Annotated in this window: 43 protein-coding genes; 30 read left to right on the top strand and 13 right to left on the bottom strand. The window is 58.2% G+C overall.

Annotated elements, in window-relative coordinates; translation table 11 throughout:
- Window positions 1-76: 76 nt before the first annotated feature.
- Both hyi and gcl read right to left on the bottom strand, forming a co-directional pair.
- Entirely contained in the window at window positions 77-859 is a 783-nt protein-coding gene (hyi, locus tag QMX93_RS12895) for a hydroxypyruvate isomerase (protein WP_008083506.1), read from the bottom strand.
- A gap of 138 nt (window positions 860-997) precedes the next feature.
- The gene (gene gcl, locus QMX93_RS12890; RefSeq protein ID WP_105709417.1) at window positions 998-2,773 is read right to left on the bottom strand and encodes a glyoxylate carboligase; all 1,776 of its coding nucleotides are present in this window, start codon (window positions 2,771-2,773) and stop codon (window positions 998-1,000) included.
- 268 nt (window positions 2,774-3,041) lie between these two features.
- On the opposite strand from gcl, the gene QMX93_RS12885 reads away from it, so the two are divergent.
- From QMX93_RS12885 to QMX93_RS12875, 3 genes are all read left to right on the top strand, one after another.
- A complete protein-coding gene (locus QMX93_RS12885; protein WP_053118462.1) occupies window positions 3,042-3,482 on the top strand; it encodes a heme-binding protein in 441 nt (146 codons plus the stop codon).
- A gap of 101 nt (window positions 3,483-3,583) precedes the next feature.
- The gene (locus tag QMX93_RS12880) at window positions 3,584-4,654 is read left to right on the top strand and encodes a hypothetical protein (protein WP_159812683.1); all 1,071 of its coding nucleotides are present in this window, start codon (window positions 3,584-3,586) and stop codon (window positions 4,652-4,654) included.
- A 231-nt stretch (window positions 4,655-4,885) separates the two neighbouring features.
- Window positions 4,886-5,344 carry a transposase gene (locus QMX93_RS12875; RefSeq protein WP_282356405.1) on the top strand — a complete coding sequence of 153 codons (459 nt, stop codon included), beginning with the start codon at window positions 4,886-4,888 and terminating at the stop codon, window positions 5,342-5,344.
- Window positions 5,345-5,530: 186 nt separating this feature from the next.
- Here the strand turns inward: QMX93_RS12875 and QMX93_RS12870 are convergent, their stop codons facing one another.
- A complete protein-coding gene (locus QMX93_RS12870; protein ID WP_008083515.1) occupies window positions 5,531-6,139 on the bottom strand; it encodes a TetR/AcrR family transcriptional regulator in 609 nt (202 codons plus the stop codon).
- Window positions 6,140-6,274: 135 nt separating this feature from the next.
- Between QMX93_RS12870 and QMX93_RS12865 the strand changes: the two genes are divergently transcribed.
- On the top strand, window positions 6,275-7,189 hold the full coding sequence (locus QMX93_RS12865; protein WP_053118471.1) for a DUF808 domain-containing protein: 915 nt from the start codon (window positions 6,275-6,277) through the stop codon (window positions 7,187-7,189).
- Between the two features lie 136 nt (window positions 7,190-7,325).
- Here the strand turns inward: QMX93_RS12865 and QMX93_RS12860 are convergent, their stop codons facing one another.
- A complete protein-coding gene (locus QMX93_RS12860; RefSeq protein WP_053118473.1) occupies window positions 7,326-8,114 on the bottom strand; it encodes a VacJ family lipoprotein in 789 nt (262 codons plus the stop codon).
- On the bottom strand, window positions 8,107-9,405 hold the full coding sequence (locus QMX93_RS12855; RefSeq protein ID WP_053118475.1) for a serine/threonine protein kinase: 1,299 nt from the start codon (window positions 9,403-9,405) through the stop codon (window positions 8,107-8,109). Before QMX93_RS12855 ends, QMX93_RS12860 begins: the two co-directional genes overlap by 8 nt.
- A gap of 224 nt (window positions 9,406-9,629) precedes the next feature.
- Between QMX93_RS12855 and QMX93_RS12850 the strand changes: the two genes are divergently transcribed.
- Window positions 9,630-9,986 (top strand): hypothetical protein, encoded by a 357-nt coding sequence (locus QMX93_RS12850; protein ID WP_159815065.1) that lies wholly within the window; start codon window positions 9,630-9,632, stop codon window positions 9,984-9,986.
- Between the two features lie 82 nt (window positions 9,987-10,068).
- Here QMX93_RS12850 and QMX93_RS12845 read toward each other — a convergent pair whose 3' ends face one another.
- Window positions 10,069-11,664 carry a glycosyl hydrolase family 17 protein gene (locus tag QMX93_RS12845; RefSeq protein ID WP_282356401.1) on the bottom strand — a complete coding sequence of 532 codons (1,596 nt, stop codon included), beginning with the start codon at window positions 11,662-11,664 and terminating at the stop codon, window positions 10,069-10,071.
- Window positions 11,665-11,950: 286 nt separating this feature from the next.
- Between QMX93_RS12845 and QMX93_RS12840 the strand changes: the two genes are divergently transcribed.
- From QMX93_RS12840 to QMX93_RS12830, 3 genes are all read left to right on the top strand, one after another.
- The gene (locus QMX93_RS12840) at window positions 11,951-12,802 is read left to right on the top strand and encodes a glycine betaine ABC transporter substrate-binding protein (protein WP_212544251.1); all 852 of its coding nucleotides are present in this window, start codon (window positions 11,951-11,953) and stop codon (window positions 12,800-12,802) included.
- Between the two features lie 242 nt (window positions 12,803-13,044).
- Entirely contained in the window at window positions 13,045-13,356 is a 312-nt protein-coding gene (locus QMX93_RS12835; RefSeq protein WP_016987516.1) for a DUF485 domain-containing protein, read from the top strand.
- Window positions 13,353-15,011, top strand: a complete 1,659-nt coding sequence (locus tag QMX93_RS12830; protein ID WP_053118483.1) for a cation acetate symporter — start codon at window positions 13,353-13,355, stop codon at window positions 15,009-15,011. The genes QMX93_RS12835 and QMX93_RS12830 overlap by 4 nt, the downstream gene beginning before the upstream one ends.
- Before the next feature lie 1,035 nt (window positions 15,012-16,046).
- Here QMX93_RS12830 and gltA read toward each other — a convergent pair.
- Entirely contained in the window at window positions 16,047-17,336 is a 1,290-nt protein-coding gene (gene gltA / locus QMX93_RS12825; protein WP_007919904.1) for a citrate synthase, read from the bottom strand.
- A gap of 363 nt (window positions 17,337-17,699) precedes the next feature.
- Between gltA and sdhC the strand changes: the two genes are divergently transcribed.
- The 12 genes from sdhC (at window position 17,700) to QMX93_RS12765 (ending at window position 32,223) form a co-directional block, all read left to right on the top strand.
- Window positions 17,700-18,074: a succinate dehydrogenase, cytochrome b556 subunit gene (gene sdhC / locus QMX93_RS12820; RefSeq protein ID WP_016773673.1), complete on the top strand. Its 375-nt coding sequence runs from the start codon at window positions 17,700-17,702 to the stop codon at window positions 18,072-18,074.
- On the top strand, window positions 18,068-18,436 hold the full coding sequence (gene sdhD, locus QMX93_RS12815) for a succinate dehydrogenase, hydrophobic membrane anchor protein (protein WP_003222999.1): 369 nt from the start codon (window positions 18,068-18,070) through the stop codon (window positions 18,434-18,436). The genes sdhC and sdhD overlap by 7 nt, the downstream gene beginning before the upstream one ends.
- A gap of 3 nt (window positions 18,437-18,439) precedes the next feature.
- Window positions 18,440-20,212: a succinate dehydrogenase flavoprotein subunit gene (gene sdhA, locus QMX93_RS12810; RefSeq protein WP_008077944.1), complete on the top strand. Its 1,773-nt coding sequence runs from the start codon at window positions 18,440-18,442 to the stop codon at window positions 20,210-20,212.
- Window positions 20,213-20,223: 11 nt separating this feature from the next.
- Window positions 20,224-20,928, top strand: a complete 705-nt coding sequence (locus tag QMX93_RS12805) for a succinate dehydrogenase iron-sulfur subunit (protein WP_053118486.1) — start codon at window positions 20,224-20,226, stop codon at window positions 20,926-20,928.
- 251 nt (window positions 20,929-21,179) lie between these two features.
- On the top strand, window positions 21,180-24,011 hold the full coding sequence (locus tag QMX93_RS12800; RefSeq protein ID WP_053118487.1) for a 2-oxoglutarate dehydrogenase E1 component: 2,832 nt from the start codon (window positions 21,180-21,182) through the stop codon (window positions 24,009-24,011).
- A 42-nt stretch (window positions 24,012-24,053) separates the two neighbouring features.
- Window positions 24,054-25,277 carry a 2-oxoglutarate dehydrogenase complex dihydrolipoyllysine-residue succinyltransferase gene (gene odhB / locus QMX93_RS12795; protein WP_282356393.1) on the top strand — a complete coding sequence of 408 codons (1,224 nt, stop codon included), beginning with the start codon at window positions 24,054-24,056 and terminating at the stop codon, window positions 25,275-25,277.
- A gap of 108 nt (window positions 25,278-25,385) precedes the next feature.
- Entirely contained in the window at window positions 25,386-26,822 is a 1,437-nt protein-coding gene (gene lpdA, locus QMX93_RS12790; RefSeq protein ID WP_053118492.1) for a dihydrolipoyl dehydrogenase, read from the top strand.
- Window positions 26,823-27,021: 199 nt separating this feature from the next.
- Window positions 27,022-28,188, top strand: a complete 1,167-nt coding sequence (gene sucC, locus QMX93_RS12785) for an ADP-forming succinate--CoA ligase subunit beta (RefSeq protein ID WP_007919879.1) — start codon at window positions 27,022-27,024, stop codon at window positions 28,186-28,188.
- A complete protein-coding gene (gene sucD, locus QMX93_RS12780; protein ID WP_008082972.1) occupies window positions 28,188-29,069 on the top strand; it encodes a succinate--CoA ligase subunit alpha in 882 nt (293 codons plus the stop codon). The genes sucC and sucD overlap by 1 nt, the downstream gene beginning before the upstream one ends.
- 448 nt (window positions 29,070-29,517) lie before the next feature.
- A complete protein-coding gene (gene brnQ / locus QMX93_RS12775) occupies window positions 29,518-30,831 on the top strand; it encodes a branched-chain amino acid transport system II carrier protein (RefSeq protein ID WP_282356379.1) in 1,314 nt (437 codons plus the stop codon).
- A 253-nt stretch (window positions 30,832-31,084) separates the two neighbouring features.
- Window positions 31,085-31,822 (top strand): DUF599 family protein, encoded by a 738-nt coding sequence (locus tag QMX93_RS12770; protein WP_159815062.1) that lies wholly within the window; start codon window positions 31,085-31,087, stop codon window positions 31,820-31,822.
- Window positions 31,822-32,223 carry an MAPEG family protein gene (locus QMX93_RS12765; RefSeq protein ID WP_282356376.1) on the top strand — a complete coding sequence of 134 codons (402 nt, stop codon included), beginning with the start codon at window positions 31,822-31,824 and terminating at the stop codon, window positions 32,221-32,223. Before QMX93_RS12770 ends, QMX93_RS12765 begins: the two co-directional genes overlap by 1 nt.
- A 76-nt stretch (window positions 32,224-32,299) precedes the next feature.
- On the opposite strand, the gene QMX93_RS12760 is transcribed toward QMX93_RS12765, so the two are convergent.
- Entirely contained in the window at window positions 32,300-32,536 is a 237-nt protein-coding gene (locus tag QMX93_RS12760) for a hypothetical protein (protein ID WP_053118505.1), read from the bottom strand.
- Between the two features lie 158 nt (window positions 32,537-32,694).
- On the opposite strand from QMX93_RS12760, the gene QMX93_RS12755 reads away from it, so the two are divergent.
- The 4 genes from QMX93_RS12755 to QMX93_RS12740 all read left to right on the top strand — a co-directional run bounded on the left by QMX93_RS12755 (window position 32,695) and on the right by QMX93_RS12740 (window position 36,404).
- Entirely contained in the window at window positions 32,695-33,171 is a 477-nt protein-coding gene (locus QMX93_RS12755) for a PaaI family thioesterase (protein WP_282356373.1), read from the top strand.
- Complete coding sequence (locus QMX93_RS12750; protein ID WP_282356370.1) at window positions 33,168-33,620, top strand: PaaI family thioesterase; 453 nt, start codon at window positions 33,168-33,170, stop codon at window positions 33,618-33,620. The genes QMX93_RS12755 and QMX93_RS12750 overlap by 4 nt, the downstream gene beginning before the upstream one ends.
- Window positions 33,621-33,702: 82 nt before the next feature.
- Window positions 33,703-35,607: a molecular chaperone HtpG gene (gene htpG / locus QMX93_RS12745; RefSeq protein WP_053118568.1), complete on the top strand. Its 1,905-nt coding sequence runs from the start codon at window positions 33,703-33,705 to the stop codon at window positions 35,605-35,607.
- A gap of 68 nt (window positions 35,608-35,675) precedes the next feature.
- Window positions 35,676-36,404 (top strand): dienelactone hydrolase family protein, encoded by a 729-nt coding sequence (locus tag QMX93_RS12740; RefSeq protein WP_282356368.1) that lies wholly within the window; start codon window positions 35,676-35,678, stop codon window positions 36,402-36,404.
- A gap of 202 nt (window positions 36,405-36,606) precedes the next feature.
- Here QMX93_RS12740 and QMX93_RS12735 read toward each other — a convergent pair whose 3' ends face one another.
- Window positions 36,607-37,473 carry a pirin family protein gene (locus QMX93_RS12735; RefSeq protein WP_282356365.1) on the bottom strand — a complete coding sequence of 289 codons (867 nt, stop codon included), beginning with the start codon at window positions 37,471-37,473 and terminating at the stop codon, window positions 36,607-36,609.
- A 61-nt stretch (window positions 37,474-37,534) separates the two neighbouring features.
- Window positions 37,535-37,951, bottom strand: a complete 417-nt coding sequence (locus QMX93_RS12730; protein ID WP_053118518.1) for an OsmC family protein — start codon at window positions 37,949-37,951, stop codon at window positions 37,535-37,537.
- Window positions 37,952-38,105: 154 nt separating this feature from the next.
- Here QMX93_RS12730 and QMX93_RS12725 point away from each other — a divergent pair, with 154 nt between their 5' ends.
- Window positions 38,106-39,128 carry an amidohydrolase family protein gene (locus tag QMX93_RS12725; RefSeq protein WP_212544261.1) on the top strand — a complete coding sequence of 341 codons (1,023 nt, stop codon included), beginning with the start codon at window positions 38,106-38,108 and terminating at the stop codon, window positions 39,126-39,128.
- Window positions 39,129-39,266: 138 nt separating this feature from the next.
- Window positions 39,267-40,892: a methyl-accepting chemotaxis protein gene (locus QMX93_RS12720; protein WP_282356360.1), complete on the top strand. Its 1,626-nt coding sequence runs from the start codon at window positions 39,267-39,269 to the stop codon at window positions 40,890-40,892.
- A 167-nt stretch (window positions 40,893-41,059) separates the two neighbouring features.
- Here QMX93_RS12720 and QMX93_RS12715 read toward each other — a convergent pair whose 3' ends face one another.
- Genes QMX93_RS12715 through purM form a run of 3 tightly spaced genes read right to left on the bottom strand, consistent with a single transcriptional unit; the run spans window position 41,060 to window position 43,490 of the window.
- A complete protein-coding gene (locus tag QMX93_RS12715; RefSeq protein WP_282356357.1) occupies window positions 41,060-41,773 on the bottom strand; it encodes a DUF3108 domain-containing protein in 714 nt (237 codons plus the stop codon).
- An 8-nt stretch (window positions 41,774-41,781) separates the two neighbouring features.
- The gene (gene purN / locus QMX93_RS12710) at window positions 41,782-42,432 is read right to left on the bottom strand and encodes a phosphoribosylglycinamide formyltransferase (protein ID WP_053118526.1); all 651 of its coding nucleotides are present in this window, start codon (window positions 42,430-42,432) and stop codon (window positions 41,782-41,784) included.
- Window positions 42,432-43,490: a phosphoribosylformylglycinamidine cyclo-ligase gene (gene purM, locus QMX93_RS12705; protein ID WP_053118528.1), complete on the bottom strand. Its 1,059-nt coding sequence runs from the start codon at window positions 43,488-43,490 to the stop codon at window positions 42,432-42,434. Before purM ends, purN begins: the two co-directional genes overlap by 1 nt.
- A 374-nt stretch (window positions 43,491-43,864) precedes the next feature.
- Here purM and QMX93_RS12700 point away from each other — a divergent pair, with 374 nt between their 5' ends.
- From QMX93_RS12700 to QMX93_RS12685, 4 genes are all read left to right on the top strand, one after another.
- Window positions 43,865-44,920: a DUF2066 domain-containing protein gene (locus tag QMX93_RS12700; RefSeq protein ID WP_282356350.1), complete on the top strand. Its 1,056-nt coding sequence runs from the start codon at window positions 43,865-43,867 to the stop codon at window positions 44,918-44,920.
- A 31-nt stretch (window positions 44,921-44,951) separates the two neighbouring features.
- Window positions 44,952-46,025, top strand: coding sequence for an AI-2E family transporter (locus QMX93_RS12695; RefSeq protein ID WP_053118532.1), 1,074 nt, complete (start codon window positions 44,952-44,954; stop codon window positions 46,023-46,025).
- A gap of 206 nt (window positions 46,026-46,231) precedes the next feature.
- Window positions 46,232-46,936 (top strand): DnaA regulatory inactivator Hda, encoded by a 705-nt coding sequence (hda, locus tag QMX93_RS12690; protein ID WP_034156234.1) that lies wholly within the window; start codon window positions 46,232-46,234, stop codon window positions 46,934-46,936.
- 226 nt (window positions 46,937-47,162) lie between these two features.
- Entirely contained in the window at window positions 47,163-47,780 is a 618-nt protein-coding gene (locus tag QMX93_RS12685; protein WP_053118534.1) for an NlpC/P60 family protein, read from the top strand.
- Window positions 47,781-47,841 lie beyond the last annotated feature (61 nt).

Below are 47,841 nucleotides of genomic sequence, written 5' to 3'. Positions count from 1 at the left end.
CTTTTGATCTTGATCTTCAAAATAACAAGATCAAAAGATCGCAGCCTTCGGCAGCTCCTACAGGGTCATGTGTTTGTCAGATTGCGTTGTGCGACTTCAGCCAGCCGAGGCCTGCTTCGGTGGTGGTCAGCGGCTTGTATTCGCAACCCACCCAACCCTGATAACCGATGCGGTCGAGGTGTTCGAACAGAAACCGGTAGTTGATTTCACCGGTGCCCGGCTCGTTGCGGCCCGGGTTGTCTGCGAGCTGCACATGGTTGATCTCGCCCAGGTGCGATTGCAGGGTGCGGGCCAGATCGCCTTCCATGATTTGCATGTGATAGATGTCGTATTGCAGATACAGATTGGCGCTGCCGACCTGTTCGCGAATCGACAGGGCTTGCGCCGTGTTGTTCAGGTAGAAACCCGGGATGTCGCGGGTGTTGATTGCTTCCATCACCAGTTTGATGCCCGCCGCTTGCAGCTTGTCAGCCGCGTATTTCAGGTTGGCAACGAAGGTTTTTTCCACGGTGACATCGTCAACGCCTTGCGGACGAATACCGGCCAGGCAGTTGATCTGGGTGTTGCCCAGCACTTGTGCGTAAGCGATCGCCAGATCGACACCGGCGCGGAACTCTTCAACCCGATCAGGCAGACACGCGATACCGCGCTCGCCCTTGGCCCAGTCACCGGCCGGCAGGTTGAACAGCACTTGGGTCAGACCGTTGGCGTCGAGCTTGGCCTTGATTTCGGCAGAGCTGAAATCGTACGGGAACAGGTACTCGACACCGCTGAAACCAGCCTTGGCGGCGGCGTCGAAACGGGCAAGGAAATCCTGTTCGGTGAACAGCATGGACAGGTTGGCTGCAAAACGCGGCATGGTGGTCTCCCGTTCTAGATTCTCGTTCCCACGCTCTGCGTGGGAACGCCTCAATGGACGCTCTGCGTCCGCTTTGGGACGCAGAGCGTCCCGGGCTGCGTTCCCACGCAGAGCGTGGGAACGATCAGCGGTCAGCAGTTAATCAAGCAGCGAAATCGCAGTTGGCGCATCGTTGCCGACCAGCGCCAGGTCTTCGAATTCGTTGACGGCGTTGATCTCGGTACCCATGGAGATGTTGGTCACACGCTCCAGAATGATTTCGACGATCACCGGCACTTTGAACTCTTCGATCATCTGTTCGGCCTTGCGCAGGGCAGGGGCGATTTCCGATGGTTCGAACACACGCAGCGCTTTACAGCCGAGGCCTTCAGCCACTGCGACGTGGTCAACACCGTAACCGTTGAGTTCCGGCGCGTTCAGGTTATCGAAGGACAGCTGCACGCAGTAGTCCATTTCGAACCCGCGCTGTGCCTGACGGATCAGACCCAGGTACGAGTTGTTCACCACGACGTGGATGTACGGCAGTTTGAACTGAGCGCCGACCGCCAGTTCTTCGATCATGAACTGGAAGTCATAGTCCCCCGACAGGGCCACGACTTTCCGGCTCGGATCGGCCTTCACCACGCCCAGCGCTGCCGGAATGGTCCAGCCCAACGGGCCGGCCTGGCCACAGTTGATCCAGTGACGCGGCTTGTAGACGTGCAGGAACTGCGCGCCGGCAATCTGCGACAGACCAATGGTGCTGACGTAGCAGGTGTCCTTGCCGAACACCTGGTTCATTTCTTCGTAAACGCGCTGTGGTTTTACCGGCACGTTGTCGAAGTGGGTCTTGCGATGCAGGCTGGCTTTGCGCTGCTGGCAGTCTTGCAGCCAGGCACTGCGGTTTTTCAGCTTGCCGGCGGCTTGCCATTCACGCGCCACTTCGATGAACACGGTCAGCGCTGCAGCAGCGTCGGACACGATGCCCAGATCCGGCGTGAACACACGACCGATCTGCGTGCCTTCGATGTCGACGTGAATGAACTTGCGGCCTTCGGTGTAAACGTCAACCGAACCGGTGTGGCGGTTAGCCCAACGGTTACCGATCCCCAACACCACGTCGGATTTCAGCATGGTCGCGTTGCCGTAACGGTGCGACGTCTGCAGACCGACCATGCCCACCATCAGCGGGTGATCGTCCGGGATGGTGCCCCAGCCCATCAGGGTCGGGATTACCGGGATGCCGGTCAGCTCAGCGAATTCAACCAGCAGATCGCTGGCGTCGGCGTTGATGATGCCGCCGCCTGCTACCAACAGTGGACGCTCAGCCTGATCGAGCAGCGCCAAAGCCTTCTCGACCTGAATGCGGGTAGCGGTCGGTTTGGCCAATGGCAGCGGCTGGTAAGCGTCGATGTCGAATTCGATTTCGGCCATCTGCACGTCGAACGGCAGGTCGATCAGCACTGGGCCTGGACGGCCGGAGCGCATTTCAAAGAAGGCTTTCTGGAACGCGTAAGGCACCTGGCCTGGTTCCAGAACAGTGGTCGCCCACTTGGTGACTGGCTTGACGATGCTGGTGATGTCGACAGCCTGGAAGTCTTCCTTGTGCATACGGGCGCGGGGTGCCTGGCCGGTAATGCAGAGGATTGGAATCGAGTCGGCCGAGGCGCTGTAGAGCCCGGTGACCATGTCGGTACCGGCAGGGCCGGAAGTGCCGATGCACACGCCGATGTTGCCGGCTTTAGTGCGGGTGTAGCCCTCGGCCATGTGCGAGGCGCCTTCGACGTGGCGAGCAAGGACGTGATCGATGCCACCGACTTTCTGCAAGGCGGAGTACAGCGGGTTGATGGCAGCGCCCGGGATGCCAAAAGCGGTATCAACCCCTTCACGGCGCATCACCAGAACGGCGGCTTCGATTGCTCTCATTTTGCTCATGGTTTTGTGCCTCTTTACGTTTTGTAATTGTATACAAGTGGCTTTGCGCAGAGTGTATTCACGGCGGACGGCGCAGGTCAATCCATTTTCTCAAGCGCCTGTTTCATTCGTCGGAAGCCTTTATGACTGTGGCTTTTCGTCGCATGTGGCGCTTTTCGAGAATTATTGTATACAAAAAAATAATTCATTGTGTTCTATTTGTTGCATCGGACTGCGGCACAAAACCGCAGGCCCACGACTTTCCCTATAACAAAATGAGGACGGCACCATGAGCGCTTTAACCTTGAAAGTCGCAGTCAAACTGGTCAACGAGGCCATCAACGCAGGGCGCGGCATCAACGCCGCACCCCTGACCATCGCAGTACTCGACACCGGCGGCCACCTGGTGACCCTGCAACGCGAAGACGGCGCCAGCCTGCTCCGCCCACAAATCGCCATCGGCAAAGCCTGGGGCGCCATCGCCCTCGGTAAAGGCTCGCGCCTGCTAGCCCTCGACGCCCAACAACGCCCGGCCTTTATTGCCGCGCTCAACAGCATGGGCCAGGGCAGCGTCGTGCCGGCACCGGGCGGTGTGTTGATTCGTGATCAGGCGGGGAATGTGCTGGGAGCGATCGGCATCAGCGGCGATCTGTCGGATATCGATGAGCAAGTGGCGATTAAAGCGGTGGAGGCGCTGGAGTTGCGGGCGGATGCGGGGGTGGCGGCCTGACCGGAAAATAAAATCAGCACGTCTGATGGCGTGTTGATGACGAAGCGGGGCGGGGTCTATAGACTGCCGCCCCTCTCGTTTATGTATCAAGGAAGATCTGCGTGAAGACGCTATTTGCCATGACGATGGCCGCCGCCATCACCCTCTGCACGCCCGTCCTGCATGCGACGGAAGCCCCCGACGCCGACGAAATAGCCTTTAACGCGCTGAGCCCGGTGGTTTCTGCACTGCTCAACGCCGACGATGTACCGGGGTTGATGGAGCGGGCCGAGAAGCTCGAAGAAACCGACACGTTGCAGGCAATTGCGGTTTACCTGGCAGCCTCCCGTGAAGATCCCAAGCAACTGCTGGCGCCTTATCAGGTGGCGGCGCTGTTTGCCCGCCGTGGCGATGATCGACTGGCGCTGCGCTATCTGCAGGAGGCCGATGACCGTGGCCTGTGGTTCGGCCCGCTGCTGGCAGGGGACGAAGACTTCTCCGAGCTCCGCGACACCGCCACCTACAAATCCGTACTGGCCAGCGCGCAGCAGCGTTACAAGAAAATCGCCGAGGGCAAGGTTGGCGCGATTTCCGTGCTCAATCCGTCGGCGAAGATCCCTGCGCCCAAAGCCTGCCGCCCGGTGGTGGTGTGGCTGCACGGTTACGGCGTCAATGGCGAGCTGGATGCAGACTACCAGCCGCTGGCCGACACCGGCGCAATCATTCTGGGGATCAACGGCACGCAAATGATCAACGCGGTCGACAGCTTTCGCTGGATCGGCCCCGGTTTCGAAGGCACCCATGAAACCGTGCAGAAAGGCCTCAACGCCCTCGAAGCCCAGCAATGCATCGACCGCAAACGCGTGTTTTTGATGGGCTTCTCGCAAGGTTCGCAACACGCCGGCGCGCTGTTGGCGCAACACCCGGACGATTACGCCGGCGCACTGCTGCTGTCACCCGGCGGCAATCAACCGACGCCCACCGAAAGCAAGGCGCGCGGCAAGCGTGTGTTTGTCATCAATGGCAAAAAAGAAGGGCCGGGCAATCTACAGATGAGCGCCGATTTCCGCCAATTGTTCAGCGACGGCAACGAGGTCAAATCTCGCACCCACGAGGCCGGGCACACCTTCCCGGACGACTGGAGCACCTCGCTGCCGCAGGCGTTGCGCTGGTTGATGGGGGAGGAGGTTTGAGATGCGGGTGTATCGGTTTGATCGCTAGCGTCTGATCGATTGTCATCGCTGGCAAGCCAGCTCCCACAAGGTTTTTTGTCTTGTTCAGATTTTGTAACCAATACAAAAACCTGTGGGAGCTGGCTTGCCAGCGATGGCGGCCTGACTGACACATCAAGAAAAAAGACCAGCCCGCCGTATAGACCACGGAGGTCTAGCCTTCTGATGAACCCATCATGAAGGGGCAATGGATTGCCTGATCTTCCTGCTTCACATCGTCTGCGAGCCGGTCGCTATGCCGAGCCCAACCGCATCTATCTACTGACCACGAACACACTTGATCGAAAACCCATCTTCGCCGATTTCTCTCTGGGCAGATTGGTCGTTCATCAATTTCGTCGCGCGCAAAATGTTGGACTGGCAAAGTCGTTGGCATGGGTAGTCATGCCGGATCATTTTCATTGGTTGATTGAGCTCGAAAACTGTTCGCTCAGAAGGCTGATGAGGGAAACCAAATCTTTGATTGCTCGGGACGTGAACGAGTGCAGCCGTCGAAGCGGGCCGCTTTGGCAGCAAGGCTTTCATGATCGTGCACTGCGGCGGGAGGAGGATTTGGTGAAGATGGCGCGTTATGTAGTGGCCAACCCATTGCGGGCAGGCTTGGTGGAAAAGCTGGGTGATTATCCGTTGTGGGATGCCATTTGGGTTTGAGTTGAAACCGAGTTGCCTTCATCGCTGGCAAGCCAGCTCCCACAGGTTTTTGTGCTGGACAAAGATTTTGCATTTCTGCATGAGTGATTGTGAGAGTTGGCAAGCCAGTCCTGTGTTGGATGCAAATTTTGCAAACAACACATATCCTGTGGGAGCTGGCTTGCCAGCGATAGCATCACCGCGGTCTTACTGATCCGGCTCACACCCCTTCAACACCAACCGGATAATCGTCTGCGCCGCCGCCTCGTAATCCGCCTCGTCCAACTTGTCCTTCCCAGTGACCGCAGAGATCTGCCAGTCAAAGTCGGCGTAGGTCTGGGTCGCCGCCCAGATGCTGAACATCAGGTGATTAGGGTCGATCGGGGCGATTTGCCCGCGGTCGATCCAGCTCTGGATGCAGTCGATGTTGTGCTTGGCCTGGCCGTTGAGCTGTTCGACCAGGTCGGCGCTCAGGTGTGGGGCGCCGTGCATGATTTCGCTGGCGAACACTTTCGAGGCGAAGGGCAGATCGCGGGAGATGCGGATCTTCGAGCGGATGTAGCCGCTCAGCACTTCGCTCGGTACGCCGTCCGGATTGAACGGGGTCGAGGCCTGCAAAATCGGCACGATGATGCTTTCCAATACCTCGCGGTAAAGGTTTTCCTTGGACTTGAAGTAGTAGTAGACGTTGGGTTTGGGCAATCCCGCCTTGGCGGCGATGTCGCTGGTTTTGGTCGCAGCGAAGCCCTTGTCGGCAAACTCCTCACTGGCGGCACGCAGGATCAGTTCTTTGTTGCGCTCGCGGATTGTGCTCATAAACCCGGTGGTTCCTTGCCTGTTCTGGCGGTTGCGCATGGTAGCACCGGCCTCGCGCAGCGCTCAAGAATGCACCGCGTGGTCTATGGTCGCGTTATGCTTCGCAACATTCATACATAAAAGGAAACAGGATTCATGGCAGGAAGCAGTTTGCTGGTGCTGATCGATGACATCGCCACCGTTCTGGACGACGTTGCCTTGATGACCAAAATGGCCGCCAAGAAGACCGCGGGCGTGCTCGGCGATGATCTGGCGCTGAATGCCCAGCAAGTCTCCGGTGTGCGTGCCGAGCGGGAAATTCCCGTGGTCTGGGCGGTGGCGAAGGGTTCGTTCGTCAACAAACTGATCCTGGTGCCGTCGGCGCTGGCGATCAGTGCGTTCGTGCCGTGGCTGGTGACGCCGCTGTTGATGGTCGGCGGCGCGTACCTGTGCTTCGAGGGTTTCGAGAAACTTGCGCACAAATTTCTGCACAGCAAGGCTGAAGACGACACCGAGCATGCGCAACTGAAGGAAGCAGTGGCTGATCCTGCGACCGATCTGGTTGCCTACGAGAAGGACAAGATCAAGGGTGCGATCCGCACGGATTTCATCCTCTCGGCAGAAATCATCGCGATCACCCTCGGCACCGTGGCGGATGCGTCGCTGACTCAGCAAGTGGTCGTGATGTCGGGCATCGCTATCGTCATGACTGTTGGCGTTTACGGGTTGGTGGCGGGTATCGTCAAACTCGACGACCTCGGTTTGTGGCTGACGCAGAAGCCTGGGCAGGCAGCCAAGAAGATCGGCAGCGGCATTCTGAGCGCGGCGCCGTACATGATGAAAACCTTGTCGGTGGTCGGTACGGCGGCGATGTTTTTGGTCGGCGGCGGCATCCTTACTCACGGCGTGCCGGTGGTGCACCACTGGATTGAAGGTGTGGGCGCGGCGGCCGGTGGGGCCGGGTTTGCGGTGCCGATGTTGCTGAATGGCGTGGCGGGGATTATTGCCGGGGCAGTGGTGCTGGCGGTGGTTTCCGTCGTCGGCAAAATCTGGAAATCTGTTAAAGGCTGAAAGATCGCAACCTTCGGCAGCTCCTACAGGGTGTACGCGATGCCCATGTAGGAGCTGCCGCAGGCTGCGATCCTTTGATCTAAAAAAAGGGCCATTCGACTCGCATCGAATAGCCCTTTTTTGTACCCGCCGAAAACTATTCGGCGATCTGCAGCTTGCGTGCTTCGGTGTACACGTAACGCACTTTCTCGTACTCGAACGGCGAGTTCATCTGGCCGTAACGGAAGCTGGTCTGGTAGCGCTTGTCGACCGCGCGCAGGGCCCAGACTTCCGGGTGGTCGGAGCTGACTTCCGAAACGTTGAGGAAGTTGATCGCCGATTCCGCGGTGTAGTCCACGGCGAGGCCGGCGGTGTCGCGGATGTTCGACGGGCCGAGGATTGGCAGCACGAAGTAGGCACCGCCCGGTACGCCGTAGAAACCGAGGGTCTGACCGAAGTCTTCGCTCTGGCGCGGCAGACCCATCGCGGTTGCCGGATCCCACAGGCCGCCGATGCCGATCGTGGTGTTGAACAGCAGGCGCGCGGTGGTTTCCATCGAACGCTGGCCCTTGAACTGCAGCAAGCTGTTGATCAGGTTCGGCACGTCACCGAGGTTGTTGAAGAAGTTGCTCACGCCGGTGCGCACGAAGCTCGGCGTCACGTAGCGATAACCGTCGACCACCGGCAGGAACACCCATTCGTCGAAGCGGTAGTTGAAGTGGTAAACGCGGCGGTTCCACGATTCCAGCGGGTCGTAGACGTTCAGCGCGTTAAGCGTCGAACGCTCGAATTCGCGCTGATCCAGGCCCGGGTTGAATTTCAGTTTCGACAGCGGCTCCTTGAAGCCGTCACTGTCGACCACCACCGGTGCATTGGCTTTGCTGTTGTCGGCCTGAGCCACGCCTGCACAGAGTAACGCTGTCGCCAGCAGGAGATATTTAGCCACGGAAGAACTCCAGCATGGCGTCGCTGTTGACGCGGTAGTTAATGTTGCCGCAATGGCCGCCCAATGGATAAACGGTCAGGCGGTCGCCAAAGGTCTTGCGCAGGAAACCGAGGTCGCCCGGGCCGAGGATCACGTCGTCGGCGTTGTGCATCACGGCGATTTTCGGGCTGTCATGCAGGTAATCCTTCAGCGCATACAGGCTGGCCTGATCGACCAGTTGCAGCAGGCTGCCGCCGTCAGTACGCGCGCGCCACATCGGAATCACTTGATCGGTCAGATAGCATTCGAAGTCGCACTGCAGCGCACGCTTGAGGTACGGCGTGAGGCTGGTACCTTCGGTGATCTCGGTTTTCGGCGGGGTGATCAGACCACGACGATTGATCAAGTCCGAGGTGAACGCGATGTCTGCTGCCGAGAAGCGGAACGAGGTGCCGATCAACATCGCCATCTGCTCGTTGGTCAGATGTTGCTTGGACTGCTGGAAGTCATAGAGCAGCGCATCGTTGAGGTCGATGTAACCTTTCTGCTGGAAGTAGCGGGTCAACTTGTTCAGCACCAGTTCATAGAACGTGGTGCTGTTGTTGATGCCTTTCACTTCGGTCTGTACCAGCTTGTCGAGGTTGCTGATCGAGGTGTAGAGGTTGACCGGCGGGTTGAGCAGCAGGACTTTCTTGAAGTTGAAGCTGCGGCGGGTTTCGTCCAGGTGCGCGACGAAGGCTGCGTCCAATGCGCCGAGGCTGTAACCGGTCAGGTAATACTCGGTCACCGGCAGTTTCGGGTTCTGCGCCCGCACGGCCTGCATGACCCGGTACATGTCTTCAGCATCGTCCTTGGTAATGCCGGGGGTGGCGAAACGCGAGGCGGCGCTGATGAAGTCGAAACTGGTCGGCGACGACAACTGCACGACGTGGTAGCCGGCCTTGTAGTAGAGCTTTTTCAGATATTCGTTGAGCGTGCTGTCATAGCGCGCGCCGGTGCCGGCGATCAGGAAGATCAGCGGGGCCGGTTTGTCCTGGGTGGCGATGCGGTAGGTGAGCTTTTTCACCGCCCAGAAGTTGTCCGGCAGAATGAATTCACGCTCCGGGCGCAATGTGAGGCTGCGATCGGACTGATCGATGTCGTCATCCAGCGGCAGCTCCGGACGCAAATCCGGCGGGGTGGTGGCGATAGTCGCCTCAAACGGGTTGGTGAGGGGGTAGCCATAGCTGGCGGGGTCGATATCCACCGCCAGCGCGGACGCACTCAAAATAAGGCCGCTGAACAGCGCGGCGAAGCGCAAGGAACGGAGCATGACTAGATCCCTTAGAGGAAGGTGCCGAATGAAGTTCGCAGGCTATGACCACCGGGTTTGCGCCAAAGTGCCATGCAGCGGCACCAAACAGGCAGAATTCGGAGTAATAGTAGCTGGACGATACACTTTGCACGCCCTTGATGAACAGTTAACAGTTGTTATCGCTTGCGAAGTATTGAAGGCAGATTAAGCTGGCCGCCGATTTCCGAAGATTGGAGTGCTTCATGTCCCGCCGCTTGCCCTGGATTTTGCTGCTTGTTTTGTTGCCGCTATGGCTGGCCGCCAGCTATGGCGCGCGTTATGGCTTTATGGAAGACGGCAAATGGGTGGGCATCTGTGTGGATGAGGCCAGCCGTTGGGAATGCCAGGTGCGCTCGAACCTTGGTTTGATGATTCATTTCAAGGTACTGGGCTGGACGGCACTGGGTGCGGCGTTGATCGGTTTTGTCGTGCCCGGGCGGGCAGGGTGGTGGCTGGCGGTGTTGGCGCTGGTGGCCGGATTGCCGGCGCTGGCGTTGTACAACACGACGTTGGCGGTGTTTGCGGCGGTGATTGCCGGGTTGCGCCTGGTCAGAGCGTAAAAAGATCGCAGCCTGCGGCAGCTCCTACATTGGGGTGACGTACACCCTGTAGAAGCTGCCGAAGGCTGCGATCTTTTGATCTTCAGCCCTTGCGAACCCGCAGGCAGCGCCAAAGAGCAGCCACCATCAAAGCGCTCACCAACGCCCACCCCCACGCCTGCTGATTCTGCAAACCTTCCACATACAACTGCGGCGCAATCCCCACGCCGACGATAAACGCCAGCAAGGCAATCTCCCGACGCGGCACGCTCACCGGGCGGCTCAGGTAAACCAGCGCCGGCAGCACAAACGCCATGCTCGCAAAGCTGCGATAACGCGCGTCGAAGACCATCTCCAGCATCATCACCGCTGCGGCAAACCCTGCCGCCGCGACCAGCCAGCCCGCGCGACGCTCCAGCAGGTTGAACGCCCGTTCACGCCATCCCGTCCGCGCACTCAGCGTCAGCGCCGCATGCGCCAGCACCAACAGATTCAGCGCCGTCAGCAAGCCGACCCACAGCCATTCACTGGTAAACCGCGTGGTCACGCGCGCCAGATCGCCCCATGCACCAATCGAACACGCGGCGAGGGCGCCCAGCAGTGGCAACACCAGTGCAGCGCGCGTACTGCGAACGCGTCCGCCCAGCAGCAAAGTGCCGAGGAAAATCAAACCACCGACCGCCAGCCATTCTTTCCAGTACGGCACATTGGTCACCGGCCCGGCGAGCACGCCTTTGTCCTGACGATCCGCATCAAACAGACCCCAATACCCGCCGACAGCGCCTTCACTGCCACGTTTCCACGGCTGGTCAAACGCTTCGATCAGGTTGTAATGCCAGCCTTCTTTTTCGGCCATCGCGACAAAACCACGAATGAATTTGGCCTCGTTGACCCGGCTCGGCAGGGCAGTCTCGCGCTGACGGCCTTCGCTCGGCCAACCGGTTTCGCCAATCATCACGTCCTTCGGCGCGAACTTGTTGCCGAACACGCGGCGCACATCCGCCACGTGTTGCAGGGCGGCATCAATGTTCGACGGATCATCTTCCCAGTACGGCAGCAAATGAATGGTCAGGAAATCCACCGCCGGCGCGACTTCCGGGTGCTTGAGCCAGAACTCCCAGACATCGGCGTACGTGACCGGTTGCTTGACCTGGCTTTTGACCTTGTTGATCAGTCGGGCCAGTTGCGCGCCGGTGACTTCTTTGCGCAGCAGCGCTTCGTTGCCGACGATCACCGCGCTGACCACGTCCGGGTTGGCGTTGGCCGATTTGATCAGCAGGTCGACTTCTTTTTCGGTGTCGACCGGGTTGCTGTTGACCCACGCGCCGATCATCAATTTCAGACCGTGTTCGCGCGCCAGATCCGGCAACGCTTCGAGGCCCGTCATCGAGTAAGTGCGAATGCATTCAAAACGTGTCGCCAGCAGCGCGAGGTCAGCGTCCATGCGCTCCGGGCGCAATTTGAACGGCACGTCGAACGGCGACTGATCCTTATCAAACGGCGTATAGGACGCGCATTGCAGCTTGTGCGTTGGCGTCGCGGCGTCCGGCAGAATCACCGGTTGGCCGAGGCCATACCAGAAGCCACCGAGCGCAAACAGCCCAAGCAGGCAGGCGAATAAATAAGCAGGGAAGGGGAAGCGGGACGTCGCGGACATGGTCGGGCCGAGTGGCTGCAAAGCGACGCATGTTACCTGCATTTATAGAGGGGTTGGTGGCCCGCACGATTTTGACATGCAAAGTTCGGGCGGATTGTCTGGCGCCAATTATTCGAAGGCAGTTAATGGCCTTCTGATGTCGTTTCTTATTGTCTTGAGGTCGCTGACAGAGCAGGTCGCGAGGGGCGTGAGGTTGATGATCAAAGCATCAGCACTCCACTGATGTTCCAGCGAGTTTGCGGTCGGGCGTGATGGGGGCGCTGTGCACCATAACAATACGTTGACGCCGCCCGTCATCCGTCGGGCGCAGCATTTCGGGGAAGTAACGATGAAGATGCGACGACTTTTAGGCGCAAGTGCTGCTCTGGTGCTTGCGATGAGCTCCACTTTCGCCAGTGCAGAAAAGCAGACCCTGAACATCGGTTACGTTGACGGCTGGTCCGACAGCGTGGCGACCACCCACGTAGCCGCCGAAGTGATCAAACAGAAACTCGGCTACGACGTGAAACTGCAAGCCGTCGCCACCGGGATCATGTGGCAGGGCGTTGCCACCGGCAAACTCGACGCCATGCTCTCGGCCTGGCTGCCAGTAACGCACGGCGAATACTGGACGAAAAACAAGGATCTGGTCGTCGATTACGGCCCGAACTTCAAGGATGCAAAAATCGGCCTGATCGTGCCGGAGTACGTCAAAGCCAAATCGATCGAAGATCTGAAAACCGACGACACCTTCAAAAACCGCATCGTCGGCATCGACGCCGGTTCAGGCGTGATGCTCAAGACCGATCAAGCGATCAAGGATTACGGCCTCGACAAATACAGCCTTAAAGCCAGTTCCGGCGCCGGCATGATTGCCGAGCTGACCCGTGCCGAGAAGAAAAACGAATCCATCGCCGTCACCGGTTGGGTGCCGCACTGGATGTTCGCCAAGTGGAAACTGCGCTTCCTCGACGACCCGAAAGGTGTGTACGGCGCGGCTGAAACCGTGAACAGCATCGGCAGCAAAGGGCTGGAAGCCAAGGCACCGGAAGTGGCCAAGTTCCTGAAGAACTTCCAGTGGGCTTCGAAAGACGAAATCGGCGAAGTGATGCTGGCGATTCAAGACGGCGCCAAGCCTGAAGCCGCAGCGAAAGATTGGGTGGCCAAACACCCGGAGCGCGTGGCTGACTGGACCAAATAACCGCAACACCCCTGTACCCCTGTAGGAGTGAGCCTGCTCGCGATAGCGTCCTGTCAGTTGATGAAAATATCGACTGATATAACGCCATCGCGAGCAGGCTCACTCCTACAGTTGTTTTGTGCTGTACCGGAAATTGGCAAAAGTGTCATGGCGTTCTACTACTAAGGTCGTCTGTTCCCGCTCCCGCAGCCGCATACATTAGCTATGTTCCAACAATAATTTGTGCTGCGAGGATAAAAACAATGAACGACAGCATTTACCTCTCGATTCAAAACAGTCCCCGATTCAAGGAGCTGGTACAGAAAAGGGAACGATTCGCCTGGATTCTCTCGGCAATCATGCTAGGGCTTTACTCCGCATTCATCCTTCTGATTGCTTACGGGCCGCATATTCTGGGCGCGAAGATCAGTCCTGAATCATCCATTACCTGGGGTATCCCGATCGGTGTCGGCCTGATTCTGTCTGCCTTCATCCTGACCGGTATCTACGTGCGCCGCGCCAATGGCGAGTTTGACGACCTGAACAATGCGATTCTCAAGGAGGCTCAGCAATGATCCGGCGTCTACTGGCTTTATTAAGTGTTGCAGCATTTGCACCGGGTGCCTGGGCGGCGGATGCGCTGACGGGTGAAGTGGCCAAACAGCCGCTGAATATTCCTGCGATCCTGATGTTCGTGGCGTTCGTCGGTGCCACGCTGTACATCACCTACTGGGCCTCGAAGAAAAACAACTCGGCCGCCGACTACTATGCGGCGGGTGGCAAGATCACCGGTTTCCAGAACGGTCTGGCGATTGCCGGTGACTACATGTCGGCGGCGTCCTTCCTGGGAATTTCCGCGCTGGTGTTCACCTCCGGCTACGACGGCCTGATCTACTCGATCGGCTTCCTGGTGGGCTGGCCGATCATTCTGTTCCTGATCGCCGAGCGTCTGCGTAACCTGGGTAAATACACCTTTGCCGACGTGGCGTCCTACCGCCTCGGGCAAACCCAGATTCGCACCCTGTCTGCCTGCGGTTCGCTGGTGGTGGTGGCGTTCTACCTGATCGCGCAAATGGTCGGTGCGGGCAAACTGATCCAGCTGTTGTTCGGCCTCGATTACCACGTTGCGGTGATTCTGGTCGGCGTGCTGATGTGCATGTACGTGCTGTTTGGCGGCATGCTGGCGACCACTTGGGTGCAGATCATCAAGGCTGTGCTGCTGCTGTCCGGTGCCTCGTTCATGGCGCTGATGGTCATGAAGCATGTCGGCTTCGACTTCAACACGCTGTTCTCCGAGGCGATCAAGGTTCACGCCAAAGGCGAAGCGATCATGAGCCCGGGCGGTCTGGTCAAGGATCCGATTTCGGCCTTCTCGCTGGGTCTGGCGCTGATGTTCGGTACCGCTGGCCTGCCACACATTCTGATGCGCTTCTTCACCGTGAGTGACGCAAAAGAAGCACGTAAGAGCGTGTTGTATGCGACTGGCTTCATCGGCTACTTCTACATCCTGACCTTCATCATCGGCTTCGGCGCGATCCTGCTGGTCAGCACCAACCCGGCCTTCAAAGATGCTGCTGGCGCGCTGTTGGGCGGCAACAACATGGCGGCGGTGCACTTGGCCAACGCGGTCGGCGGCAGCATCTTCCTCGGCTTTATCTCGGCGGTAGCGTTTGCGACCATTCTGGCGGTTGTGGCGGGTCTGACTCTGGCCGGTGCTTCGGCGGTGTCTCACGACCTGTACGCCAGTGTGATCAAGAAGGGCAAGGCGAACGAGAAGGACGAGATTCGTGTGTCGAAGATCACCACCATTGCTTTGGCGGTGTTGGCGATTGGCCTGGGTATTTTGTTCGAAAGCCAGAACATTGCGTTCATGGTGGGCCTGGCGTTCTCGATCGCGGCGAGCTGTAACTTCCCGGTGCTGTTGCTTTCGATGTACTGGAAGAAGCTGACCACTCGTGGGGCGATGATTGGCGGCTGGTTGGGGTTGATCAGTGCTGTTGGCCTGATGATCCTTGGCCCAACCATCTGGGTGCAGATTCTGCATCATGAGAAGGCGATCTTCCCTTACGAGTATCCGGCGCTGTTCTCGATGATCATTGCCTTTGTGGGTATTTGGTTCTTCTCGATTACTGATAAGTCGGCGGCGGCGGACAAAGAACGTGCGCTGTTCTTCCCGCAGTTTGTGCGTTCGCAGACTGGGTTGGGGGCGAGCGGGGCGGTTTCTCACTGATGGTTTGATGGTTTTGTAATGTTGTGCTGAATGCCCCGGTTGAGAGATCGGGGCATTTTTTGTGGGCGGTTATCGGACTTTGGTGTTTTTTTTTTGATTGGGTGAATATCCGTTGCTGCGGTAACGGCGGCTTAGGGTTTCGCCCTTACGGCGACTCACTTTTTTACAAGCGCCTAAAAAAGTAAGCAAAAAACGCTTGCTCCTACGTGCGGCCCGCTCGCTGGGGCTCGGGGTTCCTTCGCTGCGGGATCGATCCGGGCGCAGCGCCTACGGTTTGCTTCGCTGCACCTCCTCTCGCTGTGTTTGGCTGCGCCAAACGGTCGCTGCGCTCCCACCCCCGGATCAATCCCTCCACTCAGCCTTCCGACGTCGCTCGTGGGTCAAGATCAAGAGCAGGCGAGCTGACACTCGGCCTATTGAGTGGTGAAGAGCACAGCGCGCACGGTTTTAGTTTTTGTGGTGCTCTTGCCCCTCACCCCAGCCCTCTCCCGAGGGAGAGGGAGCCGATTTGTGAGCCTTTCAAAGTCTGAGTTCGACGCGGTATTTCAAGTCGGCGTCTTTCTCCCAAACACCTCGGTCAGTCCCCTCTCCCTCTGGGAGAGGGTTAGGGTGAGGGGCAGTTGATTTTGATCTGGCTCTGGTTTTTGATCTTTTGCCCCATCGGCAGGCCGAGCGGAGGTGTTCATCAGGGGGTAGGCGCGCAGCGCCGTTCGACGAAGTCGAACACATCGAGAGGAGGTGCAGCGAAGCAAACCGTAGGCGATGCCCCCGGATGGACACCGTAGCGAGGGAACACTGAGCCTCAGCGAAGTGCCGTACGCCAGGGGCAAAGCCTTTTGCTTACTTTTCGGCGTCTGGAAAAGTGAGTCGCTGTAAGAGCGAAACCGCCAGCGGCAGCACCCGCAAAAACGGATATACACCCAACCCTCAAATCCAGTCGGCCCACAGGCCGCTGAGACCAAACAAACAAAAACGGCCCCTATATAAATAGAGGCCGTTCCCGGTACAACTTAAGACGTTATCGCAAGACAGGTCTTATTTACGATCTTCCAGCTTGGAAATATCACGCGACTCGTAGCCAGTGTACAACTGGCGCGGACGGCCAATCTTGTACGGGCTCGAAAGCATCTCTTTCCAGTGCGAAATCCAGCCAACAGTACGTGCCAGCGCGAAAATCACAGTAAACATGCTGGTCGGAATGCCGATCGCCTTGAGGATAATCCCCGAGTAGAAGTCGACGTTCGGGTACAGCGAGCGCTCGATGAAGTACGGGTCAGTCAACGCAATCTCTTCCAGGCGCATCGCCAATTCGAGTTGCGGATCGTTATTAATGCCCAGTTCTTTCAACACTTCGTCACAGGTCTGCTTCATTACAGTCGCGCGAGGGTCGCGGTTCTTGTAAACGCGGTGACCGAAGCCCATCAGCTTGAATGGATCGTTCTTGTCCTTGGCCTTGGCGATGAACTTGTCGATGTTCGACACATCGCCAATCTCATCCAGCATGGTCAGAACGGCTTCGTTCGCACCGCCGTGAGCAGGGCCCCACAGTGCGGCGATACCGGCGGCGATACAGGCGAACGGGTTGGCGCCCGAAGAACCTGCCAGACGTACGGTGGAAGTCGATGCGTTCTGCTCGTGGTCGGCATGGAGGATGAAGATCCGGTCCATGGCCTTGGCGAGCACCGGGCTGATCGGTTTGATCTCGCACGGGGTGTTGAACATCATGTGCAGGAAGTTTTCCGCGTACGTCAGATCGTTGCGCGGGTACATCATGGGTTGACCCATGGAGTACTTGTAAACCATCGCTGCCAGGGTCGGCATCTTGGCAACCAGGCGGATCGCGGAGATTTCGCGATGCTGCGGGTTATTGATGTCGAGGGAGTCGTGGTAGAAGGCCGAGAGGGCGCCGACTACACCGCACATGACGGCCATTGGGTGGGCGTCGCGACGGAAGCCGTTGAAGAAGGTTTTCAGCTGCTCGTGAACCATGGTGTGGTTTTTCACGGTGCTGACGAACTGGGCCTTCTGTTCTGCGGTCGGCAATTCGCCGTTGAGCAGCAGGTAGCAGGTTTCCAGGTAGTCCGACTTTTCAGCCAGCTGTTCGATCGGGTAGCCGCGGTGCAACAGAATGCCGTTGTCGCCGTCGATATAGGTGATCTTCGATTCGCACGAAGCGGTCGACATGAAACCCGGGTCGAAAGTGAAGCGGCCCGTGGCCGTCAGGCCCCGAACATCGATTACATCGGGACCAACGGTGCCGGTTAAAATGGGCAGCTCGACGGGGGCTGCGCCCTCGATGATCAACTGCGCTTTTTTGTCAGCCATGTGGCCTCCTATTTATGCTTGAACCATCAGACAGACCCCCCACGCAGGGCCCGCACCACTATAGTGAGATAAATTCGAATGTCAATTTGCCTAAAGTCTTGCTCCAGAAGGCTTTAAGCGCACTTTTTCCTCGAAATTGCCTGCCATTTACGCCTTTTATGCAACTTGTGCAATCAGCTATTGGGGGTAGGTGATTGCGTTGTCATTAGTAGCCTAACTGTCTATACTCGGCCACCGACCGCCAAGGGCTTTTGGGCTTGCTTTCATTGGGGGTCGCATCCCTGGGTGGTGGTTACCTGACCAGTGCACTCCCCAACAACTTTGCCCTGATTGTTAGGGGCTCTTCAGTGTGAAAAAAAAGCCGTGAAAAGCCAACGACCTGTAAACCTAGACCTAAGGACCATCAAACTCCCAGTCACTGCTTACACGTCCATTCTTCACCGAATCTCCGGTGTCATCCTCTTCGTGTGCCTTGCCATCATGCTATACGCATTGGACAAGTCGCTGAGCTCCGAGGAAGGCTTCGGTCAGGTGAAAGCGTGTCTGACCAGTCCGCTAGCCAAGCTAGTGATTTGGGGCATCCTGTCCGCTCTGCTGTATCACTTGGTAGCCGGTGTGCGCCACTTGATCATGGACATGGGCATCGGTGAGACGCTGGAAGGCGGCAAGCTGGGCTCGAAAATCGTTATCGCCGTTTCCGTGGTGGTAATCGTTCTGGCAGGAGTTTGGATATGGTAACTAACGTCACGAACCTCTCGCGTTCGGGCCTCTATGACTGGATGGCGCAACGTGTGTCTGCGGTCGTTCTCGCGGCTTACTTCATCTTCCTGATCGGATACGTCGTGGCCCACCCTGGCCTCGAGTATGCCCAGTGGCATGAACTGTTCGCCCACAACGGGATGCGTATTTTCAGCCTCCTGGCCCTTGTTGCCCTTGGCGCTCACGCCTGGGTCGGCATGTGGACCATCGCGACTGACTACCTGACGCCAATGGCGTTCGGCAAGTCCGCGACGGCTATACGTTTCCTTTTCCAGGCAGTATGCGGCGTTGCAATGTTCGCTTACTTCGTCTGGGGTGTGCAGATTCTCTGGGGTATCTGAGTCATGGCTAACATTCCAACGATTTCTTTCGACGCCATCATTATTGGTGGTGGCGGTGCCGGCATGCGCGCTGCGCTGCAACTGGCACAGGGCGGTCACAAGACTGCCGTGATCACCAAGGTTTTCCCGACCCGTTCGCACACTGTTTCCGCTCAAGGCGGCATCACTTGCGCAATCGCGTCCGCTGACCCGAACGATGACTGGCGCTGGCACATGTACGATACCGTCAAGGGTTCCGACTACATCGGTGACCAGGACGCTATCGAATACATGTGTCAGGAAGGCCCGGCTGCTGTTTATGAGCTGGACCACATGGGCATGCCGTTCTCGCGCACCGAACAGGGCCGCATCTATCAGCGTCCGTTCGGCGGCCAGTCCAAGGATTACGGCAAAGGCGGGCAGGCTGCCCGTACGTGCGCCGCTTCCGACCGTACCGGTCACGCGCTGCTGCACACCCTTTATCAGGGCAACCTGAAAGCCGGTACCACGTTCCTGAACGAGTACTACGCTGTCGATCTGGTGAAAAACCAGGAAGGCGACTTCGTCGGTGTGATCGCGATCTGCATCGAAACCGGCGAAACCACCTACATCCGCGCCAAAGCCACCGTATTGGCTACCGGCGGTGCAGGTCGTATCTACGCGTCCACCACCAACGCCCTGATCAACACCGGTGACGGCGTCGGCATGGCTCTGCGTGCTGGCGTGCCGGTACAAGACATCGAAATGTGGCAGTTCCACCCGACCGGCATTGCCGGCGCCGGTGTACTGGTTACAGAAGGTTGCCGTGGTGAAGGTGGTTACCTGATCAACAAGCACGGCGAGCGTTTCATGGAGCGTTATGCTCCGAACGCCAAAGACCTTGCCGGTCGTGACGTTGTTGCTCGCTCGATGGTTAAAGAAATCATCGCCGGCAACGGTTGCGGCCCGAATGGCGATCACGTACTGCTCAAACTTGACCACCTGGGCGAGGAAGTACTGCACAGCCGTCTGCCAGGCATCTGCGAACTGTCGAAGACTTTCGCACACGTTGACCCGGTTGTTGCGCCGGTTCCGGTTGTTCCGACTTGCCACTATATGATGGGCGGCGTTGCCACCAACATTCATGGTCAGGCGATCACCCAGGACGCTGAAGGCGTCGACAAGATCATCCCGGGCCTGTTCGCTGTAGGCGAAGTGGCTTGCGTATCGGTTCACGGTGCCAACCGTCTGGGCGGCAACTCGCTGCTCGACCTGGTGGTATTCGGCCGCGCTGCCGGCCTGCACCTGGAAAAGGCGCTGACCGACGGCATCGAATACGACGACGCTACCGAAGCCGACATCGAAGCTGCCCTGTCGCGTCTGAACGCGCTGAACAGCCGTACTGATGGCGAAGACGTGGCAACCCTGCGTCGAGAGCTGCAGAACTGCATGCAGAACTATTTCGGTGTATTCCGTACTGGCGAATACATGCAGAAAGGTATCGCTCAGCTGGCTGACCTGCGTACCCGCATCGCCAACGTGAAGATCAACGATAAGTCGCAGGCGTTCAACACTGCTCGTATCGAAGCGCTGGAACTGCAGAACCTGCTGGAAGTGGCTGAAGCTACTGCCATCGCTGCCGAGGTTCGTAAAGAGTCGCGCGGTGCTCACGCCCGTGAAGACTTCGAAGACCGTGACGACGAAAACTGGCTGTGCCACACCCTGTACTTCCCGGGTGACAAGCGCGTCACCAAGCGTGCCGTGAACTTCTCGCCGAAGACTGTTCCGACTTTTGAACCTAAGATTCGGACTTATTAAGGGTGGCCGCCATGTTGCAAGTCAGCGTATATCGTTACAACCCTGATCAGGACGCCGCGCCGTTCATGCAGGAATTCCAGGTCGATACCGGTGGTAAAGACCTGATGGTGCTGGACGTACTGGCCCTGATCAAAGAGCAGGACGAAGGTTTCTCCTATCGTCGCTCTTGCCGTGAAGGCGTTTGTGGTTCCGACGGCATGAACATCAACGGCAAAAACGGCCTGGCATGCATCACGCCGCTGTCTGCTGTTGTAAAAGGTAACAAGTTGATCGTTCGTCCGCTGCCAGGTTTGCCGGTTATCCGTGACCTGGTCGTCGATATGAGCATCTTCTACAAGCAATACGAGAAGGTGAAGCCTTACCTGCAGAACGACACGCCGGCTCCGGCCATCGAGCGTCTGCAGTCGCCAGAAGAGCGCGAAAAGCTCGACGGTCTGTACGAGTGCATCCTGTGCGCTTGCTGCTCGACCTCTTGCCCGTCCTTCTGGTGGAACCCGGACAAGTTCCTGGGTCCAGCTGCACTGCTGCAAGCTTATCGCTTCCTGGCAGATAGCCGTGACACCAAGACCACCGAGCGTCTGGCTTCGCTCGATGACCCGTTCAGCGTATTCCGCTGCCGGGGCATCATGAACTGCGTCAACGTATGTCCGAAAGGCCTGAACCCGACTAAGGCCATCGGTCACATCCGTAACATGTTGCTCTCGAGCGGCGTGTGATTCAGCTGATGTAACCGCTGTACCGTAGAGGCTGTGGCGCGGGCTTCAACCCGCGTCATGGCTATAACCAGAGCAGTAGCCACAAGCTGCGGCTCTTATTTTGAAGAAATGAGACAAGCAGGGGCATCCGGGCTGGTACCCGGACTATCAGCGTGATCCTAGGTGGCTTGTTTTAGTCGCTGCATTCGGACTTCTGCAAGTTTGCTCGGTGTCGTCGCCGATGGTGTGCCCCTAACCGAGGGTGACCAAGCATGCAAGAAAGCGTGATGCAGCGCATGTGGAACAGCGCCTACCTTTCAGGTGGAAACGCTGCCTATGTGGAAGAGCTTTATGAGCTCTACCTGCACGACCCTAACGCTGTGCCAGAAGAGTGGCGCACCTACTTTCAGAAGTTGCCCGCCGACGGCAACTCTGCCACTGATGTTTCGCACTCCACAATTCGCGATCATTTCGTGCTGCTGGCAAAGAACCAGCGCCGCGCCCAACCGGTTTCCGCCGGGAGCGTGAGCAGTGAGCACGAGAAGAAGCAAGTTGAAGTGCTGCGATTGATCCAGGCCTACCGTATGCGTGGCCACCAGGCAGCCCAGCTTGACCCGCTGGGGCTGTGGCAGCGTCCTGCACCTGCAGACCTGTCGATCAATCATTACGGCTTGACCAATGCCGATCTTGATACGACCTTCCGTGCCGGCGACCTGTTCATCGGCAAAGAGGAAGCGAGCCTACGCGAAATTCACGAAGCGTTGCAGCAGACATATTGCCGCACCATCGGCGCTGAATTTACGCACATCACCGATTCCGAGCAGCGCCAGTGGTTCCAGCAGCGTCTGGAAAGCGTGCGTGGTCGTCCGACGTACTCCGCCGACATCAAGAGCCACCTGCTTGAGCGCGTGACTGCCGGTGAAGGCCTGGAAAAATACCTGGGCACCAAATACCCGGGCACCAAGCGTTTCGGTCTGGAAGGCGGCGAAAGCCTGATTCCGATGCTCGACGAACTGATCCAGCGTTCCGGTTCCTACGGCACCAAGGAAGTCGTCATCGGCATGGCCCACCGTGGTCGTCTGAACGTACTGGTCAACACCTTCGGCAAGAATCCGCGCGAGCTGTTCGACGAGTTCGAAGGCAAGAAGAAGGTCGAGCTGGGTTCCGGTGACGTTAAGTATCACCAGGGCTTCTCGTCCAACGTGATGACCGCCGGCGGTGAAGTTCACCTGGCCATGGCGTTCAACCCGTCCCACCTGGAAATCGTTTCCCCGGTGGTAGAAGGTTCGGTTCGCGCCCGTCAGGATCGTCGTAACGACCCGACCGGTGAGAAGGTTCTGCCGATCTCCATCCACGGTGACGCTGCTTTTGCAGGTCAGGGCGTGGTCATGGAAACCTTCCAGATGTCGCAGACCCGCGGTTTCAAAACCGGCGGTACCGTGCACATCGTGATCAACAACCAGGTTGGTTTCACCATCAGCAACCCGCTGGACTCGCGTTCCACCGAGTACGCCACCGACGTTGCCAAGATGATCCAGGCGCCGATCCTCCATGTGAATGGTGATGATCCGGAAGCCGTGTTGTTCGTGACCCAGCTGGCCATCGATTACCGCATGCAGTTCAAGCGTGACGTGGTGATCGACCTGGTCTGCTACCGTCGTCGCGGCCACAACGAAGCTGACGAGCCAAGCGGCACCCAGCCTCTGATGTATCAGCAGATCACCAAACAGCGCACTACCCGTGAGCTGTACGCTGATCGTCTGACCCAGGGCGGAGTGCTCGACGCAGAGCGTGTTCAGGCGAAAGTCGACGAATACCGCAACGCGCTGGACAACGGTCTGCACGTCGTGAAGTCGCTGGTCAAAGAGCCGAACAAAGAGTTGTTCGTGGACTGGCGTCCGTATCTGGGCCACGCCTGGACTGCGCGTCACGACACGCGTTTCGATCTGAAGACCCTGCAAGAACTGTCCGCCAAGCTGCTGGAAATTCCGGACGGTTTCGTGGTGCAGCGTCAGGTCGCGAAGATCTACGAAGACCGTCAGAAGATGCAAGCAGGCGGCCTGCCGATCAACTGGGGTTACGCCGAAACCATGGCGTACGCGACCCTGGCGTTCGAAGGTCACCCGATTCGCATGACCGGTCAGGACATCGGCCGCGGTACGTTCTCGCACCGTCACGCTGTGTTGCACAACCAGAAAGACGCGGGCACCTACATTCCGCTGGCGCACTTGTACGACGGTCAGCCACGCTTTGACCTGTACGACTCGTTCCTGTCGGAAGAAGCGGTACTGGCATTCGAATACGGTTACTCGACCACCACGCCAGACGCGCTGGTGATCTGGGAAGCCCAGTTCGGTGACTTCGCCAACGGTGCACAGGTTGTGATCGACCAGTTCATCACCAGCGGCGAGCACAAGTGGGGCCGTCTCTGCGGTCTGACCATGTTGCTGCCACACGGTTACGAAGGTCAGGGCCCTGAGCACAGCTCGGCACGTCTTGAGCGTTACCTGCAACTGTGCGCCGAGCACAACATTCAGGTAGCTGTACCGACCACGCCAGCACAGATCTACCACTTGCTGCGTCGTCAGGTGATTCGTCCGCTGCGCAAACCGTTGATCGTGCTGACGCCGAAGTCGCTGCTGCGCCACAAGCTGGCCATCTCGACTCTGGAAGATCTGGCCGAAGGTTCGTTCCAGACCGTGATCCCGGAAATCGATACTCTGGACCCGAAAAAGGTCGAGCGTGTTGTTCTGTGTAGCGGCAAGGTCTACTACGACCTGCTGGAAAAACGCCGTGCCGAAGGCCGTGAAGATATCGCCATCGTGCGTATCGAGCAGCTGTATCCATTCCCTGAGGACGACTTGAAAGAAGTCCTGGCTCCATACACCAACGTCAAAAATGCCGTTTGGTGTCAGGAAGAGCCGATGAACCAGGGCGCCTGGTACTGCAGCCAGCACCACTTGCGTCGCAGCATCGGTAACCTCGACAAGTCTCTCGTACTTGAGTACGCGGGCCGTGAGGCTTCTGCTGCCCCAGCTTGTGGTTACGCATCGATGCACGCCGAGCAGCAGGAAAAACTCCTGCAAGCCGCGTTTACCATTTAATGCCTTCGCGCACCTGAAACCGAATTTAAGGAACTACAGATAATGGCTATCGAGATCAAAGCCCCCACTTTCCCGGAATCGGTTGCCGATGGCACCGTTGCCACCTGGCACAAACAACCGGGCGACGCCGTCAAGCGTGACGACCTGATCGTCGACATCGAGACTGACAAAGTCGTACTGGAAGTTCTGGCTACCGCCGACGGCGTGCTGGGCGCAATCGTCAAGAATGAAGGCGACACCGTTCTGTCCGACGAAGTGCTGGGCTCCATCGAAGCGGGCGGCGCTGCTGCCGCTGCTCCAGCCGCCGCCGCTGCTGCTCCGGCCGCTGCCGCTGCTCCAGCTGCTGCTGAAGGCGAAGACGATCCTGTTGCTGCACCGGCCGCGCGCAAGCTGGCTGAAGAAAACGGCATCAACATCGCCTCCGTTGCCGGCACCGGCAAAGGCGGTCGTGTGACCAAGGAAGACGTAGTCGCTGCTGTAGCTGCCAAGAAAGCCGCTCCGGCTGCCGCGCCTGCCAAGGCTGCTGCTCCTTCGGCTGCTGCTCCTGTGTTCGCCGCTGGCGACCGCATCGAGAAGCGTGTACCGATGACCCGCGTGCGTGCCACCGTGGCCAAGCGTCTGGTTGAAGCTCAGTCGAACATGGCGATGCTGACCACTTTCAACGAAGTCGACATGACTGAAGTCATGGCTCTGCGTTCGAAGTACAAGGATCTGTTCGAGAAGTCCCACAACGGCGTACGCCTGGGCTTCATGTCGTTCTTCGTTAAAGCAGCGACCGAAGCGCTGAAACGCTTCCCGGCTGTTAACGCATCGATCGACGGCGCTGACATCGTTTACCACGGCTACGCTGACATCGGCGTTGCCGTTTCCAGCGACCGCGGTCTGGTTGTTCCGGTTCTGCGTAACGCCGAGCTGATGAGCCTGGCTGAAATCGAAGGCGGCATCGCAACATTCGGCAAAAAAGCCCGTGACGGCAAACTGTCGATGGACGAGATGACCGGTGGTACCTTCACCATCACCAACGGTGGTACCTTCGGTTCGATGATGTCGACCCCGATCGTCAACCCGCCGCAGGCAGCGATTCTGGGCATGCACAACATCATCCAGCGTCCTATGGCCATCAACGGTCAGGTCGTTATCCGTCCGATGATGTACCTGGCACTGTCCTACGATCACCGTCTGATCGATGGCAAAGAAGCTGTGACCTTCCTGGTGACCATCAAGAACCTGCTGGAAGATCCGGCGCGTCTGTTGCTGGATATCTAAAAACAGCGGCAAGCTACAAGTTTCAAGCCACAAGCTCAAAGCGAGCGGGGTGGGCTTGGAGCTTGTTGCTTGCGGCTTGTAGCTTTATTGCTAAAGAGGATTTTTTGAATGTCGCAGAAATTTGACGTAGTAGTGATCGGTGCTGGCCCTGGTGGCTACGTGGCTGCCATCAAGGCGGCGCAGCTGGGTCTGACCACTGCCTGCATCGAGAAGTACACCGACGCTGAAGGCAAGCAAGCCCTGGGCGGCACCTGCCTGAACGTAGGCTGCATTCCTTCCAAGGCGCTGCTCGACAGCTCCTGGAAATACAAGGAAGCGAAAGAAAGCTTCAACGTTCACGGTATCTCGACCGGCGAAGTCAAAATGGACGTCGCTGCGATGGTTGGCCGCAAGGCTGGCATCGTCAAGAACCTGACCGGCGGCGTTGCCACTCTGTTCAAGGCGAACGGCGTTACTTCGATCCAGGGCCACGGCAAACTGCTGGCTGGCAAGAAAGTCGAAGTCACCAAGCCAGACGGCTCGGTTGAAGTCATCGAAGCTGAAAACGTGATCCTGGCTCCAGGCTCGCGTCCAATCGACATTCCACCGGCTCCGGTTGATCAGAACGTCATCGTCGATTCGACTGGCGCTCTGGAATTCCAAACCGTACCTAAGCGTCTGGGCGTGATCGGCGCTGGCGTGATCGGTCTGGAACTGGGTTCGGTATGGTCGCGTCTGGGTTCGGAAGTGGTTGTCCTCGAAGCACTGGACACCTTCCTGATGGCAGCGGACACCGCTGTTTCCAAGGAAGCGCTGAAAACCCTGACCAAACAAGGTCTGGACATCAAACTGGGCGCTCGCGTGACCGGCTCGAAAGTGAATGGCGACGAAGTCGTTGTGAACTACACCGATGCCAACGGCGAACAGACCATTACTTTCGACAAGCTGATCGTAGCCGTTGGTCGCCGTCCGGTGACCACTGATCTGCTGGCTTCCGACAGCGGCGTGACCCTCGACGAGCGCGGTTTCGTGCACGTTGACGATCACTGCGCGACCACCGTACCGGGCGTTTTCGCCATCGGTGACGTGGTGCGCGGCATGATGCTGGCGCACAAGGCATCGGAAGAAGGCATCATGGTTGTCGAGCGCATCAAGGGCCACAAAGCCCAGATGAACTATGACCTGATCCCTTCGGTTATTTATACTCACCCGGAAATCGCGTGGGTGGGTAAAACCGAGCAGGCCTTGAAAGCTGAAGGCGTTGAAGTTAACGTCGGCACCTTCCCGTTCGCCGCTTCCGGCCGTGCCATGGCCGCCAACGATACCGGTGGTTTCGTCAAGGTTATCGCTGATGCCAAGACTGACCGCGTATTGGGCGTGCACGTGATTGGCCCGAGCGCTGCAGAACTGGTTCAGCAGGGCGCGATCGGTATGGAATTCGGCACCAGCGCTGAAGACCTGGGCATGATGGTTTTCTCCCATCCGACCCTGTCTGAAGCCTTGCACGAAGCTGCTTTGGCTGTGAATGGCGGCGCCATCCACATTGCCAACCGCAAAAAGCGTTAACAGACAATAAGAAACCACGGCGGTAACGGCCCGTCGTGAGCCTTGCGAGCAAGTCTCACCGCGGAATGTCCGCTGGACGCAGTCTTGCGTAGTTGCACCGGGTATCCGGAAAGGCTACGCAAGCAGCAGTCACAGGTGGCGCGGCACTCATACGAGCGCAGCGCCGAATGCGCAGTACCTAACGAAGACGGTAAAAAGCATGAATCTTCACGAGTATCAGGGTAAGCAGCTGTTCGCTGAATACGGCCTGCCAGTTTCCACTGGTTACGCAGTAGACACCCCGGAAGCAGCAGCAGAAGCTTGCGACAAAATCGGCGGCAGTGAGTGGGTTGTCAAAGCCCAGGTCCACGCTGGTGGTCGCGGTAAAGCGGGCGGCGTTAAGCTGGTTCGCAGCAAAGAAGACGCCAAAGCCTTCGCACAGCAGTGGCTGGGCAAGCGTCTGGTGACTTACCAGACTGACGCCAATGGCCAGCCAGTCACCAAGATCCTGGTTGAATCGTGCACTGATATCGCTAAAGAGCTGTACCTGGGCGCTGTCGTTGACCGTTCGAGCCGTCGTATCGTGTTCATGGCTTCCACCGAAGGTGGCGTGGACATCGAGAAAATCGCTCACGACACTCCAGAAAAAATTCTGAAAGCCACTATCGATCCACTGGTTGGCGCTCAGCCATTCCAGGGTCGCGAGCTGGCATTCCAGCTGGGTCTGGAAGGCAAGCAGGTTGCTCAGTTCGCCAAGATCTTCGTAGGTCTGGCCAAGCTGTTCAAGGATCACGACCTGGCTCTGCTGGAAGTGAACCCGCTGGTGATCAAGGCTGACGGCGATCTGCACTGCCTGGACGCCAAGATCAACATCGACGCCAACGCAATGTACCGTCAGCCTAAGCTGAAGACTTTCCACGATCCGTCGCAAGACGATCCGCGCGAAGCGCACGCTGCCAAGTTCGAGCTGAACTACGTAGCACTGGAAGGCAACATCGGCTGCATGGTCAACGGTGCTGGCCTGGCCATGGGTACCATGGACATCGTCAACCTGCATGGCGGCAAGCCAGCCAACTTCCTCGACGTAGGTGGTGGCGCTACCAAAGAACGCGTAACTGAAGCGTTCAAGATCATCCTGTCCGACACCAACGTCGCTGCAGTACTGGTCAACATCTTCGGCGGCATCGTTCGCTGCGACATGATTGCCGAAGGCATCATCGGCGCTGTGAAAGAAGTCGGCGTGAAAATCCCGGTTGTTGTTCGCCTTGAAGGTAACAACGCTGAGCTGGGCGCTAAAGTACTGGCAGAAAGCGGTTTGAACATCATCGCTGCTACCAGCCTGACCGACGCTGCTCAACAAGTTGTCAAAGCTGCGGAGGGCAAATAATGAGCGTCCTGATCAATAAAGACACCAAAGTTATCTGCCAGGGTATTACCGGTTCGCAAGGTAGTTTCCACACCCAGCAAGCCATCGAATACGGCACCAAGATGGTTGGTGGCGTTACTCCTGGCAAAGGCGGCACCGAGCACCTGGGTCTGCCAGTGTTCAACACCGTTAAAGACGCAGTAGAAGCCACTGGCGCTACCGCTTCCGTGATCTACGTTCCGGCTCCTTTCTGCAAAGATTCGATCCTGGAAGCGGCATTCGGCGGCATCAAGCTGATCGTTTGCATCACCGAAGGCATTCCTACCCTGGACATGCTGGACGCTAAAGTTAAGTGCGACGAGCTGGGCGTAGTCCTGATCGGCCCTAACTGCCCAGGCGTTATCACTCCGGGCGAGTGCAAGATCGGCATCATGCCAGGTCACATTCACTTGCCAGGCAAGGTCGGTATCGTTTCGCGTTCCGGCACCCTGACCTACGAAGCTGTGAAGCAGACTACTGACGCCGGTTTCGGTCAGTCGACTTGCGTCGGCATCGGTGGTGACCCGATCCCGGGTTCGAACTTCATCGACATCCTGAAGCTGTTCCAGGAAGACCCGAAGACCGAAGCGATCGTCATGATCGGTGAGATCGGCGGTTCGGCTGAAGAAGAAGCGGCTGCCTACATCAAGGCACACGTGACCAAGCCGGTTGTTTCCTACATCGCTGGTGTGACTGCTCCTCCGGGCAAGCGCATGGGCCATGCTGGCGCAATCATCTCTGGCGGCAAAGGCACTGCAGACGAGAAATTCGCTGCACTGCAAGACGCAGGCGTTAAAACCGTGCGTTCGCTGGCAGACATCGGCAAGGCCCTGGCCGAGCTGACCGGTTGGGCTGTCAAGTAAGCCTCGCGCTTAACTGACGCTTCACCAAACAAAGGCCACCTTCGGGTGGCCTTTGTCGTTTCTGCAATTTGGAAGATCAAAAGATCGCAGCCTGCGGCAGCTCCTACATTGAAATGCGTTTTCATTGGGGGGCGATCGAAATGCCTTGATGGCCGGCAACCGTCATCCCCTGTAGGAGCTGCCGAAGGCTGCGATCTTTTGATCTTTGCCGTACCAACGAAAAATAGATACGTAAACGCGACACAGAAACGTCGCGTATCGGATAGTTCGCCCTCTAACAGTGCGTTTGCAGGCCAAATTCGTTAGGCTAGCAGCCATTTTTGCGTCTGCCGCCCACAAGGCATGCAACGCGCTTTAAGGGTCAGTCCCATACGGATCGACAGCATTTCCCTAATTACACAGGGCAATCCCCCTCTAAATTCCGATTCAGTAGTGTGGTATTACCTTAATGAAAGTTTTGAAAGGTCAGGACATCCTGGCACTTGGCTTTATGACATTTGCCCTGTTCGTTGGGGCCGGCAACATTATCTTCCCGCCTATCGTTGGCCTGCAGGCCGGACCTCACGTCTGGATGGCTGCGCTGGGTTTTCTGATCACCGCAGTGGGTTTGCCGGTGATCACCGTTGTCGCACTGGCCAAGGTCGGTGGGTCGATGGACGCGCTGAGCAGCCCGATCGGTAAAGTCGCGGGCGGCATTCTTGCGGCTGCGTGCTATCTGGCCGTCGGCCCGCTGTTTGCCACTCCGCGTACCGCCACCGTGTCCTTCGAAGTCGGTTTGGCGCCGTTGACCGGCGAAAGCCCGCTGGCGCTGTTCCTCTACAGCTCGGTGTACTTCCTGCTGGTGTTCTTCATCTCGCTCTACCCGGGCCGTTTGCTGGACACCGTTGGCCGTTTCCTCGCGCCGCTGAAGATCATCGCGCTGGCCGTGCTCGGTATCGCTGCATTCGCCTTGCCGGCGGGTGACGTCGGTCACGGCACGCCGGAATACGTCGCGGCACCGTTCTCCCAAGGCTTCATCAATGGTTACCTGACCATGGATACCTTGGGCGCGCTGGTGTTCGGCATCGTCATCGTCAACGCGATCCGCTCCCGTGGCGTCGAGTCGCCGAAGTTGATCACCCGTTACGCGATCATCGCCGGTTTGATTGCCGGTGTCGGTCTGGCTCTGGTCTACATCAGCCTGTTCCGTCTGGGTTCCGGCAGCCATGAAGTGGCCGTCGGTGCAACCAATGGCGCGGCGGTCTTGCACGCATACGTGCAACACACCTTCGGTTCACTGGGTAGCGGCTTCCTTGCGGTACTGATCTCGCTGGCGTGCCTGGTGACGGCGGTAGGTCTGACCTGCGCCTGTGCCGAGTACTTCAGTCGTGTGCTGCCACTGTCGTACAAGACCCTGGTGATCATTCTGGCGGCGTTCTCGCTGCTGGTGTCCAACCTCGGTCTGACCAAGCTGATCGCGTTCTCCATTCCGGTGCTCACCGCGATCTACCCGCCGTGCATCGTGTTGGTGGCGCTGAGCTTCTGCAAAGACTTCTGGCATGAACACGGTCGTATCCTCGGCCCGGTGATGCTGGTGTCGTTCTTGTTCGGCAGCATCGACGCACTGAAAGGCGCTGGTCTGGCTGACTGGATGCCAGCGCAGCTGTCGCACCTGCCGCTGAGCGAGCAAGGTCTGGCGTGGCTGGTGCCGTGTGTGATGACTTTGGTGGTTGCAGTGGTTTGTGATCGCCTGCTAGGCAAGCGCAGCGAAGCGGTTGCCTGAGGTTGGCTGACCCGCCATAAGCGGGTCTTCAACGCTTAAACAGAAATGCCCCGTATCAATCGATACGGGGCATTTTTTATGGGCGTCAGGCAGTGTCTTTTTCCCTAGGCTAACGTCGAAGCACTGCATCGCTTTTATGTAGGAGCAGAGCTTGCTCGCGAAAGCGATCTGACATTCAACATTGATGTCGACAGAAACGCCGCTTTCGCGAGCAAGCTCTGCTCCTACAAGTTCACGTATTCAAGGGAATTGCATGTCGTTCATCCAGGCCAATCTGATCCACTTGCTCGCCGCGTGCTGGTTTGTCATCTGCTGGGGCGGTTACACCCGTTATGCCACCTGGAAGGGCCGCGACACCGCGTGCCTGGCCAGCGTGCTGCACTTGTACCGAGAAGACTGGATGCGCCGCATGCTCCTGCGCGATAACCGTATCGCCGACGCCAGCGTGATCGGCAACCTGGAGCGCAACGCCTCGTTTTTCGCCTCCAGCACGCTGATCATCCTCGCCGGTATTCTCACCGTGCTCGGCGCCTCCGAGCGGGCGGTGTCGTTGCTGGCGGACATCCCGATGGTGCAGCAAGCGTCGCAGGGCATGTCGGAAATCAAATTGCTGTGCCTGGCGATGGTGTTCGTCTACGCCTTCTTTACCTTCAGTTGGTGCATGCGCCAGTACAACTTTGCGGCGGTGCTGGTCGGTTCGGCGCCGATGATCGGCGAGCGTCATGTCTCCGAACAGGAGCGTAAAGCGTTCGCGGCACGGGCGGCGCGGGTGATTTCGATGGCGGCCAACCAGTTCAACTTCGGTCTGCGTTCTTACTACTTCGGCATGACCATGCTCGCGTGGTTCGTCAGCCCGTGGCTGTTCATGTTGTTGAGCACTGGCGTGGTGCTGGTCTTGTACCGTCGCGAGTTTCATTCCGACGTTCTCGACGTAATGGTCTATACCCCTACAGAGGCGCCCATTCCCGAGGCGAACAAAGAGGCCGCTTGATGAGTATTCCGTTCTGGTGTGTGTTTATCAGCGCTTTGCTGATTTATGTGGCGCGTATGCCGGTGGCCAAGGCGATGAAAGAGCAGGGCGGTTACAACAACCACTTGCCGCGCCAACAACAGGCGCAACTGACCGGATACGGCGCGAGGGCGCTGGCGGCGCATCAGAACAGTATCGAAGCGTTCATGTTATTTGCCGTGGGTGTGTTAATGGCGCACACCACGCAAACGGTAGGATGGCTGATCGATACATTGGCGATCATCTTCGTCATCGCCCGCATCGTTTATTTGTGGTTCTACCTGGCCGATCTGCCAGCGCTGCGTAGCCTGGTCTGGTTCGTTGGCTTAGTGTGTTCGCTGTTGCTGATGATTAGTCCGACTTTTAGAACCCTTTTGCTCTAAGCGCCATTGCCATTAAATCCCAGACAAAAGAAAACCCGCACTTGGCGGGTTTCCTTTTTCAGCGGTAAAAAGCAGATTATTGCTTTTTAGCAGCTTCGTCTTGCGCGGCAGCGTTCGATTCAGCCTGAGCTTTGGCAGCTTCGGCGTTTTCTTTCGCAGCGTCGTTCACTTTATCCTGAGCTTTGTTCATGTCTTGCTGAGCTTGTTCAGCATGTTGGTTGGCATCTTGAGCTTTGTCCTCGGATTTTTTATCGCAGGCAGCGAGACCGAGGGAAGCGGTCAACATCAAGGCAATAGCAAAAGTCTTACGCATGGGGTGTTTCTCCTTATGGAAAATAACTACTGGCCTTAAGAGCTTTGCGCTACAGGTTAAGTTCCTCATTTGTTTCAGATATATAAGTTTGTTTTGCCACGGAACTTTTGGCCTGTTGGCTACTACTGGCCAATGGCTTTAACGAGAGTAATTATCATATGGCTGAAAACCCCGTTTTTGAGCGCGCGACGCGATTTCTTTCAGCGTTAAGACACTGTCAGGTACTGGGGTTGCGGGTACATGAAGCCTCCAGCGAAGGGCTTACGGTGATCCTGCCTTACAGCTCACGAATTGTCGGAAATCCGCAGACCGGCGTGATTCACGGCGGGGCAATCACCTCGTTGATGGACACCGCTTGCGGGATGTCGACACTGTGCGTGTTGCCGGAATTCGAAGTCTGCCCGACCCTCGATTTGCGCATCGACTATATGCACGCCGCCGAACCGAACAAAGACGTCTATGGCTTCGCCCAGTGCTACCGGGTGACCACTGACGTGATCTTTGCTCGCGGTTTCGCCTATCAAGATGACCCGGAACAACCCATCGCCCACGTCGTCGGCACCTTTATGCGCATGGGCAAGGGCCTCAAAGGCACCAAAGGCTTCGGCGGCGCGATAAAGGGAGCAGGGCAATGAGCGATGATCTGAAACAGCAGCTGCAACGCGCTCATGCTCAAGGTGATTACGCGCCACTGTTGAAGCTGATTCCCTACGCAGGTTTGATCGGCGTCGAATGTTCGCGGGTCGGCGATGAACTGCTGTTCAAGTTGCCAGCGAACAAGGACAACATTGGTAACCCTTTACTGCCTGCCATCCACGGCGGCGTGATTGCCGGGTTCATGGAACTGGCTGCGGCCCTGCATCTGTTGATCTTCACCGAAGCGCCGGGCGTGCCGAAGATTATCGATTTCTCCCTCGATTACCTGCGCGCCGGGCAATTCCGCGACACGTGGGCCAAATGTCAGGTGTGCCGGCAGGGGCGTCGCGTCGCCAACGTCGCGATCACGGCGTGGCAAAGCACCGAAGGCGAGCCGATTGCCACCGCTCGCGCGCACTTCAAAATTGATGAGCCCTTGAAATCCTGAACAGCGCCCCAAACTCAGAGAACAACCCGCCGCCGACCATTTCGGGTCGCGGCCACTGCCATCTGATTGGAGTTTGATGACCATGAGTGTGGAAACTCAAAAGGAAACCCTGGGCTTCCAGACCGAGGTGAAGCAGCTGCTGCACCTCATGATCCATTCGCTGTATTCCAACAAGGAAATTTTCCTTCGCGAATTGATCTCGAACGCCTCTGACGCTGTCGACAAGCTGCGCTTCGAAGCCCTGGCCAAGCCAGAGTTGCTCGAAGGTGGCGCTGATCTGAAAATCCGTGTGAGCTTCGACAAAGACGCCAAGACCGTCACCCTCGAAGACAACGGTATCGGCATGAACCGTGACGATGTGATCACCCACCTGGGTACCATCGCCAAATCCGGCACTGCCGATTTCATGAAAAACCTTTCCGGCGATCAGAAGAAGGATTCGCACCTGATCGGTCAGTTCGGTGTCGGTTTCTACTCCGCGTTCATCGTTGCCGACCAGGTTGACGTGTACTCCCGTCGCGCCGGCACTCCAGCCAGCGAAGGCGTGCACTGGTCGTCGAAAGGCGAGGGCGAGTTCGAAGTTGCGAACATCGACAAGCCAGAGCGCGGCACCCGTATCGTTCTGCACCTCAAAGCTGCTGAAGACGAATTCGCCGATGGCTGGCGTCTGCGCAACATCATCAAGAAGTACTCCGATCACATCGCGCTGCCAATCGAGCTGCCGAAAGAAGTGGCACCTGCTGAAGGTGAAGAAACACCAGCGGCCGAGTGGGAAACCGTGAACCGCGCCAGCGCCCTGTGGACTCGCCCTCGCACTGAAGTGAAGGACGAGGAATACCAGGAGTTCTACAAACACATCGCTCACGACTTTGAAAACCCGCTGGCCTGGAGCCACAACAAAGTCGAAGGCAAGCTCGAATACAGCTCGCTGTTGTATGTGCCGGCCCGCGCACCGTTCGACCTGTACCAGCGTGAAGCGCCGAAAGGCCTGAAGCTGTACGTGCAACGCGTGTTCGTCATGGATCAGGCCGAGTCCTTCCTGCCGCTGTACCTGCGCTTCATCAAAGGCGTGGTCGATTCCAACGACCTGTCGCTGAACGTGTCGCGTGAGATCCTGCAGAAAGACCCGATCATCGATTCGATGAAAACCGCGCTGACCAAACGCGTGCTGGACATGCTGGAAAAACTGGCGAAAAACGAGCCTGAGCAATACAAAGGCTTCTGGAAGAACTTCGGTCAGGTCATGAAAGAAGGCCCGGCAGAAGATTTCGCCAACAAGGAAAAAATTGCCGGTCTGCTGCGTTTCGCATCGACCAACGGCGACGACGGCGAGCAGATCGTCGGTCTGGCTGACTACCTGGCCCGCGCCAAGGAAGGTCAGGACAAGATCTACTACCTCACCGGCGAAACCTACGCGCAGGTCAAGAACAGCCCGCACCTGGAAGTCTTCCGCAAGAAAGGCATCGAAGTGTTGCTGCTGACCGACCGCATCGACGAGTGGCTGATGAGCTACCTCAGCGAGTTCGACGGCAAGACGTTTGTCGACGTGGCACGCGGTGACCTCGATCTGGGCAACCTGGACTCGGAAGAGGACAAGAAAGCTGCAGAAGAAGTCGCCAAGTCCAAAGAAGGTCTGGTTGAGCGTCTGAAAACCGCGCTGGGCGATTCCGTGGCGGAAGTCCGGGTATCCCATCGTCTGACCGATTCGCCGGCCATTCTGGCCATCGGCGAACAGGATCTGGGTCTACAAATGCGTCAGATCCTCGAAGCCAGCGGGCAGAAAGTGCCGGATTCGAAGCCGATCTTCGAATTCAACCCAAGCCACCCGCTGATCGAGAAACTCGATGGCGAGCAGAGCGAAGAGCGTTTTGGCGACCTGTCGCACATCCTCTTCGATCAGGCAGCCCTGGCTGCCGGCGACAGCTTGAAGGATCCGGCCGCTTATGTGCGCCGTCTGAACAAGCTGCTGGTTGAGCTGTCGGTTTAACCAAGTCGTAGAAAAACCCGCTTCGGCGGGTTTTTTCATTCTGGTGTTTAGCAAATCAGGAGTCAGAAATGAGCCAAGTCACAGTACGTTCCGTGGTCTATCAGATTGACGGCCAGCCTTATGAAGGTCGTCTGGCGTTCGACGCCGAGCACAAAGGCGCGCGTCCGGGTTTGTTGATGGCGCCGAACTGGATGGGCGTCAGCGCGGGCGCGGAAGAAATCGCCAAGTCGGTGGCGGCCAAGGGCTACGTGGTGTTGATTGCTGACGTCTATGGTCAGGCCGTGCGTCCGCAAAACGCTGATCAGGCTGGCGCGGCGATGATGCCGTTGAAGAATGATCGCGCACTGCTGCGTACGCGGATGCAGGCGGCGTTCGAGCAGTTGCAGAAGCAGGGCGAAGCGGCGGTTGATACCTCGAAACTGGCGGTGTTCGGTTTCTGCTTTGGCGGCTGCTGTGCACTGGATCTGGCGCGCACCGGTGCGCCGGTGAAAGCGGCGGTGTCGTTCCATGGCACGCTCGATTCGCCGAACCCGGCGGATGCGCAGAACATCAAGGGCTCGGTGCTGGTGTTGCACGGTGCTTCTGATCCATTGGTGCCGAAAGAGCAATTGCCGGCGTTTGAAGATGAGATGAACGCGGCGAATGTCGATTGGCAGTTGCTCAGCTATGGCGGTGCGGTGCACTCGTTTACTGACCCGCATGCGAACGTGCCGGGCAAGATGATGTACGACGAGAAAACGGCCAAGCGCGCGTTCAAGTCGATGCATGATTTGCTGGATGAAGTGTTCAAAAGCTGAAGCCTGGAAAGCTAAAAGCCCCTCACCCTAACCCTCTCCCGGAGGGAGAGGGGACTGATTGGGGGATGCTTGAGGGTTACGCCGACCTGAAAGGGCTGTGCTGAATCCATAATCGCCAAGATTTTTCAGGTTAATGTATGACGCCAGACACCTCGGTCGGCTCCCTCTCCCTCTGGGAGAGGGCTGGGGTGAGGGTAGCTTTTTAACGCGGTAATTCAATCCGCTCAACTTCCCCCGGCACCGTCGGCCAATCCCCGGCCGCCCATTTACGCCGTGCTTCATCGATCGCCGCCGGATCGCTCGCGACAAAATTCCAGTTGATCCGCCGAGGCCCGTCCAGTGGCGCGCCGCCAAACACCACGGCGTGCACATCACTCTCGGCAAACAGACTCATCTCTTCCCCCGCCGGCAACACCACCAGCGCATGCGGCTCAATCGCTTCGCCGTTCAACTGCGCATCACCACTCAACACATACACCGCCCGCTCTTCATGCTCGGTCGGAATCAGCAGGGTGGTCGCCGTTTGCATCTGCACTTCGGCATATAACGTAGGAGAAAGCACCGGCACCGGTGATTCCAGGCAAAAGCCTGACCCGGCAATCATGCGAATCTGCACGCCAAGGTTATCGCTGACCGGCAACGTCGCCGCTGGGTGATGGCTGTAATGCCCCGGGCCTTGTTCGTGATCCTTGGGCGAGGCTAGCCAGATCTGCAAGCCGTGCATCGTGAAATTATGATCCCACAATGGCTCCGGCGTGCGCTCAACGTGGGCGATCGCGCTGCCGGCGGTCATCCAGCTGACATCGCCGGCGCTGACCACCTGGTCGGAGCCGAGGCTGTCCTTGTGCTGGATCTGCCCCTGGAACAAGTAGGTGAGGGTCGACAGACCGATGTGCGGGTGCTGTCGGATGTTCATGCCTTTGCCCGTGGGGTAAACCGTTTCGAGCATGTGGTCGAAAAACACGAATGGCCCGACGCTGCGGCATTTGGCTGACGGCAACGGGCGCAGAATCGGCTGGCCTTCGACGTCTTCGGCGCGCGGGCGGATGATCAGAGGTTGCGTGTCCATGGTGCGTTCCAGGCTGAGCGGGTGATGCCAGAAGCATAACCCGCCGCTGGCATCAGGAGGGTTACTGGCTGTCGAAGCCTTGTGGTGCGTGGGTTTCGATGGTGACGTCGCTGGTGGTCATCAGCTTGTGAATCGGGCAGCGGTCGGCGACGCGCAGCAGTTCTTCACGTTGAGCATCGGTGAGCACGCCTTTGAGGGTGAGGGTGACGTGCAGGACGTATTTGCCTTTCTGCTCTTCGCTGTTGTCGCGTTTGACGTCGACGCCCACACCGGTCAGCGGGATGTCTTTCTTTTTTGCGTACATTTTCAGGGTCAGGGCTTTGCAGGCGCCCAGCGCGGCGTCGAAATAATCGTGCGGCTCTGGCGCCGTGCCTTCACCGCCGGCAGCTGCCGGGACGTCGGTGAACAATTCCAGATCATCGATTTTTACGGAGTGACGGAAACCTTCGGCAGAGACGGTATTGACGGTGATGGTCATGTGAACCTCGCTATCGGTGGGAAATAGTACTTCGATCAAAAAAGGATCTTGCAGTTATAGAGCATTGTCGCCGCTGAACGTTTCACTTTCCGGCTGGCTGAACCCCGGTGGCTGCGCTGGGGTCTAGTCTGTGCCTACCTGCCGGAGATTACTTGTGTCCTTGTTTCGTTTGAGTCTTGCCAGCCTGTTGCTGATTGCCGGTGCCGCCCATGCGCGGGATTACACCTACAGCGATGCGCACCTGCATTACGTGGATTTTTTCCAGGAAACCGCTGGCATGCCGAAATTGCTGACAGCGATGAAAGACAATTCCGTCGAGCATGTGATGATTTCCGGCATTCCGGTGGCGAAGAAATGGCATGAGGATGAACCGAAACGTCCACGCTATTACGCCGGTGATGACGCCGATGCCTATTGGTACAGCGCCACTGATGTGATCGTCGCCGATGCCGTGCAAAAACTGCCTGCTGAGCAGCGGCCATACTTTCATCCGTTCCTCTCCGGCTTCAATCCGAACGACAAGAACTCCGCCGCGCACATTCAGCGCATGCTCGATCTGTACCCGGGGCTGTGGCAGGGCATTGGCGAAGTGTTTACCCGCCATGATGACCTGACGGCACTGACCTCCGGCGACACCCCGCGCGCCAACAATGAGGCGATGACCAAGATTTATCACTTGGCCGCCGAGAACGATTTGCCGGTGATGTTGCACTCGAACATCACCTCCAAGCGTGAGAAAAATCCGCTTTATCTGTCGGAAGTCGAAGAGCCGCTGCGCAACCATCCGCACACCCGGTTTATCTGGGCGCACGCCGGCACCAGCGCCGAGATTCATCGGCATCAGACACAGATGGATTTCTTGCTGCCAACGCTGACGCGCATGCTGGAGGCCTATCCGAATCTGTACATCGACCTGTCGTGGAGCATGCTCACCCCGTATCTGCTGGATGAGCAAGGCAAGCCGCGCAAAGAGTGGCTGGCGCTGGTCGAGCGCTACCCTGAGCGCTTCATGCTGGGCTCGGACGTCGTAGGTCGATTCAACAAGCTGGGCAAGGAAATGCACAGCTTCAATCCGTTCCTCGACGCATTGCCTACAGAGGTCGCGCATAAAGTCGCGCGGGATAACTTCCTCGCGATCCTGCCGAAAACTTCGCCCAAGTCAGGTATTGATCGCTGAAACGTTATTGCCAAGCGTTCGAAGTATTAAGGCGTTTTGATATCACTATTTCGTCTTACGCAAATTCGCAAAGGGCCGATACCTTCTAAAGCAACCAGCTGCAGGGTTGATGCAGCGCTTTTGGAAGGAACCAGAGCAATGAGTATCCGTAGTCTCAATATTGCCCCGCGCGCTGGCCTGGGTTTTGGCCTGTTGGCGCTGATGGTGTTTGCCCTTGGGGCGTTCGCCCTGCTGCAAATGGCGAACATGCGTGCGCAATCCGACGAGGTCGATAACAACTGGCTGCCCAGTGTGATGGCGGTCGGCGAGATGAGTCAGGACATGTTGCGCCTGCGTGCGCTGACCATGCGCCTGCTGCTCAATCGCGATCCGCAGGCGCTTGAGCAGAACGTCGCCAAGCTCAATGAGCTGCGCGGCGTGCTCAGCGAAGCCCAGCAAACTTATGACGTGCTGATTGTTCTGCCGGAGGAGCGCGCGTTGTTTGATCGCTTCAAGGTCGCCGAACACAAATACCTGGAATATCAGGCGCAGGTGATGCAGCTGTCCGCGCGGAACCGCGTGGAAGAGGCGGCGAGCATTCTCAACGGCCAGATGAGCCCGTTGGCCGATGAAATCGCAGTCACGCTGCGTGAGCTGGTCGAACTGAACAAACACAACGCCAATCTCGCCACCGAGGCCGCTCGGCTGGTGTTCACCAATTCGCGGGTGTGGGTCGGGGTGATGATCGGCATTACCGCGCTGATCACCATCGGTCTCGCGGTGATGCTGACGCGCAGCATCGTGCTGCCGCTGGCGCAATCGCTTGGAGTGGCGGAAGTGGTCGCTGCTGGCGACCTGACCGGCGACATCACTGTCAGCGGCAAGGATGAGCCGGCGCGGCTGCTGCAAGCGTTGCAAAGCATGCAGCACAACTTGCGCGACACGATCCGGCGAATTTCCGAATCCTCCAGCCAACTCGCCTCGGCCTCGGAAGAGCTGAGCTGCGTCACGGAAGACGCTACGCGCGGGTTGCATCAGCAGAGTCTGGAAATCGAACAGGCGGCGACGGCGGTGAATCAGATGACGGCAGCGGTTGAGGAGGTTGCCAGCAATGCGGTGGCGACGTCCGAAGCTTCGCGTGAATCGGATCGCATTGCTCAGCATGGGCGTGAACAGGTGCAGCAGACCGTGTCGTCGATTGAGTTTCTCGCTGAAGACGTGACCAACAATGCCACGCAGGTCGAGAATCTGGCGGACAAGGTGCATGGCATCAGCAAGGTGCTGGACGTGATTCGCTCGATTGCCGAGCAGACCAATTTGCTCGCGCTGAACGCGGCGATTGAAGCAGCGCGGGCCGGTGATGCCGGGCGAGGGTTTGCGGTAGTGGCGGATGAAGTGCGCGCACTGGCGCATCGCACGCAGCAATCGACGCACGAGATCGAGCAGATGATCAGCGGGATTCAGCAGGGCACCGATTCGGCGGTTAATTCGATGCAGCAGAGTAATATCCGGGCGCGTTCGACACTGGGGCTGGCGAAGGCTGCCGGGGTAGCGCTGGAGGAGATTGCCTCGGCGTTTACGCTGATCAACGAACGCAATCTGGTCATCGCCAGTGCGTCGGAGGAGCAGGCGGCGGTGGCGCGGGAGGTGGATCGTAATCTGATGAACATTCGTGATCTGGCGATGCAGACCTCGACGGGGGCGAATCAGACGAGCGCGGCGAGTCAGGAGTTGTCGCGGTTGGCGGTGGATTTGAACAGCATGGTGGCGAAGTTTTCTGTCTGAAATTACCCCTGTAGGAGCTGTCGAGTGAAACGAGGCTGCGATCTTTTGATGTTGATTTTTTAAGATCAGGATCAAAAGATCGCAGCGTGCCGCAGCTCCTACAGAGGCGCAAGTTGCCAGCAAAAAAAAGCCCCGCATCTCGCGGGGCTGTTTCATCGTGCGTCGAATCAGCTGCCTTTAACGGCTTTGCCGTTGACCGTGCCGTCGAGGAGCATGATGTTGTACTCCTTGCCGTCGGTTTCAACCTGTTGCAGGCGAACCAGCAGGTAATCCCAATCCTTGGCGAACCACAGGACGGTGATGCGCTTGCTTTGTGTCGGATCGCGAACGCGCTCGACCTTGATCGCATCGATCTGGCCAGCCTTGGTTTCGACTTTCTCCGAACTCAGCACGCGGAAGTCGTAGGTATCGACCTCGCCATCATCAACCACCTGATAGCTCATGCTTTTCTTGCCGGCAGCCACGTCGTGCTGCAGCGCCAGTTGGTAGGTGGATTTGTCGACCATGCCACGGTTCAGCGGGATCTTCACGGCGTCGCCGCGATCAGTGCCGGTCACCAGTTTATTGGCCCAGTCGAAGTCCAGGTCAGCCTTTTTCGCTTTGCCCAGACCGCCACGTTCGAAGTGGTAGGACTGTGGCAGCAAGGTGTCCTTGTCCAGGGTCAGGGTGCTTTCTTCGCTCAGGCTGGCGATCATCATCGATGCCTTGAAGCTGAGTTTCCAGACGCCGTTGGCTTCCTTGGTCAGGCTGCGCGAGGCGGTGCCGCTCATCGGCAGCTGTTTCCAGTCGGCGGTGTAGCTGGCGGAGAACGGTTGAAGGTCTGCTGCCTGTGCGAAGGGCAGGGCAAACAAGGCGCAAGCGAGAAGCAGGGCGCGACGCATAAAATCTCCTAGTGTCGAATCAAGTGGCCGCTGGCCGCGAGTAACTGGCCATCCAGTAAAGCACCGTCCGTACCGAGGGCCAGCCGGCCTTCAGCAAACCAGCGTATGGCCATCGGGTAGATCAGGTGTTCCTGAACGTGAACCCGCTGCGCCAGACTCTGCGGCGAATCGTGCAACTCTACCGGTATTACTGCCTGTACGACCAGTGGTCCGCCATCGAGTTCCTCGGTGACGAAGTGCACGGAGCAGCCGTGCTCCGTGTCGCCGGCTTCCAGCGCGCGCTGATGAGTGTGTAACCCTTTGTATTTGGGTAGCAGCGACGGATGGATGTTGAGCAGGCGCCCTTGGTAATGGCGAACGAAATCAGCGCTGAGAATGCGCATGAAACCGGCCAGTACCACGAGTTTGGGTTGGAATTCGTCGATCAGTTTGATCAGTGCAGCATCGAAGGCCTCACGACCTTCGAATGCCTTGTGATCCAGCGAGCGGGTAGCGATACCCGCGTCACTGGCGCGTTGCAGGCCGTACGCGTCGGCGCGGTTGGAAATCACCGCAGCGATGCGAACCGGGCTGTCGCCGGCTCGCGTGCTGTCGATCAAAGCCTGCAAGTTACTGCCGGTGCCGGACAACAGCACCACGACATCACAGGGTGCGGACATTAATGAGCCTTAAGGTTCTGCAGATCAACCTGAGCTGCGCCTTCGGCGGCAGCAGCGATCTGACCGATCACCCAAGGCTGCTCGCCAGCGTCACGCAGAGTGTTCAGGGCGACTTCAACGTGCTCCTGAGCCACACAGATGACCATGCCAACGCCGCAGTTCAGCACGCGGTGCATCTCGGTTTCGTCAACGTTGCCTTGCTCTTGCAGCCAGTCGAACACGGCCGGGCGAGTCCAGCTGGCGACGTCAACAACAGCCTGAGCGCCTTTTGGCAGAACGCGCGGGATGTTGTCGAGCAGGCCGCCACCGGTGATGTGGGCCATGGCTTTGACGGCGCCGGTGTCTTTGATCAGCTTGAGCAGCGGCTTCACGTAGATGCGGGTCGGGGCCATCAGCAGGTCGGTCAGCGGTTTGCCGTCGAGCTGGATGTTTTCGATGTCGGCACCGGAGACTTCGATGATCTTGCGGATCAGCGAGTAGCCGTTCGAGTGCGGGCCGGACGATGGCAGCGCGATCAGCGCGTCACCGGTGGCAACTTTCGAACCGTCGATGATTTCAGCTTTTTCCACAACGCCGACGCAGAAGCCGGCCAGGTCGTAGTCTTCGCCTTCGTACATGCCTGGCATTTCAGCGGTTTCGCCGCCAACCAGCGAGCAACCCGACAGTTCGCAGCCAGCGCCGATGCCGGTAACCACTTGGGTCGCGGTCTCGACATTGAGTTTGCCGGTGGCGTAGTAGTCGAGGAAGAACAGTGGCTCAGCGCCGCACACCACCAGGTCGTTGACGCACATGGCGACCAGGTCGATGCCGATGCTGTCGTGCTTGTTCAGGTTCAGCGCCAGACGCAACTTGGTGCCGACGCCGTCGGTGCCGGAAACCAGCACTGGCTGCTTGTAGCCGGCCGGGATTTCGCAGAGGGCGCCGAAACCGCCCAGGCCGCCCATGACTTCCGGGCGCGCAGTGCGCTTGGCGACGCTCTTGATGCGTTCGACCAATGCTTCACCGGCGTCGATGTCTACACCGGCGTCCTTGTAGCTCAGGGAGGGTTGCTTGCTCATGATCCAGGCCTTTAGGGGAGGGGATTCAGGGGTAACGACCGAGTTCAGCGGGAACATCGAAATCGAGGGGGCGAGTGCCTCACGCGAGTTTCGAGGGACCCGGCTGTTGCCGGTCTGCGAAGGCGCGCGATTTTATCAGGCTTGAGGGGCAGCGGCCATCCTCGCACCGACGGGCAGGGCCATTATCTCGGGAAATTTTTTGCAATTAAGGCGTATCACTGCCTGTATAAGGTGTGGCAATTAACCGTCTATCGTTATCACTACGTAAAAACTTACCGCCGCCGTGTGAATGTTTTGCGAAGGTGAAGGGTCACAGCCTTGCTTAACCGGTTCACGCGGCCTGTTCCAGCCGCTCCTGTCGACGGGAATTTTCCATGCTTTTTCGTAAATTGTTGGTTGTGGGTTGTTTGTCTGTGGTCAGCCTGGCGAGTCATGCCGAAAACCTCAAAGGTCTCTATCAAGTCAGTCAGCCGGTCACCAGCCAGGCGCCGGAGGAGCGTGATCGCGCCACTCAGGCCGCACTGGACACGTTGGTGTTGCGCCTGACCGGTGACCCGAAAGCTGCGCAAAATCCCGGGCTGGCGGATATTCGCAAGAATCCGCAGCAGATCATCACTCAGTTCGGCTTCGACGCCGGGCCGCCGGAGGTGCTCAAGGTCAACTTCGATCCGAACGCTACCGGGCAGGCCTTGCGCCGCGCCGGGTTGTCGATGTGGGGCGCCAGTCGGCCGTCGATCCTGAGCTGGTGGTTGAACGAATCAGCGGACGGCACGTATCTGGTGGGTGATGGTCAACCGACTGCCGGGCCGTTGCGTGTGGCGGCTCAGCATCGCGGGTTGCCGCTGCGGTTGCCGTTGGCGGATCTGAGTGAACAACTGGTCGCGACTGCGCCGGCGCTGGAAGGTACGGATCCGGGGCCGTTGCGCGGGGTTTCCGAACGTTACAACGCCGATGGCTTGCTGGCCGTGCATGCGCGCGAAGAAGGCGGGCAGTGGCAGGCGAAATGGCATTTGTGGCTGGGCGATCAGAAAGAGGCCGGCACGGTGCAGGGCGCCGATCAGGCTGCTGTGGCCGATGCGGTGATGCTGGCGGTGGCTGAGCGTCTGGCGCCACGGTTTGTTGCCAAGCCTGGTGCGTCGGGGCAGCAGACTCTGGAAGTGCAGGGCATGAATCTTGAGCATTATGCGGCGCTGTTGCGGTTGCTCGAACCGTTCGGCGTGCGTCTGCAGAGTGTCGATGGCGATCGCATCGTCTATCGGGTCAATGGCAGTGCCGACCAGATGCGCGCGCAGTTGTCGCTGGCGAAGTTGCAGGAATTGCCGGCCGAGGCGCCTGCACCGCTCGCGCCGCCGCCTGCGGTGGCAGGTGCAGCACCGGTCGCGGCTCCGGCCCCGACACCGGCAGCACCGTCGTTACGGTTTCGCTGGTAAGTCTTTCCTTATATAGAAGCAGGAGTGGTTCATGGCCGATACGCGGCGTTGGTTCTGGCTCGGTGGGGTTGTCCTGCTTTGCGCGTTTGTATGGTTGCTGCACCCGATCCTCACACCGTTTCTGGTGGCGCTGCTGCTCGCGTATCTGTTCGATCCACTGGTGGATCGTCTGGAGAAGCTCGGGCTGTCGCGTACATGGGGCGTGATCGCGGTGTTCGCCTTGTTCACCTTGATCGTCACCACGCTGTTGCTGGTGCTGGTACCGATGCTCGCCAAGCAGTTGCTGCGTTTGTACGAACTGGCGCCGCAAATGCTCGACTGGCTGCAACACACGGCGCTGCCGTGGGCACAGGCGAAGCTTGGGCTGTCGGACGGTTTCTGGAAGTTCGACAAGGTCAAAGCGGCCATCAGCGAACACATGGGACAGACCACCGACATCGTCAGTGTGGTGCTGAGTCAGGCCACGGCGTCGAGTCTGGCGTTGATCGGCCTGCTGGCGAATCTGGTGCTGATCCCGGTGGTGAGTTTCTACTTGCTGCGCGACTGGGACGTGATGATGGCCAAGATCCGCAGCCTGCTGCCGCGTGATCGCGAAGAGCGCGTAGTAGCGCTGGCCGGCGAATGCCATGAGGTTCTGGGTGCGTTTGTTCGTGGCCAGTTGCTGGTGATGCTGGCGCTGGGCGTGATCTATGCGGCGGGCCTGATGATCGTCGGTCTGGAGCTGGGGCTGTTGATCGGCCTGATCGCGGGTCTGGCGGCGATCGTGCCTTATATGGGCTTCGTGATTGGTATCGGTGCGGCGCTGATTGCCGGGTTGTTCCAGTTTGGTGGCGATTTGTACCCGATGGTCGGCATCGTCGCAGTGTTCATGGTCGGTCAGGCACTGGAAGGTATGGTGCTGACGCCATTGCTGGTCGGCGACCGCATCGGCCTGCACCCGGTGGCGGTGATCTTCGCGATTCTGGCCGGTGGCGAGCTGTTTGGTTTTACCGGTGTGCTGCTGGCGCTGCCCGTGGCAGCGGTGATCATGGTCTTGGTGCGCCATATGCACGATTTGTATAAAGACTCTGATATGTACAGCGGAGTGGATGAGCCGGAGTTGTAATCACGACGGACAGCCCGGCGGTGCGCCGGGTTGGCCCGTGTCATGCAGGTGATTGCGTCAGAGAAACTGTCATAAAACCAGTGTGTTAACGCAAACCTTTGATTTTGCTTGGGGTCTGCTGCATTGTGCGCTCCGCCTCACGGGTATAAACTTCGCAAACTTTACACAGAGGCCACTAACGGTTCCTTGAGAACTGTTCAGTCAGCATGAAACCGATTCAGCTGCCCCTAGGTGTGCGTCTGCGTGACGACGCCACCTTTATCAACTACTACCCAGGCGCCAATGCCGCTGCACTCGGCTATGTCGAGCGCCTATGCGAAGCCGACGCCGGCTGGACCGAAAGCCTGATTTATCTCTGGGGCAAGCACGGGGTAGGGCGTACGCATCTGTTGCAGGCTGCGTGCTTGCGTTTTGAGCAGATGGGCGAACCGGCGGTGTACCTGCCATTGGCCGAGTTGATGGATCGCGGTGTGGAAATCCTCGACAACCTTGAACAGTACGAACTGGTTTGCCTGGATGATTTGCAGGTGATTGCCGGCAAGGCTGATTGGGAAGAGGCGATGTTTCACCTGTTCAACCGCTTGCGTGACAGCGGTCGACGGTTGTTGATTGCGGCGGCGACCTCGCCACGTGAATTGCCGGTCAAACTGGCCGACCTCAAATCGCGCCTGACCCTGGCGCTGATTTTCCAGATGCGTCCTCTCTCCGATGAAGACAAATTACGTGCCCTGCAATTGCGCGCATCGCGTCGCGGTCTGCACCTGACCGATGAAGTCGGGCATTTCATTTTGACTCGCGGTACCCGCAGCATGAGCGCGTTGTTTGATTTGCTCGAACAGCTCGATCAGGCTTCGCTGCAAGCTCAGCGCAAGCTGACAATTCCCTTCCTTAAAGAAACTCTCGGTTGGTAGCCAGCCCTGTGTCTGTGCGGCTTTGAGCACGTTTCGGCATATTTCAGGCGTCAGAAAAAGCGCTTTCCTGCACCGGGTGCAGGCCGCGTAACGAGTGAAATGGGCTTAAGCGCTTAGATGTAAACGAGAAACCGAGAAGTCACAAAAAGATCGATTGAATTTGCAAATGAGGTTGATAGCGGGCATAGTCTCGGCTTCTTTACAACTATCAGCCACGGTCGTGCCCATGCTAAAGCGCTTCGCACCCCTCGTGCCTCTCGCACTCGTCACCCTGTTGTACGGTTGCGCTGCTCATTCTCCAGTCCAAGAGCAGCCTCAACAGGTTAAAAATTCTTCCACTGCTCAGTCTTCCGTTATTTATCAGGAAGAGCTGGCTACCGAAAAAGAACTCGCAGACTTCAGCGGCAGCAAGCCGTATGAATTGCCGGTTCTGGCCGACAGCATTCTCGAACGCGGCATGTCCCTGATCGGTACCCGTTACCGTTTCGGCGGTACCTCTGAAGCCGGTTTCGACTGCAGCGGTTTCATCGGTTACCTGTTCCGCGAAGAAGCCGGCATGAACCTGCCGCGCTCCACCCGCGAAATGATCAACGTAGACGCACCACTGGTCTCGCGTAGCGATCTGGAACCGGGCGATCTGCTGTTCTTCGCCACCAATGGTCGTCGCGGTCGTGTCAGTCACGCCGGGATCTACCTGGGCGACAACCAGTTCATTCACTCCAGCAGTCGTCGTAGCGGCGGTGTTCGCATCGACAACCTCGGTGACAGCTACTGGAGCAAGACCTTTATCGAAGCCAAGCGTGCACTCGCCATGGCCCCGACCGTGGTCACCGCTCGCAAGTAATTCCCCCGTTGTCGCGGGGGGGGCCGCGCCCAAAACGGTGCCCGGCAGGGGGGAGACCAAA

Origin of the sequence: Pseudomonas sp. PS01303 (assembly GCF_029959385.1) — a bacterium.
In the GTDB taxonomy this organism is placed as follows: domain Bacteria; phylum Pseudomonadota; class Gammaproteobacteria; order Pseudomonadales; family Pseudomonadaceae; genus Aquipseudomonas; species Aquipseudomonas rustica.
Note: the sequence above shows the minus strand (reverse complement) of the source record. Positions and strands in the feature narration are given on the sequence as shown.

Excerpts from the sequence above, each read along its gene's own strand:
- QMX93_RS12870 (WP_008083515.1), bottom strand. The coding sequence starts at position 6,139 with ATGAGCACAATCCGCGAGCGCAACAAAGAACTGATCCTGCGTGCCGCC.
- sdhA (WP_008077944.1), top strand. The coding sequence starts at position 18,440 with ATGGCTAACATTCCAACGATTTCTTTCGACGCCATCATTATTGGTGGT.
- QMX93_RS12865 (WP_053118471.1), top strand. The coding sequence starts at position 6,275 with ATGGCAGGAAGCAGTTTGCTGGTGCTGATCGATGACATCGCCACCGTT.
- QMX93_RS12740 (WP_282356368.1), top strand. The coding sequence starts at position 35,676 with ATGAGCCAAGTCACAGTACGTTCCGTGGTCTATCAGATTGACGGCCAG.
- QMX93_RS12855 (WP_053118475.1), bottom strand. The coding sequence starts at position 9,405 with ATGCTCCGTTCCTTGCGCTTCGCCGCGCTGTTCAGCGGCCTTATTTTG.
- QMX93_RS12700 (WP_282356350.1), top strand. The coding sequence starts at position 43,865 with ATGCTTTTTCGTAAATTGTTGGTTGTGGGTTGTTTGTCTGTGGTCAGC.
- sucD (WP_008082972.1), top strand. The coding sequence starts at position 28,188 with ATGAGCGTCCTGATCAATAAAGACACCAAAGTTATCTGCCAGGGTATT.
- gcl (WP_105709417.1), bottom strand. The coding sequence starts at position 2,773 with ATGAGCAAAATGAGAGCAATCGAAGCCGCCGTTCTGGTGATGCGCCGT.
- brnQ (WP_282356379.1), top strand. The coding sequence starts at position 29,518 with ATGAAAGTTTTGAAAGGTCAGGACATCCTGGCACTTGGCTTTATGACA.
- QMX93_RS12885 (WP_053118462.1), top strand. The coding sequence starts at position 3,042 with ATGAGCGCTTTAACCTTGAAAGTCGCAGTCAAACTGGTCAACGAGGCC.
- QMX93_RS12750 (WP_282356370.1), top strand. The coding sequence starts at position 33,168 with ATGAGCGATGATCTGAAACAGCAGCTGCAACGCGCTCATGCTCAAGGT.
- QMX93_RS12685 (WP_053118534.1), top strand. The coding sequence starts at position 47,163 with ATGCTAAAGCGCTTCGCACCCCTCGTGCCTCTCGCACTCGTCACCCTG.
- QMX93_RS12720 (WP_282356360.1), top strand. The coding sequence starts at position 39,267 with ATGAGTATCCGTAGTCTCAATATTGCCCCGCGCGCTGGCCTGGGTTTT.
- lpdA (WP_053118492.1), top strand. The coding sequence starts at position 25,386 with ATGTCGCAGAAATTTGACGTAGTAGTGATCGGTGCTGGCCCTGGTGGC.
- QMX93_RS12840 (WP_212544251.1), top strand. The coding sequence starts at position 11,951 with ATGAAGATGCGACGACTTTTAGGCGCAAGTGCTGCTCTGGTGCTTGCG.
- QMX93_RS12695 (WP_053118532.1), top strand. The coding sequence starts at position 44,952 with ATGGCCGATACGCGGCGTTGGTTCTGGCTCGGTGGGGTTGTCCTGCTT.
- QMX93_RS12715 (WP_282356357.1), bottom strand. The coding sequence starts at position 41,773 with ATGCGTCGCGCCCTGCTTCTCGCTTGCGCCTTGTTTGCCCTGCCCTTC.
- QMX93_RS12805 (WP_053118486.1), top strand. The coding sequence starts at position 20,224 with ATGTTGCAAGTCAGCGTATATCGTTACAACCCTGATCAGGACGCCGCG.
- QMX93_RS12730 (WP_053118518.1), bottom strand. The coding sequence starts at position 37,951 with ATGACCATCACCGTCAATACCGTCTCTGCCGAAGGTTTCCGTCACTCC.
- QMX93_RS12830 (WP_053118483.1), top strand. The coding sequence starts at position 13,353 with ATGATCCGGCGTCTACTGGCTTTATTAAGTGTTGCAGCATTTGCACCG.
- sucC (WP_007919879.1), top strand. The coding sequence starts at position 27,022 with ATGAATCTTCACGAGTATCAGGGTAAGCAGCTGTTCGCTGAATACGGC.
- sdhD (WP_003222999.1), top strand. The coding sequence starts at position 18,068 with ATGGTAACTAACGTCACGAACCTCTCGCGTTCGGGCCTCTATGACTGG.
- purN (WP_053118526.1), bottom strand. The coding sequence starts at position 42,432 with ATGTCCGCACCCTGTGATGTCGTGGTGCTGTTGTCCGGCACCGGCAGT.
- odhB (WP_282356393.1), top strand. The coding sequence starts at position 24,054 with ATGGCTATCGAGATCAAAGCCCCCACTTTCCCGGAATCGGTTGCCGAT.
- htpG (WP_053118568.1), top strand. The coding sequence starts at position 33,703 with ATGAGTGTGGAAACTCAAAAGGAAACCCTGGGCTTCCAGACCGAGGTG.
- QMX93_RS12760 (WP_053118505.1), bottom strand. The coding sequence starts at position 32,536 with ATGCGTAAGACTTTTGCTATTGCCTTGATGTTGACCGCTTCCCTCGGT.
- hda (WP_034156234.1), top strand. The coding sequence starts at position 46,232 with ATGAAACCGATTCAGCTGCCCCTAGGTGTGCGTCTGCGTGACGACGCC.
- QMX93_RS12735 (WP_282356365.1), bottom strand. The coding sequence starts at position 37,473 with ATGGACACGCAACCTCTGATCATCCGCCCGCGCGCCGAAGACGTCGAA.
- QMX93_RS12845 (WP_282356401.1), bottom strand. The coding sequence starts at position 11,664 with ATGCAGGTAACATGCGTCGCTTTGCAGCCACTCGGCCCGACCATGTCC.
- QMX93_RS12770 (WP_159815062.1), top strand. The coding sequence starts at position 31,085 with ATGTCGTTCATCCAGGCCAATCTGATCCACTTGCTCGCCGCGTGCTGG.
- QMX93_RS12800 (WP_053118487.1), top strand. The coding sequence starts at position 21,180 with ATGCAAGAAAGCGTGATGCAGCGCATGTGGAACAGCGCCTACCTTTCA.
- QMX93_RS12835 (WP_016987516.1), top strand. The coding sequence starts at position 13,045 with ATGAACGACAGCATTTACCTCTCGATTCAAAACAGTCCCCGATTCAAG.
- hyi (WP_008083506.1), bottom strand. The coding sequence starts at position 859 with ATGCCGCGTTTTGCAGCCAACCTGTCCATGCTGTTCACCGAACAGGAT.
- QMX93_RS12755 (WP_282356373.1), top strand. The coding sequence starts at position 32,695 with ATGGCTGAAAACCCCGTTTTTGAGCGCGCGACGCGATTTCTTTCAGCG.
- purM (WP_053118528.1), bottom strand. The coding sequence starts at position 43,490 with ATGAGCAAGCAACCCTCCCTGAGCTACAAGGACGCCGGTGTAGACATC.
- gltA (WP_007919904.1), bottom strand. The coding sequence starts at position 17,336 with ATGGCTGACAAAAAAGCGCAGTTGATCATCGAGGGCGCAGCCCCCGTC.
- QMX93_RS12765 (WP_282356376.1), top strand. The coding sequence starts at position 31,822 with ATGAGTATTCCGTTCTGGTGTGTGTTTATCAGCGCTTTGCTGATTTAT.
- QMX93_RS12850 (WP_159815065.1), top strand. The coding sequence starts at position 9,630 with ATGTCCCGCCGCTTGCCCTGGATTTTGCTGCTTGTTTTGTTGCCGCTA.